The 57,671-nt window shown below is 33.4% G+C and carries 58 protein-coding genes and 2 other annotated features (1 of these 60 running past the window's edge); of the genes, 11 read left to right on the forward strand and 47 right to left on the reverse strand.

Annotated elements, in window-relative coordinates:
* On the reverse strand, positions 1-1,324 hold a 1,324-nt coding region (locus BR43_RS00900), incomplete at its 3' end, for an ABC transporter ATP-binding protein (protein WP_034558461.1).
* A gap of 749 nt (positions 1,325-2,073) precedes the next feature.
* Between BR43_RS00900 and BR43_RS00905 the strand changes: the two genes are divergently transcribed.
* Positions 2,074-2,286 carry a DNA-directed RNA polymerase subunit epsilon gene (locus BR43_RS00905; protein WP_034558463.1) on the forward strand — a complete coding sequence of 71 codons (213 nt, stop codon included), beginning with the start codon at positions 2,074-2,076 and terminating at the stop codon, positions 2,284-2,286.
* Positions 2,287-2,289: 3 nt separating this feature from the next.
* Positions 2,290-3,963, forward strand: a complete 1,674-nt coding sequence (gene rnjA / locus BR43_RS00910) for a ribonuclease J1 (protein ID WP_034558465.1) — start codon at positions 2,290-2,292, stop codon at positions 3,961-3,963.
* Between the two features lie 140 nt (positions 3,964-4,103).
* Here the strand turns inward: rnjA and BR43_RS20280 are convergent, their stop codons facing one another.
* Positions 4,104-5,126 carry a phage tail tip lysozyme gene (locus tag BR43_RS20280; protein WP_211252888.1) on the reverse strand — a complete coding sequence of 341 codons (1,023 nt, stop codon included), beginning with the start codon at positions 5,124-5,126 and terminating at the stop codon, positions 4,104-4,106.
* Positions 5,127-5,429: 303 nt separating this feature from the next.
* Here BR43_RS20280 and BR43_RS00920 point away from each other — a divergent pair, with 303 nt between their 5' ends.
* Both BR43_RS00920 and BR43_RS00925 read left to right on the forward strand, forming a co-directional pair.
* Positions 5,430-6,755, forward strand: a complete 1,326-nt coding sequence (locus BR43_RS00920; RefSeq protein ID WP_051933766.1) for a Y-family DNA polymerase — start codon at positions 5,430-5,432, stop codon at positions 6,753-6,755.
* Complete coding sequence (locus BR43_RS00925; RefSeq protein ID WP_034558467.1) at positions 6,739-7,110, forward strand: hypothetical protein; 372 nt, start codon at positions 6,739-6,741, stop codon at positions 7,108-7,110. Before BR43_RS00920 ends, BR43_RS00925 begins: the two co-directional genes overlap by 17 nt.
* Positions 7,111-7,361: 251 nt before the next feature.
* On the opposite strand, the gene BR43_RS00930 is transcribed toward BR43_RS00925, so the two are convergent.
* The 18 genes from BR43_RS00930 to BR43_RS01010 form a co-directional block, all read right to left on the reverse strand.
* Positions 7,362-7,652 carry a HesB/YadR/YfhF family protein gene (locus BR43_RS00930; protein WP_034558469.1) on the reverse strand — a complete coding sequence of 97 codons (291 nt, stop codon included), beginning with the start codon at positions 7,650-7,652 and terminating at the stop codon, positions 7,362-7,364.
* Positions 7,653-7,767: 115 nt separating this feature from the next.
* Complete coding sequence (locus BR43_RS00935) at positions 7,768-8,427, reverse strand: potassium channel family protein (RefSeq protein WP_034558471.1); 660 nt, start codon at positions 8,425-8,427, stop codon at positions 7,768-7,770.
* 97 nt (positions 8,428-8,524) lie between these two features.
* Positions 8,525-9,157, reverse strand: coding sequence for a response regulator (locus BR43_RS00940; protein ID WP_034558473.1), 633 nt, complete (start codon positions 9,155-9,157; stop codon positions 8,525-8,527).
* On the reverse strand, positions 9,150-10,226 hold the full coding sequence (locus BR43_RS00945) for a sensor histidine kinase (RefSeq protein ID WP_034558475.1): 1,077 nt from the start codon (positions 10,224-10,226) through the stop codon (positions 9,150-9,152). Before BR43_RS00945 ends, BR43_RS00940 begins: the two co-directional genes overlap by 8 nt.
* Positions 10,223-10,966, reverse strand: coding sequence for a cell wall-active antibiotics response protein LiaF (gene liaF, locus BR43_RS00950; RefSeq protein ID WP_034558477.1), 744 nt, complete (start codon positions 10,964-10,966; stop codon positions 10,223-10,225). The genes BR43_RS00945 and liaF overlap by 4 nt, the downstream gene beginning before the upstream one ends.
* Positions 10,967-11,170: 204 nt before the next feature.
* A complete protein-coding gene (greA, locus tag BR43_RS00955) occupies positions 11,171-11,641 on the reverse strand; it encodes a transcription elongation factor GreA (RefSeq protein ID WP_034558486.1) in 471 nt (156 codons plus the stop codon).
* Positions 11,642-11,796: 155 nt separating this feature from the next.
* A complete protein-coding gene (gene udk / locus BR43_RS00960) occupies positions 11,797-12,426 on the reverse strand; it encodes a uridine kinase (protein WP_034558489.1) in 630 nt (209 codons plus the stop codon).
* A 74-nt stretch (positions 12,427-12,500) separates the two neighbouring features.
* Entirely contained in the window at positions 12,501-13,658 is a 1,158-nt protein-coding gene (gene mltG, locus BR43_RS00965) for an endolytic transglycosylase MltG (protein WP_034558491.1), read from the reverse strand.
* Between the two features lie 788 nt (positions 13,659-14,446).
* Positions 14,447-14,758 carry a DUF1292 domain-containing protein gene (locus tag BR43_RS00970; RefSeq protein WP_034558494.1) on the reverse strand — a complete coding sequence of 104 codons (312 nt, stop codon included), beginning with the start codon at positions 14,756-14,758 and terminating at the stop codon, positions 14,447-14,449.
* Between the two features lie 64 nt (positions 14,759-14,822).
* A complete protein-coding gene (ruvX, locus tag BR43_RS00975; RefSeq protein ID WP_034558497.1) occupies positions 14,823-15,245 on the reverse strand; it encodes a Holliday junction resolvase RuvX in 423 nt (140 codons plus the stop codon).
* Complete coding sequence (locus tag BR43_RS00980; protein ID WP_034558500.1) at positions 15,242-15,511, reverse strand: IreB family regulatory phosphoprotein; 270 nt, start codon at positions 15,509-15,511, stop codon at positions 15,242-15,244. Before BR43_RS00980 ends, ruvX begins: the two co-directional genes overlap by 4 nt.
* A gap of 191 nt (positions 15,512-15,702) precedes the next feature.
* Complete coding sequence (locus BR43_RS00985) at positions 15,703-17,172, reverse strand: zinc ribbon domain-containing protein (protein ID WP_034558502.1); 1,470 nt, start codon at positions 17,170-17,172, stop codon at positions 15,703-15,705.
* A gap of 41 nt (positions 17,173-17,213) precedes the next feature.
* A complete protein-coding gene (locus BR43_RS00990; RefSeq protein WP_034558504.1) occupies positions 17,214-18,068 on the reverse strand; it encodes a DUF6574 domain-containing protein in 855 nt (284 codons plus the stop codon).
* A gap of 335 nt (positions 18,069-18,403) precedes the next feature.
* Positions 18,404-18,541 (reverse strand): hypothetical protein, encoded by a 138-nt coding sequence (locus BR43_RS19780; protein ID WP_157463894.1) that lies wholly within the window; start codon positions 18,539-18,541, stop codon positions 18,404-18,406.
* 301 nt (positions 18,542-18,842) lie between these two features.
* The gene (gene alaS, locus BR43_RS00995; RefSeq protein ID WP_034558506.1) at positions 18,843-21,488 is read right to left on the reverse strand and encodes an alanine--tRNA ligase; all 2,646 of its coding nucleotides are present in this window, start codon (positions 21,486-21,488) and stop codon (positions 18,843-18,845) included.
* A 376-nt stretch (positions 21,489-21,864) separates the two neighbouring features.
* Complete coding sequence (locus BR43_RS01000) at positions 21,865-22,713, reverse strand: YitT family protein (protein WP_211252891.1); 849 nt, start codon at positions 22,711-22,713, stop codon at positions 21,865-21,867.
* 314 nt (positions 22,714-23,027) lie between these two features.
* Entirely contained in the window at positions 23,028-24,863 is a 1,836-nt protein-coding gene (locus BR43_RS01005; protein ID WP_034558509.1) for an ABC transporter permease, read from the reverse strand.
* Positions 24,864-24,881: 18 nt separating this feature from the next.
* Positions 24,882-25,640 (reverse strand): ABC transporter ATP-binding protein, encoded by a 759-nt coding sequence (locus tag BR43_RS01010; RefSeq protein ID WP_034558511.1) that lies wholly within the window; start codon positions 25,638-25,640, stop codon positions 24,882-24,884.
* A 269-nt stretch (positions 25,641-25,909) separates the two neighbouring features.
* On the opposite strand from BR43_RS01010, the gene BR43_RS01015 reads away from it, so the two are divergent.
* Complete coding sequence (locus tag BR43_RS01015) at positions 25,910-26,314, forward strand: VOC family protein (protein ID WP_034558513.1); 405 nt, start codon at positions 25,910-25,912, stop codon at positions 26,312-26,314.
* 89 nt (positions 26,315-26,403) lie between these two features.
* Positions 26,404-27,342 carry a diacylglycerol/lipid kinase family protein gene (locus BR43_RS01020; RefSeq protein ID WP_034558515.1) on the forward strand — a complete coding sequence of 313 codons (939 nt, stop codon included), beginning with the start codon at positions 26,404-26,406 and terminating at the stop codon, positions 27,340-27,342.
* Between the two features lie 469 nt (positions 27,343-27,811).
* Here the strand turns inward: BR43_RS01020 and BR43_RS01025 are convergent, their stop codons facing one another.
* From BR43_RS01025 to BR43_RS01040, 4 genes are all read right to left on the reverse strand, one after another.
* On the reverse strand, positions 27,812-28,036 hold the full coding sequence (locus BR43_RS01025; RefSeq protein ID WP_034558518.1) for a hypothetical protein: 225 nt from the start codon (positions 28,034-28,036) through the stop codon (positions 27,812-27,814).
* 76 nt (positions 28,037-28,112) lie between these two features.
* Positions 28,113-30,677, reverse strand: a complete 2,565-nt coding sequence (gene recD2, locus BR43_RS01030; RefSeq protein WP_034558521.1) for an SF1B family DNA helicase RecD2 — start codon at positions 30,675-30,677, stop codon at positions 28,113-28,115.
* A 23-nt stretch (positions 30,678-30,700) separates the two neighbouring features.
* A complete protein-coding gene (locus BR43_RS01035) occupies positions 30,701-31,375 on the reverse strand; it encodes a tetratricopeptide repeat protein (protein ID WP_034558523.1) in 675 nt (224 codons plus the stop codon).
* A gap of 72 nt (positions 31,376-31,447) precedes the next feature.
* Positions 31,448-32,080: a histidine phosphatase family protein gene (locus BR43_RS01040; RefSeq protein WP_034558525.1), complete on the reverse strand. Its 633-nt coding sequence runs from the start codon at positions 32,078-32,080 to the stop codon at positions 31,448-31,450.
* A gap of 183 nt (positions 32,081-32,263) precedes the next feature.
* Between BR43_RS01040 and BR43_RS20095 the strand changes: the two genes are divergently transcribed.
* The gene (locus BR43_RS20095) at positions 32,264-32,542 is read left to right on the forward strand and encodes a hypothetical protein (protein ID WP_169741005.1); all 279 of its coding nucleotides are present in this window, start codon (positions 32,264-32,266) and stop codon (positions 32,540-32,542) included.
* Between the two features lie 325 nt (positions 32,543-32,867).
* On the opposite strand, the gene BR43_RS01050 is transcribed toward BR43_RS20095, so the two are convergent.
* The 9 genes from BR43_RS01050 to BR43_RS01090 all read right to left on the reverse strand — a co-directional run bounded on the left by BR43_RS01050 (position 32,868) and on the right by BR43_RS01090 (position 43,079).
* Positions 32,868-33,851, reverse strand: coding sequence for a hypothetical protein (locus tag BR43_RS01050; RefSeq protein ID WP_034558529.1), 984 nt, complete (start codon positions 33,849-33,851; stop codon positions 32,868-32,870).
* Between the two features lie 207 nt (positions 33,852-34,058).
* Entirely contained in the window at positions 34,059-35,198 is a 1,140-nt protein-coding gene (mnmA, locus tag BR43_RS01055) for a tRNA 2-thiouridine(34) synthase MnmA (RefSeq protein WP_281173936.1), read from the reverse strand.
* Positions 35,199-35,410: 212 nt separating this feature from the next.
* The gene (locus tag BR43_RS01060) at positions 35,411-35,752 is read right to left on the reverse strand and encodes a DUF1831 domain-containing protein (RefSeq protein ID WP_034558531.1); all 342 of its coding nucleotides are present in this window, start codon (positions 35,750-35,752) and stop codon (positions 35,411-35,413) included.
* A gap of 326 nt (positions 35,753-36,078) precedes the next feature.
* Positions 36,079-37,221 (reverse strand): cysteine desulfurase family protein, encoded by a 1,143-nt coding sequence (locus BR43_RS01065; RefSeq protein ID WP_034558538.1) that lies wholly within the window; start codon positions 37,219-37,221, stop codon positions 36,079-36,081.
* Positions 37,222-37,383: 162 nt separating this feature from the next.
* On the reverse strand, positions 37,384-39,669 hold the full coding sequence (gene gshAB, locus BR43_RS01070) for a bifunctional glutamate--cysteine ligase GshA/glutathione synthetase GshB (RefSeq protein ID WP_034558541.1): 2,286 nt from the start codon (positions 39,667-39,669) through the stop codon (positions 37,384-37,386).
* Between the two features lie 2 nt (positions 39,670-39,671).
* Positions 39,672-40,193: a pyrophosphohydrolase domain-containing protein gene (locus BR43_RS01075; protein WP_034558543.1), complete on the reverse strand. Its 522-nt coding sequence runs from the start codon at positions 40,191-40,193 to the stop codon at positions 39,672-39,674.
* Between the two features lie 233 nt (positions 40,194-40,426).
* A complete protein-coding gene (locus BR43_RS01080; protein WP_034558551.1) occupies positions 40,427-41,761 on the reverse strand; it encodes a hypothetical protein in 1,335 nt (444 codons plus the stop codon).
* A gap of 219 nt (positions 41,762-41,980) precedes the next feature.
* Positions 41,981-42,688 (reverse strand): LrgB family protein, encoded by a 708-nt coding sequence (locus BR43_RS01085; RefSeq protein ID WP_034558553.1) that lies wholly within the window; start codon positions 42,686-42,688, stop codon positions 41,981-41,983.
* Positions 42,666-43,079: a CidA/LrgA family protein gene (locus tag BR43_RS01090; protein WP_034558556.1), complete on the reverse strand. Its 414-nt coding sequence runs from the start codon at positions 43,077-43,079 to the stop codon at positions 42,666-42,668. Before BR43_RS01090 ends, BR43_RS01085 begins: the two co-directional genes overlap by 23 nt.
* A gap of 269 nt (positions 43,080-43,348) precedes the next feature.
* Here BR43_RS01090 and BR43_RS01095 point away from each other — a divergent pair, with 269 nt between their 5' ends.
* The 3 genes from BR43_RS01095 to BR43_RS19420 all read left to right on the forward strand — a co-directional run bounded on the left by BR43_RS01095 (position 43,349) and on the right by BR43_RS19420 (position 46,507).
* Positions 43,349-44,629, forward strand: a complete 1,281-nt coding sequence (locus BR43_RS01095; protein ID WP_034558558.1) for a replication-associated recombination protein A — start codon at positions 43,349-43,351, stop codon at positions 44,627-44,629.
* 109 nt (positions 44,630-44,738) lie between these two features.
* A complete protein-coding gene (locus tag BR43_RS01100; protein ID WP_245617788.1) occupies positions 44,739-45,023 on the forward strand; it encodes a hypothetical protein in 285 nt (94 codons plus the stop codon).
* A gap of 78 nt (positions 45,024-45,101) precedes the next feature.
* Positions 45,102-46,507 (forward strand): IS3 family transposase gene (locus BR43_RS19420; protein WP_157463898.1). Its coding sequence is split into 2 segments (ribosomal slippage): positions 45,102-45,648 and positions 45,648-46,507, totalling 1,407 coding nucleotides; the frame shifts between segments, so codons are not numbered across the junction.
* A 74-nt stretch (positions 46,508-46,581) separates the two neighbouring features.
* Here the strand turns inward: BR43_RS19420 and BR43_RS01115 are convergent.
* Positions 46,582-46,836, reverse strand: a complete 255-nt coding sequence (locus tag BR43_RS01115; protein WP_051933767.1) for a hypothetical protein — start codon at positions 46,834-46,836, stop codon at positions 46,582-46,584.
* A gap of 148 nt (positions 46,837-46,984) precedes the next feature.
* On the opposite strand from BR43_RS01115, the gene BR43_RS01120 reads away from it, so the two are divergent.
* Positions 46,985-47,458 carry a universal stress protein gene (locus BR43_RS01120; protein ID WP_034558563.1) on the forward strand — a complete coding sequence of 158 codons (474 nt, stop codon included), beginning with the start codon at positions 46,985-46,987 and terminating at the stop codon, positions 47,456-47,458.
* A 602-nt stretch (positions 47,459-48,060) separates the two neighbouring features.
* On the opposite strand, the gene BR43_RS01125 is transcribed toward BR43_RS01120, so the two are convergent.
* From BR43_RS01125 to mreC, 13 genes are all read right to left on the reverse strand, one after another.
* Entirely contained in the window at positions 48,061-49,251 is a 1,191-nt protein-coding gene (locus BR43_RS01125; protein WP_034558566.1) for an acetate/propionate family kinase, read from the reverse strand.
* 31 nt (positions 49,252-49,282) lie between these two features.
* Complete coding sequence (locus tag BR43_RS01130; RefSeq protein ID WP_034558568.1) at positions 49,283-50,287, reverse strand: class I SAM-dependent methyltransferase; 1,005 nt, start codon at positions 50,285-50,287, stop codon at positions 49,283-49,285.
* A 295-nt stretch (positions 50,288-50,582) separates the two neighbouring features.
* Positions 50,583-50,870: a 50S ribosomal protein L27 gene (gene rpmA, locus BR43_RS01135; protein WP_034558570.1), complete on the reverse strand. Its 288-nt coding sequence runs from the start codon at positions 50,868-50,870 to the stop codon at positions 50,583-50,585.
* Positions 50,871-50,896: 26 nt separating this feature from the next.
* The gene (locus BR43_RS01140; RefSeq protein ID WP_034558573.1) at positions 50,897-51,229 is read right to left on the reverse strand and encodes a ribosomal-processing cysteine protease Prp; all 333 of its coding nucleotides are present in this window, start codon (positions 51,227-51,229) and stop codon (positions 50,897-50,899) included.
* A gap of 17 nt (positions 51,230-51,246) precedes the next feature.
* Entirely contained in the window at positions 51,247-51,555 is a 309-nt protein-coding gene (gene rplU / locus BR43_RS01145) for a 50S ribosomal protein L21 (RefSeq protein WP_034558575.1), read from the reverse strand.
* Positions 51,556-51,570: 15 nt separating this feature from the next.
* Positions 51,571-51,644 (reverse strand) — a sequence feature (ribosomal protein L21 leader region).
* Positions 51,645-51,736: 92 nt separating this feature from the next.
* Positions 51,737-52,411, reverse strand: coding sequence for an amino acid ABC transporter ATP-binding protein (locus BR43_RS01150; protein ID WP_034558577.1), 675 nt, complete (start codon positions 52,409-52,411; stop codon positions 51,737-51,739).
* Between the two features lie 12 nt (positions 52,412-52,423).
* Positions 52,424-53,053: an amino acid ABC transporter permease gene (locus tag BR43_RS01155; protein WP_034558580.1), complete on the reverse strand. Its 630-nt coding sequence runs from the start codon at positions 53,051-53,053 to the stop codon at positions 52,424-52,426.
* Between the two features lie 20 nt (positions 53,054-53,073).
* Positions 53,074-53,853 carry an amino acid ABC transporter substrate-binding protein gene (locus BR43_RS01160; RefSeq protein WP_034558582.1) on the reverse strand — a complete coding sequence of 260 codons (780 nt, stop codon included), beginning with the start codon at positions 53,851-53,853 and terminating at the stop codon, positions 53,074-53,076.
* 27 nt (positions 53,854-53,880) lie between these two features.
* Positions 53,881-54,702, reverse strand: a complete 822-nt coding sequence (locus BR43_RS01165; protein ID WP_034558585.1) for an amino acid ABC transporter substrate-binding protein — start codon at positions 54,700-54,702, stop codon at positions 53,881-53,883.
* A gap of 65 nt (positions 54,703-54,767) precedes the next feature.
* Positions 54,768-55,021, reverse strand: a binding site (T-box leader).
* 37 nt (positions 55,022-55,058) lie between these two features.
* On the reverse strand, positions 55,059-55,847 hold the full coding sequence (minD, locus tag BR43_RS01170) for a septum site-determining protein MinD (protein ID WP_034558587.1): 789 nt from the start codon (positions 55,845-55,847) through the stop codon (positions 55,059-55,061).
* Positions 55,847-56,563: a septum site-determining protein MinC gene (locus BR43_RS01175; protein WP_245617789.1), complete on the reverse strand. Its 717-nt coding sequence runs from the start codon at positions 56,561-56,563 to the stop codon at positions 55,847-55,849. Before BR43_RS01175 ends, minD begins: the two co-directional genes overlap by 1 nt.
* A 32-nt stretch (positions 56,564-56,595) precedes the next feature.
* Complete coding sequence (mreD, locus tag BR43_RS01180) at positions 56,596-57,117, reverse strand: rod shape-determining protein MreD (protein WP_034558596.1); 522 nt, start codon at positions 57,115-57,117, stop codon at positions 56,596-56,598.
* A 5-nt stretch (positions 57,118-57,122) separates the two neighbouring features.
* Positions 57,123-57,671 carry the 3' portion of a rod shape-determining protein MreC gene (gene mreC, locus BR43_RS01185; RefSeq protein WP_034558600.1) on the reverse strand. The gene runs 303 nt beyond the window's last position, so 549 of the gene's 852 nt are visible here — the last part of the coding sequence; the start codon falls outside the window, past its right edge; it ends in the stop codon at positions 57,123-57,125.

The following is a 57,671-nucleotide window of genomic DNA, read 5'->3' on the forward strand; positions in this document are numbered from 1 at the left end:
CTTCTAATTCTTTTGTAGTCGCATTCCATTTTCCATAACGCATATTTTCTGCGATTGTCCCTGTAAATAACAAGGCTTTTTGTGGGATAAATCCAATTTTCTTACGCAAAGCACTTAACTTATAATCCCTAACGTCAACACCATCTAATAAAATACGCCCTTTTGTTACATCATAAAAGCGAGGAATCAGCTGGATTAAAGTGGATTTCCCACTTCCTGTACTTCCAATAAAAGCAATGGTTTCACCTGGTTTAGAGCTAAAGCTAACATCACGAATTACTGGTGTTTCAGTATTTCCTGGATATGCAAAAGTCACATTTTCAAAAGTTAAGTAACCATGTGTTTCTGTTTCTGTAACGCCATTTTCATTTTCAGTAATAACGGCTTCAGTATCTAATACTTCTTGAATCCGATTGGCTGAAACAGCCGCTCTTGGATACATCATAAAAACATTGGCAAATAACATAAACGAGAATAAAGCATGGAAAATATATTCAATAAAAGCAATCAATTGCCCTACTTGTAAATTTTCTAAACTAATTTGCATTGCACCAAACCACATAACACAGGCAAATATCAGGTTGAAAACAACTGAAAACCCTGGTTGAGCAGCTGCCATTAATTTAAACAAGCGTTTTGAAATCGTTGCATAAGCATCATTTACTTTTTCAAAACGTGCTTCTTGAAATTTTTCGTTTACAAAGGCACGAATTACACGTAACCCTGTTAAATTTTCACGTAGATTTAAATTAATTGCATCTAAATTGCCTTGTTGAACTTCTGATAAAGGTTCAGATTTTTTCCCTATAATAACTACTCCGACTAACAAAAAAGGAATAGCAACAAATACAACCCAAGATAACGATGGACTTGTACGAATAATCATGACAAAGCTAGAAATAAACATTAAAGGTGTCATCATTCCCATTCTGAGAATCATTTGCATAAATTGCATAACTTGAAAGGCATCATTCGTTGTTCTGGTAACTAACGATGAAACTCCAAACTGATCGTACTCTCGATGTGAGAATGATTGTGTCTTTTCAAATAAATCGTCCCGAATATCGCGAACAATACTTGTGGTGATTTTACTTCCGCAATAAGCTAATAAAATTAAAGCGACTAATCCAATCAAACAAATCGCTAACATGACCACACCATAGTATTTAACTACTTCAAAATCATTTTGGGAAATCCCCTTATCAATCATCTGAGCCAATATTGTTGGCAATCCCAACTCAATCAAAATAAAACCAAACACACAAAGAAAATTCAAGAAGACAAGCCCCTTATATTTTTTTGTATAATTCCACATTAATTTCAACAAATCATCTCCTTTGACTTACTATTATAATCAGCTTTCTAACATGATTTTGTAAAAAAGCTCAATATATTCACTATACCACAAAGGATAAAAAAAAGTCAGCTGTTTTCCTGAATAGGAGTCATTTTTTAGTGATTTCCCCATAAAAATGACTCCTATTCAACAATTGCTTCTATTCGTTCAAATAAAATAGAATTGATTCCACCTAACAAATCTTCACTATTACCTCCACTCTTTTAACATTTTTTTCATTGTAAGAAAATAAAATAACTTCCATTATTGTTTATTTTTTTCATAAAAACATCCCTCTACGATTTACTTTCTATACTTCATACGTAAATTATGGTAGAATAATCATACAATGTTGTGATTCAAGCACAACCATCGTTCGGAGTATGTTAAAAAGTTAAGTTAATTCTAACTTAATTAAAAAACTTTTTATCTATTGATTTATCCTACATTTACTAATGAAACAAAACTACCTATGGTTTCATTAAGCTCCTAAGTAACCTTAAATGCAGTCTTCTGCCTTATGTTTTCTTAGTCAGCACATATTTTTATTTATGGTGCTAGTCGCCTTTATTTTTTTATGACTAATTTTTACTGGATTTTTCTAGTAAAGTAGGATTTCATAGCTAATTTAATAACATATTTTCAACGTTGTTTGTCAAACAATATCATTGCTATAGATTATTTTTTTATTAAATAAAATCACTGCATATGCAGTACAAAATAAAGGAGAGAAAAATATGATTTTTAAAATCACTTATCAAGAAACAAAAGTTAGAAATCCAAAACGTGAGGATACAAAAGCACTGTATGTCGAAACTGAGGACGCTGTTCAAGCACGTAAACTTGTTGAAGAAAATACCCCTTACAATATTGAATTTGTTCAACCAGTTGACGACAAGCATTTAGCTTATGAACAACAAAGTCCTGACTTTGAAATTACGGAGTTTTAACCCATGAAACCAACTATAAAAAACAATGAAGCTGCAGTCTTTGGCATCGGGGGGCTAGGGGAAATTGGTAAAAATACCTATGGTGTACAATTTCAAGACGAGATTATCATTGTTGATGCGGGTATTAAATTTCCTGAAGATGATTTATTAGGAATCGATTATGTGATTCCGGATTATAGTTACATTGTACAAAATATAAATAAAATCAAAGCTTTAGTTATTACCCATGGGCATGAAGATCATATTGGTGGAATACCCTTCTTGTTAAAGCAAGCGAATATTCCTATTTATGCTGGTCCATTGGCTTTAGCTTTAATTCGTAATAAATTAGATGAACATGGTCTTTTACGTGATGCAGTTTTACATCAAATCGGGGAAGATTCTGTTATTAAGTTCCGTAAAACAAGCGTGACTTTCTTCCGAACAACCCATAGTATTCCAGATGCATTAGGTGTCGTTGTTAAAACACCACCTGGTAATATTGTTTTAACTGGTGACTTTAAATTCGATTTTACCCCAGTTGGAGAACCTGCAAACTTGCATCGTATGGCCAAAATCGGGGACGAAGGTGTTTTAGCCTTATTATCTGATAGTACGAATGCTGAAGTTCCTAACTTTACAAAATCAGAACAAATTGTTGGAGAATCCATTACAAGTATCTTCCAAAAAGTTGAAGGTCGAATTATATTCGCAACTTTCGCTTCAAATATTTCTCGTTTACAACAAGTAGCAAATGCTGCTGTTCGTACTGGACGAAAAATTGCTGTCTTTGGTCGAAGTATGGAAGCAGCCATGATAACAGGTCGTCAACTAGGTTACATCACTGCTCCTGAAGATACTTTTGTTGATGCTCAAGAAATCAATCGTCTTCCTGCTGGAGAAGTTACAATTCTTTGTACAGGATCTCAGGGTGAACCTATGGCTGCTTTAAGCCGAATTGCCAATGGAACTCATCGTCAGATTTCAATTCAACCTGGAGATACTGTTGTTTTCTCAAGTTCACCTATTCCAGGTAATACAACAAGTGTCAACCGTGTCATTAACTTGCTTTCTGAAGCAGGTGCTGAAGTTATTCATGGTAAAGTGAACAATATCCATACTTCTGGACATGGTGGTCAGCAAGAACAAAAATTAATGTTGCGTTTAATGAAACCAAAATTCTTTGTTCCTGTTCACGGAGAATTCCGTATGCAGAAAATCCATACAACTTTAGCGAATCAAGTTGGAATTCCAAAAGAAAATTCTTTCATACTTGCAAATGGAGACGTCTTAGCTTTAACTGCTGAATCAGCACGAATGGCTGGTCACTTTAATGCTGGTGATGTTTATGTAGATGGCAAAGGAATTGGTGATATCGGCAACGTTGTTTTACGTGATCGCCGTATTCTTTCTGAAGAAGGCTTAGTTGTAGTTGTTGTAACGATTAATTATAAAACTAAAGATATTCTAGCTGGGCCTGATCTTTTATCTCGCGGCTTTATCTACATGCGTGAATCTGGCGATTTAATTAATGAAGCTCAACGTGTTATCTTACGTTCATTAAGAGAAACTATTCAATCAGAGGACAAAATTACTGAACAATTGGTTAAAGAAACCATTATAGGTAGTCTACAACCTTTCTTATTTGAAAAAACAGAGCGTCATCCAATGATTTTACCAATCATTATGCCAGTTTAAATCTTATTAAAAAAGAACTTAAAATAACATAAACCACAAGAAATTCAGTTTGAAAATGCTGATTTCTTGTGGTTTATTATTTTTATTTAACTAATTTTAACTTTTTGCCTAATAGTCAATACTATTTAACACTAAATTTTTTAGATTTGCCAGTTCCCTACAATATCTTTTGAAATTTTCGGATAATACTTTCTTTCATTTGCTACATACTCCACTGCTTGCTTTACAGTTAAATTTAAAATAACTGTAAAAAATTTAGTTGGATCTGTTTGAGAGCCATGATAAATTCTTTTACTCAATAAGGCATCAGCCGCAAGCTTTTGTAATGCTGGTACTAAAGCCTGCGCCTCCTTAAGAGTTCTAACATTTTTCGTTACGATAAAGAAAGAACCATCTGATTGAATAACTCCAGCGCAATCTGTCTGATTATAGTTTGGTACAATGCCAGCAACTTGCTTTTGGAATTGTGGCACCAATTGAACTGCTTGCGCATAACTAAATCCTTTTGCAGTAATTGTAAACGTCCCATTTGCTCCTGAACCGCCTTGAACTTGTTCAGCTAAAAAAATACCTGCATAACGCTTACGGAGATCTTTTGCAATGCTTTCAGCTGTTGCTTTTGTTTGATTTAAAATATCAAGTTTCATATATTTACCGCCTTTTATTTGACCAGCAGTATTTAAATTTGGATTAGTTGGATTTGGTATCGTTCCACTACCATTTAAAATACCATACCAACTTTCAGCCCAAACACCACGTTGCGGTTGATTTGGATTTGCTGGACGTTCATAGTTGTTGATAAATACTTTAGCCAAATAAGTTGGACTTTGAGTACTTTGACTAAACTGTCTAAAGTTTAATGGATAGGCACCTGTTGCATAAAATTGTTGACCATTTTCTAATTCCCATTGTATTCGTCGACATTGAGTATCTACTGTTCGATAATTTAAGCCATTACTATTTGCCCAATTAACAAGATTCGATTTCGGTGTCCATTGGACTAATCCATAACCACCGCCACCACCAACTTCATCTCGATCAGCAATAAGTCCTGATTCCCCTTGCATATTTCCTAACATTCCACTAATTGCTTGTGGAGTCCAACCTTTCCCCCTAAAAAACGAATAAACTGCTTTTGCATTTTCTGTTGCATTTTCTGCCATCTCTTTTTCCCCCTTACTATTTTTATTGAATGCTAGCGATCCAACACCCATATAGTATCATTCTAAATACACAAAAAGCTTTTAATTTCTGAACAAATCCACAACAAATAACTGACATAATTAAGAGAGTACATCTGCTTAGCAAATCCACTACTCTTAATTATTCTAATATTCTAAAATATAATTATTTTTATACTAAAATTTTCTTGTTATAAATTAAACTAATGTTCACAAACTGTTCGCTTTACACGAAGAACATTTGTTCGTATAATAGGTTTATTAAATTATTTAGGAGGACTTCTCATGTCAATCAAAATGGACTACTCTGAGGAACTACATGAAGATATTATCTGTGTTGATGTGAAATCCTTTTACGCCTCCGTCGAATGCGCAGAAAGAGGACTTAATCCATTAAAAACAATGTTGGTCGTAATGTCTAATGGAGAGAATGCTGGTGGTTTAGTACTATCTGCCTCTTCTGCTGCAAAAAAAAACTTGGGAATTTCCAACGTATCACGGAAATATGATTTACCTAATCATCCTGATTTACTCATAGTCCCTCCTAGAATGTCTCTTTATCTAGAAAAAAATAAAGAAATTCTTAGCATATTTAGAAAATACGCTACTGAAGAAGATATTCTAATCTATTCTATTGATGAAGCCTTTATTAAAGTCACTAATGTCAAAAAGCTTTTCAAAGCCGATGCCTATCAGATTGCTAGAATGATTCAACAAGATATCTTTCACCATTTAAATCTTTATACCACTGCTGGGATCGGAGACAATATGTTATTGGCTAAACTTGCTTTAGATAATGAGGCTAAATATACAAGCGATATGAAGGCTGAATGGCGCTACAACGATGTACAAAGTAAAATTTGGACCATTCATCCAATCACTAATTTTTGGGGTATCGGGAATCGGACAGCGTTAAGATTACACCGGCTAGGAATTAACACCATCAAAGAATTAGCATTAGCCAATCCAGTTCAGCTCAAAAACCAATTTGGTGTAATCGGAGAACAACTCTATGCCCATAGTTGGGGAATCGACCGAAGCGATATTACTGAAAAACACCTCACTCTTGAAAAATCCTATAGCAACTCTCAAATACTCACCAAAGATTACATTGTCCGTGCTGAAATTGAACTAGTTATCAAAGAGATGGCTGATCAAGTAGCCCGTCGCATTAGACAACACCACTGCCAGACAACTTGTATCCATTTAACTATCGGCTACTCTAGCAATTCAAATGAAGTGGGTTTTAGCAGACAAATGAAAATATCTGCTACAAATTCAACAAAATTACTGGCTCACTATTGTTTATTATTGTTTAACAAGTATTATTCTGGTGCAGCAACTCGACAGATTAGCATTACTTATTCTAAATTTATTTATACTACTGACATTCAACTTGATTTATTTCAAGAACCCGATAGTCAAATCGGACAACTTAATTTAGAGCTTCTTGTGGATCATGTTCGAGATAAATACGGCTTCGCTTCATTGGTTCATGCAAGTTCTTTAACTAATGGAGCTACCGCTATTAAACGCAGCCATTTACTTGGTGGGCATGCAAGTGGACTTATGAATAAAAAAGGAGCGAATTCAAATGATCAATCATTTTAACAAAAACTATCACGATCGCGGCACAATAAAATGGCTGGGAATGTATTTATCTGAACACACTGAATCTATGAATAAAGAAAAAGAACTACGTGGAAAACAAGTGTCCGCTAAAAGAAAAATGAATGAACTAGAAATTGCAACGGTTCTCAACGAAGCTATCCTTCATTCAAAACAAGTTACAATTCAACTAGAATCCATTGACTCAGAGAACCAGCACAGCGAGGATATCTTTGGCATTCTAGAAGGACATGATGAACAAGGTATTTATGTTAATCAGGTGAACATTGGCTACGATGATATTCGACATATTGCGGTTTATCAACCTTTGAAATGGAGCAATTTAGAGCTTAAATGAACATTATCAGAGCTTTCACCTAAAATTCCTTCTGTATATAAGGATTCTTTCAACTTTTCCCGTATTTATGGTATTTCCTAAACAATTAATGAAAGAATGTTGATTTAACAAGCATTCCATGACAAAAGTTAAGATTTCGTTAATTTGACTAAGTACATTTCTATAGGTATAATTAACTTAATATTTTATTTCTAAATGCAAAAAAGTCTCACTTTAGTTTCCCAAAACCTAAAGTGAGACTTTTTTATTTTTTAACTAATATACTCGTAACTTGGCTCATCCAAAGTTTCATCATAATCTACTTTTAAATCATGTCCTCTAAAGTACCATTCATCAGCTTCTTCAACAAAATACGTCACACCATCAACTTCAATACTTCCCAATGGCAATTGCGGCGCTGTCAATTCAATCCCTATAGAAAAGCCAGTTTGAATTGGACTAGATCCACCATATTTACCAAAAAAACGAACAGAATCACCCTTACCAATTCCAACCTCATCCTCAAACCATTTTCTTGCTCTATCGGTAATTTCTATTTTCATCTATTTATTGCACAAAAAGCAATCTCCTGTGCATCCTCCTTTCGCCTAAGCCTTACACTTTCATTTTAGCACAACTAGCTTAAAAACCACACTTTGCTGTTTGGTCTTTTACTCATTAAGGCATTTTAGCTTCAAGGCGTTCTAAATCGTCAACAGCTCCCACAACCATTAGCGTATCGTTATCTTGAATCAACTCCTCAGCAGCTGGAGAAATAATCATTTGTTGCCCACGGCGCATTCCAATTACCGTCAAACCAAATTTTGCTCTAAAGTTTAATTCAGCTAAAGTTTTATTAAAAAACTTAGGATTTGTCACTTTCAATTCGACTAAAGAATATTCTTCAGATAATTCCAAATAATCTACTACATTTTTTGATACTAAATGATGCCCAATCCGAATTCCCATATCACGTTCAGGATGAACAACATGATCTGCACCAATACGTTCTAAAACTTTTCCATGATATTCATTTTGAGCTTTTGCTGTTACAAATGGCACACCCATTTCTTTAATCATTAAGGTTGCTAAGATACTAGCTTGGATATCTTCACCAATTGCCACAATCACATGATCAAAGTTACGAATTCCTAATGAACGTAACACACTTTCATCCTGAGCATTTGCCACTACAGCATGTGTGGCAATATTCATAAATTCATTTACTCGGTCTTCACTAGAATCAATCACTAAAACATCTTGTCCAGCCTCTACTAATGTGCGACAAATGCTCCCACCAAATCGTCCTAAGCCAATAATTGCAAAATTCTTTTTCATTTATTGTTCCTCAACTTTCAACCATAATTTTCTCTACATTCAGTATAGCAAAAAAAAGAACAAAACAAAAATACATCTATTTTTGTTTTGTTCTTTTTCATTCAATTAAATGATGTTTAAAAGCATAAATTGCCGCTTGTGTACGGTCTTCAACATTTAATTTGGCTAAAATATTTGATACGTGGGTTTTTACTGTTTTTAATGTAATAAATAATTGATCTGCAATTTCCTGATTGGAATTTCCTTGGGCAATCAATAATAAAATTTCTTTTTCACGATTTGTTAAATCATCATGTAAAACAGGTTCTTTCTTTTTAGTAAAACGTTCCATCATTTTACCAGTTACTTCCGGTTCTAAAATCGATTCGCCCGCATATGTAGAACGAATTGCGTTTGCGATTTCACCTGCCGTAGAAGTTTTCAGCATATAACTTGAAGCACCTGCTTCTAAAGCTGGATAAACCTTTTCATCGTCAATAAAGCTCGTCACAATAATAATTTTTGCTTCTGGCCAATCGCTTAAGATTGCTTTCGTCGATTCAATGCCATCCATTACATCCATTACTAGATCCATCATAATAACATCTGGACGCAGCTGAAGAGCCTTCTCATAGCCAATTTTACCGTTTTCAGCTTCCCCTATTACTTCAATGTCTTCTTGTATTGATAAATAAGCCGAGACACCTAGACGTACCATTTCATGATCATCAATCAATAGAACTTTAATCATCCAATCCACTCCCTTTTATTATCGGTATTTTAATTTCAATACTTGTGCCTTTTCCAGGAAAACTAATAAATTTGCATGTTCCACCCATTCCAGCCACACGTTCTTTAATATTTTGCAAACCGTAATTGCCAGCTTTTGTTTCATTTGTATCGAATCCAACACCGTCATCAATTACTTTTAATAGAACTAATTGGTCAATCTGCTTCAAATAAACTTCAAGTTCCTTAGCTTTTGAATGACGTAATGTGTTTGATAATAATTCTTGAACAATTCTAAAAAGATGATCTTCCACTCCATTTGGTAAATAAACATCATCTACTTCCCATTTAAGCTGAATTTGCACCTTTGATTTTAACTCAATCAATAATTGTTCAATTCCTTTTCTCAAGGTCTTACCTTCTAAGCTGATTGGACGTAAATGAAGCAATAATGCACGCATTTCAGATTGAGATTCATTGATAATACTTTCGACCATTTTTAACTGTTTTTGGAAAATTTCATTTGAGTTTGCTGCTGCCTGTTCATTTAGTGCAGATAACATCATCATTGCTGCAAATAATTGTTGGCTAACGGAATCATGTAACTCTCTAGCCAAACGATGACGTTCTTGAGTCAGTATTTCTTCTTTCGTTTCACCATCAACTAAAATAGGTTGATTTCCATTAATTTGAACTTCTTTGGATAACTCTACTAATTTATCATGTAAAGACAAGATATGTCGTTCAATATCTTCTTGGTAAACTGAAGACGTTTCTAAATCTAATTTTCTTTGTTCAAAGATTGTGCTTTCATAATTTCCTTCAGCTAAATATTGTAATTCATTCTCAATTTGTAAAAACTCTTTTTGATTCATAAAATAGATAATCGTAGTGACAATTAAACCGATAATTATTGCAAAACCAATTAAATAGACTAAATAAGGAATATATAAAAGTCGAATTGAGATTAAATCCATATACCAAGAATTTTCTGAAATTGCCGAACCATAGGCAATTGAGATCAAAACCATAATGACAAAGGAAAAAAAAGTAATTGAAAGAAAGAGCTTCTGATTTGCAGCTTTTTTCATATTCCAATCACCTCTAAATCCCCAAATAAAATATTAGTAATAATTTTAATTTTTCTTGAACTTTGTTCATAATGTGAGCTGTACAGTTTGACTGACTCATTTTGAAGTCCAAAGCTTTCTCCTTCAAAACTAACTTTCCCACGTAATGTACTATGCTCAATCATAATTCCCACATCAAGCGGCACTAAAATTCGAGTTTTACCAAACCCTTTACGAATGACAACAAAACTTTCATCTTTAGGCAATAACGTATTTCCTAAATCAACAATTGTGTCACCAGCAAAAATACTAAAATTAATATCATCCCATTCAAAAACGGAGTTTCCGATTCGTTCGCTACCAATCCATGAACGTTTCAAACGTTTATTGTTTTTTTCACTTGATGCTTCTGTTTCAATAATCATAATTTCTTTACGTTTCCATGGAGCATTAGAAAAATCGGCGGCGTTCATATTTGAAAACAAAGTGCTTCCGTTTAATACAAAGAAAATAACCGCAATTACAATCATTGCCCAAAATAAATTCGCAGACAATAAACCAAAGATCATTAATAAAGCGCCTAAAACTAACCAGAAGTTATTATTGTGTTTCTTTTGTAATTTTCTTTTTAAATTCCAGATAACTAAAAGTGCTCCAATAAAAAAAGCAACAATCAATTGAGGAGTTTTAAATATTTGATAGAGCAAACCAATAAACAGCAGTCCTTCTAAAAGGATAAATAGTTTCCAACTTTTGTTCATTCTGTCTCCCTCCTCTGCTTTTTATTCTAACCTAAGTATAGCCATTTTTCTACTTATATACAGTGTGCTAAAGCATGATATCTAGCTACGACTTAAGTCTGAATTTGTTCATTGGTACAAAAGGAAAAGCTGCCCCAATGAGCAGCTTAATTTTGTATCCTCAAAAAGAATGAATCTTCTTCATTCCATCACTTAATTTTAAATTTAAGCAATTTTAGTGATCTTAACTTGCATATCTCCACCTGGAGTTGAAATCGTTACTTCTTCATTAATGCTTTTTCCTAGTAAAGCTTTAGCAATTGGTGAATCATTTGAAATTTTACCAGAAAAAGGATCTGCTTCAGCACTTCCAACAATTGTATACTCTTCTTCTTCACCATCTGGTAATTCAATGAAAGTAATTGTATGACCTAAGGATACTTTGTCCTTATCATTATTGTTATCAATGATTTGAGAGAAACGAATCATTGTTTCAATTGTTGTAATGCGCCCTTCAACAAAAGCTTGTTCATCTTTCGCAGATTCATATTCTGAGTTTTCAGAAAGATCTCCAAAACTACGTGCAATTTTAATGCGTTCAACGATTTCTTTTCTTTTTACAGTAATTAATTCTTCAAGTTCATTTTCAAGATTTTTTTTTCCTTCTAATGTCATTGGATATACTTTTTCTACCATTTCCTTAACTCTCCTTCTAAACACTATCTGTATTGACAGATAGTTCAGCGCTATCATGATTTTGAAAGCGTACTAATTTTTATTTTTTAATAGTGCTAAGATACCACGAAGCGAGTGAATTGTAAACAACATTCTGTTTATTTTTTTAATTTATTTTATTTATTTGTTAAGATAGAATGAATTTTCGTCGTCATTAAATCAATCGCCACTTGATTTTGTCCGCCTTCTGGAATAATTATATCGGCATATTTCTTCGTTGGCTCAATAAATTGATGATACATTGGCTTCACAACACTTAAATATTGTCCAATAACAGAATCTAGAGTACGACCACGTTCGTCCATATCTCGCTTAATACGTCGTATAATCCGAATATCATCATCTGTATCCACATAAACTTTAATATCCATTAGATCGCGCAAACGTTCATCTTCTAAAATCAAAATACCTTCAATAATAATGACTTCTTTTGGTTCTTGCACAATAACTTGATCACTTCGAGTATGTGCAGCATAATCATATATAGGTTTTTTAATTGTTTTATAAGTAATTAAATGCAATACATGCTGTATCATCAAATCTGTATCAAAAGCAAACGGATGATCATAATTTGTTTTTAAACGTTCTTCAAAATCCATTTGACTTTGATCTTTATAATAGAAATCTTGCTCTAGTAATAAAATTGAATGTCCTGAAAATTGATTGAAGATTGCTCGACTGACACTTGTTTTCCCACTACCTGATCCACCAGTTACACCAATAACAATTGGCTTGCTTTTTCCCATAACTACAATTACCTCTTTCCTTGTGAAAAGCATTGAGTCAATTGACTCAATGCTTTTTTTGTAACTTTATTCGCTTATTTTTTTACTTTACTATCAATATATTTCTCTTTTAGAACTAAATGTTCTTCATACGTTTCTGCATAATAGACTTTTCCAGTATCTGTATCCGCTAGGAAAAACAGATAATTTGTATCTGCAGGATTTAAAGCAGCTTTGATAGCTTCTAAACTTGGACTATTAAATGGTCCAGGACCAAAACCTTTATTTGCATATAGATTGTATGGAGAATCAACTTCAGTTTCTTTGATTGAGATAAATTCCTTATGTTCACCTAATGCATAAAGCACACTAATATCCGTTTGTAATGCCATGTCCTCTTTAATTCGGTTATAGAACACACTAGCAATTTTTGTACGGTCATCGTAAGTGACACCTTCTTTTTCTAATAAAGAAGCGACTGTTAAGACTTGTTGTACTGTTTTTGCTTGTCCGTTAATGGTTCCATAAAATGGATACAGCACTTCATTTGTTTTACTAATCATTTTTTCAACAATTTCATTTAAGGTCATGTTGGATGAAAAATCATAGACAGCTGGGAATAAATAACCTTCTAATCGATATTTTACATTTTCAGCAGCCATTGCACTATCTAATAATTTAGGATACTTTTTATGCATTTCATTAACAAATTCCTGATCTTGAATCAATTCCATAAAGTCTTTTTCTTTAAATTTCGTTGAATCTGCAATTGCTTTACCAATTTCATCTAAAGTATATCCTTCTTTAATCAAAATTATTTTGGAAGGATCCGTACCTCCACCTTTTTGTAAATCTTTGATAATCGTATCTAATGTCATTGAAGGTGAAAATTCATAGAAACCAGCTAAAAAGTCAGCAGCATTTTGAGTTTTTACGTAGTAATTAAAAACTAATGCACTTTTTATAATCTTTTTATCTTCTAAAATCTTAGCGATTTCTTTTGAAGTTGAACCAATTGGAACTTCAACAGAAAGTTTCTTCTCGCTCTTAGGATCTAAAGGTTTCAAGGAACTTGTTACGTAACTATAGCCAACTAATCCCAATATGACTAATAAAACCACCAATACTGAAATTATACTAAGTACAATTTTTCTCACCATGTTTGACTCTTTTTCTCTCTCTAATGTTCTTGAGTGCGATTCAGCTGTAAGTTTTTCCTTTTTTTCAGACTGATTCTCATTGTTATTTCCCAAGAAAGACCCTCCTAACTACAAATTAAAGAACTCTATTCTTAATCTTCCTTTAATTTCTTAACTAAACTAACTTCAACCATTATACATGATAATTTTATTAATGAGAACTAAAATATAAAGAATTAAGCAGAAATTCTCTTAATCATCTTTTAATTTCCATAAAGTAAACTTTAGCTTGTATTCTCAACTCTACTATTTTATCTTATCTTTTAAAAATATCCTAGTGAAATTTTGTTTTTTATAAAATTATTAACAACTCTTTCCTCTTCAATGTAATATAGTTCCTTTTTAACACTCAACAATATATAAGTACCATTACTACAACTAAGGTGGATTTTAGTGAGTGTTTTGAGAGCTAAATCATGGGAGAACAATGATAAAATTTTTCAATCCGTTACCCAACAAATAGCGGCCTTAAAAAAATATGGCTAATAAATAAAACAAATTTACTGAAAGACTACAATTTAATTTATTTTTATTTAGTCAAAAAAAGTTTTTCACCCTTTCACTGAATTACAGAGGGTCCTAACTATCCTGTCATCCATTTTTCTGATTATCTTGTAACTTCCTACTATAATATACTCCCTCTCATCACAGCATATCTGAGAGCTAGTTAAAGAATGCTCGTATTCTTTAACTAGCTCTTCTAAAAACTATAAAAAAAGAATTTGCTTTTCCCTATCCACTTATTCCAGTTTATAGTTGTAGCTATTTATTGACTATCTATCACACTTTATCTATACAAAAAAAGCTAAGCCCCAATCAGGGACTTAGCTTCAAATTAAGTTCTATTCTTCTTCATCTGCCATGAAAGTATTTAAAACTTCTTCAATCATATCCCATTCTTCATCTGTTTCAATTGGTTTCAAGTCGCCTTGATCGCCATTTTCTTGTTCAACATATGAGAATGCTTGTAATTCTATTTCTTCACCTTCAGGAATTCCTGCTGGGTAAACTAGAACGTATGATTTACCATAATCATCTGAATCAAATGTAAAAAGAATTTCGTATAATTCTTCATTTCCATTTTCATCAATAATTGTGATATGTTCATGATCGTGGTGTTCATCACCATGGTCGTGGTTGTGATCGTGTGACATTCTGCAACACTCCTTTAAAAATATGTGGTCTCAGCTTCATTCTACAGCATATTGATAAAAAAAGCTAGCTCGGATTGCCATCTAGATAGTTTTGCAAAATCATCACTGCTGCTACCTTATCAATGACTTTTTTACGTTTTTCTCGAGAAGTATTCGCCTGTTCGATTAACATTCTTTCAGCCTGAACTGTTGTTAAACGCTCATCTTGAAAAGCAACTGGCAAATCTATCTGCTCTTTCAATAATTCTGCATAACGCATTGAAGCTTCTGCACGAGGTCCAATTGAATTATTCATATTTTTAGGTAAACCGATGACGAATTTAGTAACTTCATATTCTTTGACTAATTCTAGGACACGAGAAATACCAAATTCTTCTTCATCTTCATTAATCCGAATAATTTCAATACCTTGCGCAGTCCATCCAAAAGGATCACTTATGGCAATTCCTACTGTTCTAGAACCTACATCTAATCCCATTGTTCTCATTTATTTGTATGGTCACTCTCTTTCAAGTATGTCTTGACTAGCTCTTCAACAATTTCATCACGTTCATGACGTCTAATTAAATTACGTGCATCTTTATGACGTGGAATATAGGCAGGATCACCTGAAAGTAAATAACCAACTATTTGATTAATCGGATTGTATCCCTTTTCTTCTAACGCGGCATAAACTAATGTCAAGGTTTCTTTAACATTTTTTTCATGGTTTTCGCCAAAATCAAAACGAACTGTTTCATCTATTGAACTCACACTCTACACCCCATTCTTTATTGCCTCTAATCTATATTCTACAAGAAAGTTTAACAAACTACAATGTCTATTCGTATTTCATTTTTTAAGTTTTTCTTTTTTTTCTTACAATTCTTTAGAATAAAACATTTTTTAATAAAAAATTGGAAATTGTAACCGTAAATTCATCCTACTAGTTTTAAATTTTTAGCTTAATTAGTATTATTATCAACAGTCTTCTCTGGTTCACTAGTAAATTTCACTATTTTTAACTTAAGATTTTGATAATCATCTTCGTCTACCTTAACGTCTGCCGTTATTTTGAAGCTTTCCACATTTTTGGGTTTATTTAAACTAAACTTATAACTTGTATTATAGGCTACATCATAAACAATGTTGTATTCTTTTCTCCCAGTTTGAGCAATACTAGCTACTTTAATATCAAAAGAAACACGGTTTATTCCTTCTTCTGCTTGCATTGTTTTAATATACTCAGCAAAGGCCTTGTATTGTTCATTCTCTACACCCTCAGAAAAATAACCAATAAATTGTTTTTCGCTTGTAGCATCTGATTTAGGAATCCTACTACTAATTTCTCTATAAATACTGGATAATTGTTGTTCTGCCTGATCTTCACTCAATTGATTTTCAAAATCTGAATAATAGGTAGAAGAATAAGTCGTAATTTCTTCTTTTTCAGTTTTGATTGTACCCCAATCATATTTCTTTTTTAATTGTAGCTGCATTCCTTTTTCAAAGGCAATAGGTCCAACTTCTGTCTCACCATCTTTTATACTAGCAACCTTTTTATCATTTACAAAGACTTCTGCTCCATCTACATTGCTTTCCACAGTAAATTTGACACTCGTTAATTCTAAATCAACATTGCTAGTTACACTACCCAAAGTATAAGAAATAGTTTCTTTTGATTCATTGTGTAATTTTTCATTCTTAAGTTTTGCTTCTGATTTAAAAATGAAATCCCCAGGTAAATACGGTCCAACTTTTGTTGAATAAGATTTTTTGTCTGATTTTGCTACTTTTTCTTGATTAACATAAATTGTAGCATCTTTCCTATTAGTTGAAAGTTCCACATAGACTGGTTGAATTTTAAAGTTATATTTATCAAAAAATAATAAATGTTTGCCTTTTTTTTCTAAAGCAATATCTGACAGTTGATAATCGAACAATCCATTGCTATTTTTCAGACTTGATTCTAAACTTGCTAGGTAGCCTTTATTTTTACTAATAAATTTAATATAAGAGCCAACATTTTTTTTATCTAATTTTAATTCTCGATCGTCACTTACCAACATTTTAGTTACTTGATTCGTATTTTTTGTTTCAAGGGCTGTGACAAAGCGTTGAACTTGCTTTTCTTTAGTATAATACGTTTTCCCAAATGAAAAAATCCCAACACTGATCAACAGTACAACACCGATTAAAATAAATACCGTCTTTTGCTTCTTTGTTAGTGGTTTTCTAACTTTACTTTCTTTAGTATCTACTATCTTTTCTGTACTTTGATTGAACTCAATTTCAGGTCGATTTCCTGTCATTTCAACATGCAATGCGCTAAATTCATCATTTTGTTCAGTTGAAACAAACGAACTTCCACAATTCTCACAAAACAAGCTTTCTTCTTGGTTTTCTTGATGTCCACAATATAAACAATTTTTCATCTATTTCTCCTTCATACTAGTCTTTTTTGTATCTATTTTTGTTAGAATAAATAACTGAAGATGCTGCTCATGTCTGAAAACATGCTAGTTAGTAAAATTTTGATAATAAGTGTTTGAATAATAAAATTGCCTAACCAACTAATTGTAATAATATAAATTCGATCTAATGAGCTATCATTTTTTGGAATAATTAAAGAAATTGTAAAAGCAATGGCAAAGATCATCAAAGCTACTATTAGTAGGTAAAGAATGGTTGTGATTAATGTCACATTAACAACTAAACTTAACAGTGCGCCAACAGCAATTAAAACTACACCAGGCATCATCATTCCAGAAAGATGTGTCAAGTAACTAGGTAAGTTAGGATTTTGCTTCATAATAAATTTTTGCACTCCATATGGTATTCCCATAAAAACTAATGTAAAAATCAAAACTAAAATAAAGGCTTTAAAAAATGTTCCTACAACAAAACCAAAACTACTTCCGCCACCAAGGGAATACAAAGAACCCACTGTTTTTGCAGTAAAACTAGTTAACATAATTGCTACTAAAATTGAATTTAAACAAATTGTTAAATAACCAAATATTGGATTTTTTTCTTGATAAGAAGACATCGGTTTTTTTATTGTTTTTACTATAAAGCTCCAATAATCCAAAGAAATCTGTTTCATTTTCTCACTATTAAAAGTTGTTGTTTTTTGTGTATCTTTTGGCACGTCTTGCTTTTGATTCATACTTATTTCCTCAACCTCCATTTCTACAGACTCATTTCCAGCCAGTTTTTCTTTAGTAGAGCCTTCTTGAATATTGATTTCCTTTACTTCAGTTCCACAAGTAGGGCATTTCACTTCTTCTGGTAGCAATTCTGCTCCACATTTTTCACATAATTTCTTCATTTTCCAACCTCCATTTTCTAGGTATATAATAAATACCATTTTTAACTATTACATAGTTTATTCTTTTTTTCAATATAATTATACATTTTTTATTAAATAACAATAAAATAAAAAAACTATAAAAAAATTCAATTTCAAAATTAACTGAATTCTCTTATGAGTTTTTTTATTTAAAAATTCTATTTTTCTAAGCTAAATTTTTATCCAAATGGATTAAAATTATTAATAAAGTTGATTAATGTATCTTTTATAATCGTTATAAAATTCACTATTAGGTCTTGCAAAGCTTGTAAGATTTGGTTAATAATATCCATTTATTTTCAGTCCTTTCCCTATTAAAAAAATAATGTAACTGCTGGAATGGCTAAACCAATAAGAATTATTGGCAAACAGCCTGGTAACTTTCTGCGACGACGTGGTTCCTTATTTTTATGATGATCATGATTTTGCTTCTTTTTATTAGAATGTCCCATTGTAATTCCTCCATTCGTATAGTAGTTCATTACTCATCTTTTAAAGTTTAAGCGAAAACAAATGAGTGATCGTTCGTATGTTTTATATACTTATAATAATGCATTTGTACACTCTTGTCAAGAATTTGTAATTTTATTGGCTAAATTTATATTTTTACACTTCAATCCACTTTTCCAACTAGCGACAGTACGGCTAATTATTCTTTTCTTCTATAAATTAATCATAAAAAAACTTCAAAAAGTTAGAATTTTATTCTCTAACTTTTTGAAGCCTAGTTCTTTTATTTCGTTATGATTTTATCTATTTTGCAGCAACCCATTCGGTTACTTTGGAAAGAGCATCTGCTAATCCAGCTGGATTTTTCCCGCCAGCTTGAGCCATATCTGGACGCCCACCACCGCCACCGCCAACAAGTGGAGCAATTTCTTTAATTAAATCACCAGCTTTTAGACCTTTTTTAATAGTTGTTTGATTAACAGCTGTTAATAAGCTAACTTTTCCACCTTGAACAGAGCCTAAAACTAACACATCTGAAACTGCATTTTGTTTCCATTGGTCTGCAAGTTGACGTAACCCATTCATATCTTTCACTTCAACTTGTGCTGTCACAATAGTAATCCCATTAACTGTTTGAACATCTTTAAAGACTTCACCAGCTTGCTCATTCGCTAATTTAGCTTGTAAAGATTCATTTTCTTTTTGAGCTTCTTTTAATTCAGCTTGTAGCTGACTGATTTTATTTGGTACTTCTTTTGTTTGAGGTGCTTTCACTAAAGCTGCTGCTTCATTTAAGCGTTGTTGTTCAGTAAATAGGGCAAGATAAGCTTCTTCACTTGTGACAGCCTCAATACGACGTACACCTGCTCCAATACCTGACTCCGATAAAATCTTGAAGACTCCAATCTCACTCGTATTCGTTACATGAACACCACCACATAACTCAATTGAATAATTATCTACATTAACTACTCGAACATGTTCACCGTATTTTTCACCAAATAGAGCCATTGCACCCATTTTCTTTGCCTCATCAATTGTGGTTTCAATCGTTACAACTGGTAATGAAGCCCAGATTTTTTCATTCACAATTCGTTCCATTTCAACTAATTCTTCTGGCGTAATTTGACCAAAATGTGTAAAGTCGAAACGTAAATAATTTGGTGCGACTAATGAACCAGCTTGATTCGCATGCTCACCTAACGTATCTTTTAATGCACGGTGCAATAAATGAGTTGCAGTATGGTTACGAGTTATTTTACGACGTAATACTGGGTCAACAGCTAGTTCATAATCCGCTCCAACTTGTAGCTCAGTTAACACGTCAACAATGTGTAATGGCTGACCACTTGGTGCCTTCTTCACGTTGACTACTTTTGCGACAGAATTGCCTTTGGAATCTTTAATTAAGCCTTTATCCGCAACTTGTCCACCCATTTCAGCATAAAATGAAGTTTGGTTAAAGATTAGTTGGGCAGTTCCACCAGCTTTTACGCTATCAACTAATGAGTCATCACTAACAATCACTTCTAATTTGCCTGTTGTATCTGTTAAATTGTAGCCAATAAATTCACTATCCGCTTTGATTTCAGCTAACAAAGCACTTTGAACACCCATTGATTGTTCTCCACTACGAGCAGAACGTGCACGTTCACGTTGTTGCTCCATTTCAGTTTCAAAACCTTGATGGTCAACTTTTAAGCCCTCATCCTCAGCGTATTCTTCAGTTAATTCTACAGGGAAACCATAGGTATCATAAAGTTTAAAGATATCCTTCCCGTTAATTGTATCTTTTCCATCTGCTTTCAAGTCTTTCACTAGCTGACTTAAAATTGTTAGACCATCGTTAATCGTTTCATGGAAACGTTCTTCTTCTGTCCGAATCACTTTTTCGATAAATTCTTTTTGGTCTAAAATTTCAGGGTAATAACTATTCATAATTTCCCCGACAACTGGGACTAATTGATACATAAAGGCTTTGTGAATTCCTAATTTTTTTCCATGCATTACTGCACGACGTAATAGACGGCGTAAAACATAACCACGACCCTCATTTGATGGCAACGCACCATCACCAATTGCAAAACTAACTGCACGAACATGATCGGCAATCACTTTAAAGGAAATATCATCCGCTGGGTTCACTGCATATTTTTTATGATCACTCATCGCTTCAACCGCTTGAATAATTGGCATAAATAAATCTGTTTCAAAGTTAGTTGGTGCGTCTTGTAAGATTGAAACAACACGTTCTAAACCCATACCTGTATCAATATTTTTATTTGGAAGTGGCTCGTAAGTGTCATCTGGTTTATGATTAAACTCCGAGAAAACTAAATTCCAAATTTCTAAATAACGTTCATTTTCTCCACCAGGATAATTTTCTGGATCACCTTCAGCCAAATCATTAAAACTTTCACCACGATCATAGAAAATTTCTGAATCTGGACCACTTGGGCCTGCTCCAATATCCCAGAAATTATCTGCTACATCAATAATATGATCATCTGTTAAACCAACTTTTTCTTTCCATAAGCGACGTGCTTCTGTATCTTCTGGATAGACGGTTACATAAAGTTTTTCCGGATCTAACGCTAACCATTTTTCATCTGTCAAGAATTCCCATGCCCAGATAATTGCATCTTCTTTAAAGTAATCACCGATTGAGAAATTGCCTAGCATTTCAAATAATGTGTGGTGACGCGCAGTTTTTCCGACGTTTTCAATATCATTAGTTCTAATACTTTTTTGTGCATTCGTAATTCTTGGATTATCTGGAATAATTGATCCATCAAAATATTTTTTTAATGTTGCTACTCCTGAATTAATCCATAGTAAAGTTGGATCTTCAAAAGGTACCAATGAAGCACTTGGTTCTACTTTATGACCTTTTGATGCAAAGAAATCTAAATACATTTGGCGTATTTCTGAACTTGATAATTTTTTCATTTTAATTCTTCCTTTCAATTTTCATCTCATATTTTAAACATCTTTATTTATTTCCTATCGATCCATAAAACAACAAAAAAACCAGCATACTCACTGCATACAAGGACGATTTTTCGCGGTACCACCTTGTTTGCAATGATCATACTGGATGAATTCATTACCTCTTTAGTCTCGATAACGCGAGAAGCGATAGTATTTCTACTATATTTTATGAAAAGGGAGCATCGAATTTAAGGTTATTGATTTTCTTTCAGCCAAGGAAAATCTTTCTATAAATAACTAAATTAAACTGATATGGCCTTTTACTAATGTCTCAAGTATAGGAGATGCAGAAATATTTGTCAATAAAAAATTAGCATCAACAGCTTTACTCTTTTTATTCTTTCAGTAAGCTGAAGCCACGACCCATTACTTCACTAGCACTCATGACCACTACAAAAGCATGTGAATCAATTTCTAAAACTGTTTCTTTTAGCTGATTAAACTCGCGTTCTGGAATGACGCACATCAACATTTCTTGTTCATTATTGCCATAACCACCGCGAACAGCAATATTCGTCACACCACGATCCAGTTCTGTTAAAATTTGTTTTTTTATTTCTTCAATTGATGTTGAAATAATCATAACGTTTTTAGAACGATTAAAGCCAACTTGAACCAAATCAATGACTCGGCTAATAATAAACAAAGATATTAACGAATACATAACTGTTTCAACATTAAAAACTAAAAGCGCTGATAGAACAATCAACCCATCAATTAATGCCACTGACCCTCCCATTGGTAAGCGTAGATATTTATGAATAATCAAAGCGATAATCCCTGTTCCACCTGTTGAAGCATTGCCTTTAAAAACAATTCCAATTCCCAATCCTGCCAAAATCCCACCAAAAAGTGCTGCTAATAATGGATTATCGGTTATCGGAGACCATTGGCTTGTTAAAGCTACATACACCGGTAAAATCATACTACCTAAAATCGTTTTTAAACCTGCCTGTACACCAAAGCAAACAAAACATAAAATCAACAATGGAACATTTATAGCAAATAAAAGCACAGATGGCTGCCAACCAAATTGATAATTTAAAACAACACTCAGACCACTAACGCCACCTGAAACAATATGATTTGGCAAGAAGAAGCAATTGACTGCTAACGCAATAAAAAAAGCTCCTACTAAAACATAAAGAATATCTATCGCTTTCATAGCACGTTTATTGGCCATTAATTTTTTCTTCACTATTCTCTTTCCCCTTATTCCTTTAATTTAAGTCCTAGACCATTCTATCATTGCCTATCCTAATTGTACAAACCTTTTTAACCAGCTATTCTATAAAAATATGTTTTTTAATTTACCTTTTATTTTTACAAACAATTTACACAAAGATAGACGTTAAATTTATATATGGTTGGTATACTTAATTTATTCCAATAGAAACAATTTTTAACCCCATCCTTTATTAACCATCTGACACGAATCAGGTGGTTTTTTAGTCAAAAAAAATGGTTCATTTATTTAAAATGAACCACTTTTTTTGATTATTTTTTAACCTTTTTCAAGACAATTCCTTTATATAAATACACTGTAATCAAGTAATAAATCGCATAGATTACAACAAAAATTAGGAATGGAATCCATATTCGATAATAAGGTGAAAACAATAAAGTTTTGAACATTTGCATTCCAAATAATACATGAATAACTCCAAGAATTGCTGGAAAAGCAAAGATTGTGAACATCTCTTTATAAATTGAACGAATGAGTAAACTTCTACGAACACCAATTTTACTTAACATTTCATAACGACTAATGTCATTGGCTGCACCTGTTAAGACTTTAAACATTAAGCAGCTAGCCATCATTGCCAAGAAGGCGAATCCTAAGAATAGTCCCATAAAGACTGTCCCACTAGAAAGAGTATTCCAGATATTATAAGCTTCATATTTCGTTGTTAACATATCAACTTTTGGTTCCCGAGCTTTTTCTATACGATCTATTTGCTTCAGTTCTGGTAAAAATTTCATAAAATCAATTGTATCCCCTACAACTAATTTATTTTCTTCACTACTAATTTGAGCAAATTCAGCTTCTGTCACAATTTTAATTGGCAAATCTTTGCCATAATCAATATGGTCATCACGGACTTGTGAAAAAGCATTTACCCAAGGATTTTGATAACTATCCTCCGTTTTTAGTACTGTTCCAGCCTCTAATTTATCTGTTACTGTTGAAAAATTGGGTTTTCCTGCTTCGGGCATACCATCTTTACGTTGCTTCAAAGGTTTTTTTGCTAATTCTTCCTGAATAAAATATTGCATTTGTCCGTCAATTTTATAACGATATACTTGTTTAGAATTAAATTTAATTTTGGCAATTTCAGTTTCTTGCTCTTTTGTTGGATTACGAACTGTTAAATCGAATGGTGCACTGGATTTCATCATAATTCCAATATTATTTTTAAAGCCGATTCCAACAGAAATTGAACCTACTGCTAAGGCAATAAGCATCGTCACTACTGCCAAAATTTTAGTTAGATCATTCACTCTAAAACTCAATTGTGATAATGTAAAAATGGTGATTTTTTTCTCACTAATTCGACGGTTTTCTTTTAATTTGTGAATGAGATATGGTAAAAATGTTTTAAAAAATAAGAATGTACCTCCAGTAATAGTAACCAGAGCTACACCAATACCCAACAATTGAAACTTGATGATATTAATCATAGCAAGATAACCAATCGTTAATAAGATAAAGGAAATAAAAGATTGAAGGATCATTCTATTTTTATTGATGACAATGTGATTTGCTTGTTTTTCGCCATGAATCAAATCTAAAACTGATAGTCTAGCTAATTTAATTACATTAATAAAGGCGGCTAAAACAAACAAAACTAAAAAGAAAATAATTGTTGTTAGAATAGCAGGTAGATAGATTGGACTGAATTCAGGTGAACTAAAATCCAATTGTTGCATAAGTAGACTTGCTACTAACTGTGCTAAAAAAATGCCAACAACGATTCCAATTACCAATGAAGTAACTCCAACAATCATCGTTTCAATAAACATCATTTTACTAATTTTCTTTTTCTTTGCCCCTAAGGTCATATACATTCCGTACTCTTTTTGACGCAAAGACAATAAGAAAGAATTTGCATATAAAATATAGACAACAGTAATAATACCCAGTAAAATCGATCCTGCTAGGAAAACAAAACTTAACATACGAATCATTGAATTTTTTTCTAAAAAGGTTTGATTCATTGCTAATGTTTGAAACATATAAAAAATCGAGCTAGACATCACAAGCCCAATCAAAAGGACAATATAATCTTTTAATTTACTTTTAATTCCTGATAATGATAGTTTTAATAACACAATTCTTCCACTCCAATCCTATTCATCTGTACCGAAATCAGCTAAGACATCTAAAATTTCATGATAAAAGTCTTCTCTTGTAGTTGTACGGTGAATTTCTTTATAAATAACTCCATCTTGAATAAATAAAATTCGTTTACAATAACTTGCACTATAGGCATCATGAGTTACAAGTAGAATGGAAACATCTTGATTTTCGTTTAAACTTTTCATTGATTCCAATAAACTTTTTGCATTTTTCGTGTCTAACGCTCCAGTTGGTTCATCCCCTAATAAAATAGCCGGTTCATGAACTAATGCACGCGCTGCTGCAACGCGCTGTTTTTGTCCGCCAGAAACTTCTGCTGGGTAGCTACCTAAAATTCTAGTGATATCCAATGTTTCAGCAATTTTTTCTACTTTAGGCTTAATCTTTGGTGATGGGACATCTTGTAGCGATAATGGCAATGCAATGTTCTCATACATTGTTAAATTTTCCAATAAATTAAAATCTTGGAAAATAAATCCTAATTCTTTAGAACGAAAATCAGATAATTGATCTGAATTTAAATGGGTAATGTCTTTTCCAGCAATTTTAATTGAACCAGAAGTTGGTTTATCTAAAGTTGATAATACATTCAGTAAAGTTGTTTTCCCAGATCCCGATGGACCCATTATTCCAACAAACTCACCTTTTTCAACTTCAAAAGATAACTCTTTTAGTGCTTTAAATTGATTTTCATTTTTCTTACCATAAACTTTGCTAATTTTTTTTACACTTACAACCGATTGGCCCATTGTATTTCCTCCTAAATTTCAATTGAATTTCTCTTAACTAACAAGATCAAAAGATCCCTCACAAATCCTTTGTTCTCATTTATCTTAACATAGCCTTTTTTGCATTTCCTTCGCTTCGGCTTACATAAAGTACAACGTAGCTTACAGTTTTGTCATTCGCTTGAATGTTTTTTATGACACTTGTGCTCTATTTTCTAAGCCTAACGTTTGTGCTTTAGTTTAAGATATTTTATACTAAATAAAACTAATTACTAAAGGAGTTCAAAATTATGAAGCAACCTATTTATCCTTATTTAGCTTTTGAAGATCAAGCCGATGCTGCACAACATTTTTATCAACGTATTTTTGGTGGTGATTTAGAAATTTTACGGATGGGTGACACGGACCCTACGTTAGCTGATCCCTATAAACAGCGTGTGATGCACAGTGTTTTAAATAGTGGTCCCTTAAAAATCTATGCTTCTGATACCTTTCCAAATTCTACTACACTTGTAGGATCAAACGTTGGATTAACCTTAACTTTTGATGATTTAGCTGAAATGGAAACCATCTACGGGAAGCTTTCTGAAAATGGGTTAATCAAAGTTCCTTTAGAGAAACAATTCTGGGGAGCTTATTATGGAAAACTCGTTGATCAATACCAAGTCACTTGGAATTTAGATTTCCAAGTCTGATTTGGAAGGGGTTCCTTAAAAATATTTTTACTTCGTGAATAATATTGGTTATAATATGAGTACTACGTTAAAAGATAAGGAACCTTACTGTGAAAAAAACAAATTATTATTTTATCATTAATGAGTATTCTGGCAGTGGAAATGGGAAAAAAGTCTGGCAATTACTGGAGAATTATTTACAATCCACCACTCTTTCATACTTTTCCAGCAAAAGTACTTATGCTGGCGAGACAATCAAACTGGTCCATCAACTAGCTAGTAAAATAAATGCAGAAACTGATTTAATCGTTGTTGTTGGTGGTGATGGAACATTACATGAAGCAATTCAAGGATTAGCTGAAGAATTTGCAACATTGCCTTTAGGTTATATTCCTGCTGGATCTGGAAATGATTTTGCTCGAGGTGTTGGTATCTCAAAAAAACCTTTAGAGGCCTTAAAACAAATTTTAAATACAACTCATTCTAAAAAGTTAGATGTACTTTTTCATCAAGAAAAAAAACAAGGAACTTTAGGATATGCTGTTAACAATGTTGGAATTGGTTTTGATGCATTGATTGTAAAGTTAACAAATAATTCTTCCTCTAAAGTTATTTTAAACAAGTATAACTTAGGGTCGTTAGCCTATCTTGCTTCTTTAATTCGCGCCTATTTTACTCAGCCTGCTTTTCCAATATTCATTGAGGTTGATGGAAAAAAACAACGAATTAACCAAGCATTCCTAGTCACAACGACAAACCATGCTTATTTTGGTGGTGGGGTTAAAATTGCTCCTATGGCCAAACCAGATGACGGAATTATTGATGTGATTATTCTTTCTAAATTACCAATTTTGAAAATCGCTTTTTTATTTTTATGTATGATGCTTGGTGGCCTGCATACTCATTTTAAATCTGTAAAACATTTTAGTGGTCGGTCCATTCATATCCAAACTCTTAATGCTGAAGATGGTCAGGCAGATGGGGAAGAGCTTGGTCGACAAGTATATGACAGTCATTTTTCCACTGTCTCACGTAACTTTTGGTTTTAACCATAAAACTAAAAGGATCTGACAATTTTTTTGTCAGATCCTTTTTATCTTGTCCCACTTCTATTCAAGACTTAAATTAAGTTTGTTTTAGACACTTTTTTATTTACTTGAGCCTATTTCATTAATTCTGCCACTTGTTGATTGATTAGGTGCAATTCCTCTTTGGTTAGTGAAGTAAATCCCAAATAAGTAAGTTTTTTTGAATAGCTATAGGAAAAGTTTCATCAAAATTCTTCTCCTGATAACGTGCAAAAAATAATACCAAAAGAAGTTCTCCATAAGTTTGCTAGATGAATTCTTGTTGCGCCTTATTTATAGATAGGCGCTGTATCTTTCTTAACTAAATTTGATTTTGAAACTCACATGCATGAATGTTCATATATTTTCTACATTCAGCAGTAAAGGAACTATCTTGCTCTTGATTTTCTAATTTATCAAAACCAATACATTACCAGAATTCCGACCAGCCTTATGAATTCTTTCTTGCTAATGGCAAAAGTTGATTATTTGCTACAGATTGATTCGTCAAAAAAAGAAAAAGATAAACTACTTTACTCCAAACACTAATCACTATTCTTTTGGCACTACACTTATTTCCAAGCAACATCGCTTCTCCACCTGCTACAGAACCCATTATTCCTAAATAGTCCGTTTTTATAGATACTATAGTTAATATGCATTCACTATTCAGCATACTATGTATCCCTTTTCATTTCGTTATTAAAAAAAATCAAAGAATAACTTCAAACTATATTCTTTGATTTTTTTAGCTAATTTAAGTTATATGGATTTATTTGATTCATACCAATCATCGGATCTACCTGATTCGTTTGAACCATTTTCATCGTTAAAATATAACTAATCGGTTCATTATTTTCTGCTTCCACTTGATACTCTTCTGCTTCCTCTTCAAGCTCAAATAAATTCATTTCTTGAACTGCTTTTTCTGTATCTACAGATTTTATTGGTTGAATTTCTTTTACTGGAACTGTGTTTTCTTCTTCACGTTGTACTTTAGGAGTAGTTGGTTGAAAAATAACATCTTCATCAAAGACAATTTGATCTTCAGAGTCTAATAGACGTTCTTTTAAAGTTGTTAACCGATTATCAGAAGAACGTTCTACACATGTCCAAAAAGCTTGTGGTTCTCCGCATAAAATCAACAAATCACGACTGCGAGTAATAGCAGTATATAATAAATCTCTCCGTAACATGCGATTATAATTTCGGACCATTGGTAAAATAACCATGCGAAATTCGCTACCTTGAGATTTATGAATTGAACAGCAGTAGGCTAACGTTATTTTATTCCATTCATTCCGTTTATAGGTCACTTCATTACTATCAAATTGAATCGTCATTTCATCTACTTTATCGTCCGTCTCTTTTGCATAACTAATTCCAACAATTTCACCCATATCCCCATTAAAAACATTTGATTCGGGACTATTAACCAGTTGCAAGACTTTATCGCCAATTCGATAAACTTTATCGTTAAACTTTAATTCTTTGCGTTTTCCTGTATCATTTGGATTAAAAATCTCTTGCATCATCTTATTCAGGGCATCAATTCCTGCAGGACCTCGATACATTGGTGCCAACACTTGAATATCTTGTGAAGAAAACCCTTTAGACTTGGCTCGTTCAACAACTTGGCGAATCACATTTTCAATCTGCATAGTATCACATTCAAAAAATGAACGGTCTTTTTTATTTTTAGTAAAATCTTCTGGTAACTTGCCATCTTTAATCTCATGGGCCAATGGAATAATTGAAGAACCATCTCCTTGACGATAGATTTCATTCAATTCCATACTAGGAATCAATTTTGAGCCAATTAAATCATGTAATACTTGACCAGGACCAACAGATGGCAGTTGATCTTTATCTCCCACTAGAATAACTTGCATATTCGTAGGTACAGCCTTCAATAAGCTATTGGCTAACCAGATATCAACCATCGACATTTCATCAACAATCAATAAACCTCCTTCTAGCTCTCGCTCTGAAATCGGATCTGTATTCTTTTCACGTCCATTTAATCCTAATAAACGATGAATTGTACTACTTGGCAAACCTGTTGATTCATTCATCCGCTTCGCTGCTCGACCAGTTGGAGCCGCTAATAAAATTGGAAAAATAGCATTATGATAATCATTAATATCTAAAGATAGTCCATTTAATTCAGCAAATAAGGCAACAATCCCATTTAAAACTGTTGTTTTCCCTGTTCCTGGACCACCAGTCAGAATAAATAATGGCGAAACAACAGCCTCTTCAATTGCTTGAATCTGAGAAGCCCCATAGGAAATACCCAAACGTTTTTCTAAGCGCCTTATCTCTTTAGGGATGTCATGACCCTCATAACTAATTTTCTTTTTACGTTCCAAAAGGCGCTTAACTGATGTTGAAACGCCCCACTCTGCTGCATATAATGTATTAATATAGAGCTTTTCTTGATCTTCAATTAAACGACGTTCTTCTAGCAAGCCAATCAATTCATTCGCGACAAAATCTGGATCAATTACGTAAGCACGGCTTTCTTCTAAAACACGTAAAGTTTCTTCTAAAAGTGGCTCCGCTAAAGCATAAGTATCTCCACGACCAAGACACAATTCATTTAATGAATATAAAATAGCTGCTTTCAAACGGGCTGGTGAATCTGCAGCAAAACCTAGTTGTTCTGCAATTGCATCGGCTTTCTTAAAACCAATATTTTCTACATCGTCAATTAATTGATACGGGTTTTCTTGAATAATTTCGAGAGTTTCTTCTTGATAGGTTTGATAAATTGTAAAAGCTAATTGATTTCCAAAGCCAAAACCATTTAATCCAATAATAATTTTTTCCATCCCATCACCCGCTTGAAGCGTTTCAGCAATCAAATCAATCTTTTTCTGATTCAATCCATTCACCATTTTTAAAACAGCTGGATTTGCTAAAATTTCATCAATCGCATGTTCACCTAAGGCCTCTACGATATTTTCAGCTGTTTTTTTCCCAATACCTGGAAATTTTTCACTAGACAGATATGCAACTATTCCTGCTTCTGAAGTTGGTCGCTCTGGATTATACCTGGTTGCCACAAATTGAACGCCAAATTTAGGATGATCAACTAAGCTACCATGAAAACGATAAACTTCTTCCTCTTGAATTTGACCAAAGCTGCCTGTTACAACGATTTCTTTTTCGGAAAAATTACTATCTGTTTCAATAACACGAACTAAAATAACTTTATAAAAATTCGTGGGATTTTGATAGAAAATCGCCATCACTTGACCAACTAAAAAGGGTTCATTAGTCGTAAATAAATCTAAATTTTCTTGCATGGTCATTTTCTATCAGCATCCTCTCTACTTTATTTGTTTTTTTGAATAAATGTTTGAATTTCATCTAATCGTTTCATTTGCACTTGATAGTAAGACTCATCTAGCATACGCGCCTGATCAAAATAAAGCTCAAACGATGCGGGTTCTTCTGCTAATATCATACCAATTAGTCCTCTTTTCAACCACGCTTCTGGCTGCTTTGGAGCTAGTACCATCACCTTTTCAAAATAAATTTTAGCTTCTGAAAAAGCTTCAATTTGCATAAATGTATTCCCAATTAAAAGCAACAACTCAGAGTCATTGATATTTTCTGTTTCTGCAGTCAATAAAAAAGCTAATGCCTTTTTAGGATTTTCTAAAGCTAAATAGGATTGTGCCAACATAATAAGGCTATCTTTTTTTAAATAGTTATCTTTAACAGAAACCTTTAAAAAAGCATGAATCGCTTGCGGATAATCTTGTATTTGATAATAATAGGTACCAAATGCATAGAGTATTTCTGGATGATTAGGATTCTTTTCATTTGCTAACTCAAGGACGGCTTTTGCATCAGCTTCTTTTTTCGCAATGAATAACATATTGGCTAAATTATAATATCCAGCAACTGAATCTGGCTGTTGTTCGATTTCTTCAAATAAAATTTTAATGGCTTGTGTGTGTTTTCCTGCTTCCCAATACTCAAATGCTTTTTGATTACGATCCATTTCGACTACCTCACATTCTTTCTCAACCTTTTTATTTTACACTATTAAACTTAAGGAAACTAGTCTTTTTCCTTATTTAAAAGAGTCTAAGTGTGCGGTGTCATTCCATAAAATAAGTTCATACCCTGCATCACTGACTTCAATAATACTTAAACTACTATTATCAATTCCACCCGCTTTACGAATTTGCTCTAGTGGCTTACCTGATAAGGTTTGAATTAAAGTGACTAAGGTCATTCCATGAGCAACAAATAATAAATCTTGATTCGGATGTTGAGCGACAGCTTCGTTAACTACTTGACTGCTACGTTTAATTAATTCTGGATAAGTTTCACCTTGAAACTCCTCTGGATCATATTCATGAGGATTATTGCGTAAATGATGCATTTGCTCTGGATAGCGTTCAATAGCAGATTCAATTAAAACGCCCTCTAACTCACCTAAGCCAAACTCCTTTAAACCTGCATCGTAAGAAATTGGTGGAACTTCATTAAACTCTTCGATTAATGTTTGAGCAGTTAATACTGCGCGCTTTTGTGGGCTAACGATTATTTTGGCAAAAGATATGTCTTTTAGACGCTCGCCTAGAAGCGCTGTTTCTAAATAACTTTCTTCCAATAAAGGTGAGTCTCCATTTTTCCCTTGCAGTTTACGTGCAAGATTCCATTCTGTTTTTCCATGTCGTACAAAATATAATTTTGCCATCGTCTCACACTCTTTTCTCTACTAGCTTTTAATCTATTATCCTTGAATTCACTATTAAATTCAAGGATTGGGCTAATTTTTAATTATTTACTTAGGGACAACCATTGATTTAGATATCCCCCCTTCTTCATTTCTAGTATTCAGTTTTTCATCTTCACTTTCTAGTTCATTCCAAACTATAATTTGGTAAAAAATACGATTAAAAAAATGAGAATAGCTGCATACTATCTAAAAATAGATTGTCAAACAATTGATGACTTCAAAAATAACAATGAAACTAGGCTAATTACAGAGACTACTTATTTAAAAAAAATTCTCTCTGATCATTATAATGAACTATTTTCATTTTCTATCAACAGGTGCATCTGTGTAAATACGCCAATAGAAAATCAGTTATTAAATGAAGCCCTTGTTGGTGTAGAAATATTTAGCAAAAATAATGATGCGAATTTTATTGCATAGATTTATCTAGAATATCTACAATAAGTTCTCAACAAACTCACTAATTTAGATGAAAAGTACTTAGCAACTCAGTTCTGCCTAAAGGTTTTAGAAAAAACTATTTAGATAGGGATAGACAGTCTTGAATATGAGCTATTAAACCAGTTTATAAGAATTAATAAATTATCGTAGCTCATCATACTAGCCGTTTCAGTAGATAAAAAAGACAAAATCCCCTTATAAATAAAAGAAATTCGTCTTTTTTATTTCCAAATTCTGATTTTGATAGCCTTAACTTTCAGACTGGCTACTTCATAAAAACTTGGTATCTAAACCAATAGTACATTTAATCAGCTACTAAATTTTCTTCATCTATTTGGGAATTCTTATTATTTTCTTCATCTGAACGATCTGGTTTTAACTCACTTTCCCCTTCAATTCCAGATGTCTGTTCTTTCTGGGGATTTTCAATATCTTGGCTTGTTTCACCTATATTTCCTACTTCATTGTCAGAATCAGATGCTGCAGTTGGATTTGTTGTATTATTTGTATTTAATAACTGATTATTTATTGTTTCAATAGCTTCAGCTTGACGTTGACGTTCTAACTCTTCTGCTGCTAATCTAGCTGTTTCAGCCTGTTGTTCTGCCACCTTTTGTTCTTGAAGTGTTTTAAATTCTTCAGCCTTAGTTACAAATTCCATTAAGTCGATTTTAGCTCTTTGATTTTTGATAGCTACTATTCGCATTTTCACTTCTTCAATTTGAGCCCTTGTAAGCTCTATTTTAAATGTTTCAGTAGCTTGGTTGCTATAAAAATCCGTTATTCCTACTTGAGCCAAGTCAATGTCATTAAATTGTTTTTGAGCTTCATCATAAGCTGGTTTTAACTTTTGATATAGTGGGATAGAAATTAATTGAATGGCTTCTAATTTTTTAGCAGTTGTTGCGAGCAATTCAGTAGAAATTTCATCAATCACACTCCCTTTTTTCATTAAGTGAGTCACTGCTTGTTGTCCATCAAACATCGTTTTTACTTTTCCAAGCTCATTCAGTCCTTGTTTTTTTTCTGCGTCATTCGCCATTTTTGAAAGATAACGATCTACGTCTTCTATCTGTTTAAGAGTAAGGTTATTCGCTAGCGCTGTTTTCTCTGAATTGCTGTACAACGCTGATAATAGTTCTGCTAACTGAGTTTGATTATTTGCATAACGTAACTTTCTTTGTGTTATTTGATTCTCGTATCTCTTCTTACTATAGGCTGTCCCACTAACAACAATTCCTATTGTTAAAATAACCATCAAACTAAGAATTAATCCTGATTTTTTCACTATTCTTGGCCTCTACCTTCTATATATAAACAATCTTATTTATTTTTTCATTATATTTCTCTAGGTATTTAACCACATTCGATACAAAAAACTATACAAATAAAAATATTATTAAACAATCGTATATGTAAGTATAACATAAATTTTATTCTTAAAGGACAAAAAAAACGAACAATCATTTTTGATTGTTCGTTTTTAATTTTGTTATTAAACATATTGTAATATTTTGGCTTCGTTATAAGCGACATCAATCGTTCCGCCACCTAAACATTCCATACCATCATAAAACACAACTGCTTGTCCTGGCGTAATTGCTCGAACAGGTTCGTCGAATTCTACAGTCCCAGTCGTACCATCATCATTTAAATGAACCGTAACGCCTGTATCTGTTTGACGATAACGGAATTTCGCCGTACATTTGAATGTTTTTGGCATTTCTTTATGAGTGGTAAAGTGAATATCTGTTGCTGCTAAGTGCGTCGCATACAACCATTCATGATGGAAACCTTGTCCAACATATAATGTATTTGTTGCTAAATCTTTGCCAATTACAAACCAAGGTTCGCTAGATGCACCACCGCCACCAATGCCTAAGCCTTGACGTTGACCAATTGTATAATACATTAATCCATCATGTTCACCTTTCACTTCTCCCTCAGGTGTAACCATCTTCCCTTTTTGAGCTGGTAAATAGGTCATTAAGAATTTTTTGAAATCTCGTTCTCCAATAAAACAAACACCTGTTGAATCTTTTTTCTTAGCAGTTGCTAAGCCCGCTTCTTCCGCAATACGACGAACTTCTGGTTTTTCCATCCCGCCTAAAGGGAACATTGTTTTTGCTAATTGTTCTTGAGATAATTGATTTAAAAAGTAGGTTTGATCTTTATTTGTATCCACACCACGTAACATATGCGTTACACCAGCTTCATCCCGTTCAACTTGAGCATAATGCCCCGTTGCAACATAGTCAGCTCCTAAGCTCGTTGCATAATCAAGAAATGCTTTAAACTTAATTTCTTTATTACACATGACGTCTGGATTTGGTGTGCGTCCTAACTTGTATTCATCTAAAAAGTATTGGAAAACATTATCCCAATATTGTTTTTCAAAGTTTACCGAATAATACGGAATACCAATTTGATTCGCTACTTGGATTACATCATTATAATCCTCAGTTGCCGTACAAATACCAGCTTCATTTGTATCATCCCAGTTCTTCATAAAAATCCCCACCACATCATAACCTTGCTCCTTTAAGAGTAAAGCTGTAACAGATGAGTCAACGCCACCACTCATGCCAACGACGACACGTGTTTTGCTGTTGTCTGTCATTTCTTTCACCATCATTTCAAATAGATTCTGAAAATCTTTACGATTTGAAGGTCGTATTTTTCCAGTCTATATTATTATAACGGCTTTACCAGAGAAATCAAGGGTTATGCAAATCAAATGAGGAAATCACTTACTTTTCGTATAGATAAATTCTAATTTTCTTCACATTTAGTGAAAATGAAGCAAAAAAAGCCAAACTCAATGAGTTCAGCCCTCTCTGCCTTATATTAAACTTTTTCCATCACACCACGTTCAATAAACCCTTGCATAATGAAGTTAAATTTATCAACAACTAGTTTAAAGTTTTCATTTTTATAAATATCAACCGCACGTAAACCATTGCTAGTCGTTGTTGATAGTTTAAATGATTGTAAATCTTTGTTCACTACGATTTTTAATTTAATCCCTTGCTTATTCTCTGGTGAAGCATCCAATGGACGAATATACTGATAATTACCTGAACTAGTTTCTTCAAAACCATTATCTCGTAATGTATATTTTTTCACTCCTGGAGCTAAACGATACTTTTCTGTTGAACCTACTAAACTTGTTTCTGTTTCAAATGCCATCCCAAGTCACCTCTTCAGTGTATTTTTCATTCAATATAAAATCTATTATATCATATCAACCGCTACTTCTTCCATTGATTTTTAGTTGAACATGCCACTGTCTTGCATTTTTGTTCGTTGAATGACAGTTATGTTCCTACTAATTCAGCTTGAGACCTTATACACTAAAGCTAGAAAAGAAAGGTAGGTGGCAACAATGAACTGGAATTATATCTCTAAATATCAAGGCATACTTGGTTTTTTATTCTTTATCGGTATGATTATTATCGCTATTTTATCCACTATATAATAAAAACTAGATACCACATTTTGATACCTAGCTTTATTTATTTTTTTAATCGATTGACAACAATAACTAACTTTTCAACCAATTCATGAATCATCTGAGGCTCCGTTCCCAGACCAAAGCTAACCCGTACAGATTGAGAAACTCGTGGATTATTTTCTCCATACATCGCTGTTAGTACATGACTGGGTTCAATATTTCCAGCTGTACAAGCGGATCCAGCAGAAATTGCAATCCCCATCAAATCAAGATTCATTAACAATTGATCAGAAGGAATTTCTTTAATCCACAGACTTAGAACATGCGCTAAGCCATTTTCAGAAGCTCCATTTACTTCAAAATCAATTCCTGCTTCAGTCAATTCTGATACAACTTGTTGTTTTAACGTATTGTATGCCTCTTTTCGTTGAACCTTTTCAGCTTGCATAATTTCAACAGCTTTTTTAAACCCAGCAATCGCAGGAATATTCTCAGTTCCAGCACGACGTTTTGTTTCCTGCTCCCCACCACGCATAAAACTTGGCAAGTGAATTGCTTCGCTTACATACAAAAAGCCAACACCTTTTGGACCATTTATTTTGTGAGCTGAAACCGAAAGCAAATCAATCTGGCTTCTTTTGACATCAATCTCTTCTAAGCCATAAGCTTGGACAGCATCCGTATGAAAATAACTTTCTGTTTCAGCAACAATTGCGCCAATTTCAGCAATATTCATCAATGTCCCCACTTCATTATTGCCATACATAATGGATACTAGCGTTGTGTCTGGTCGAATGGCAGACTGTACCAATTCCGGATCAACTTGACCAAATTCATCTACAGGTAAATAAGTCACTTCAAAACCTAATGATTCCAAATATTCCATTGGTTCCAAAATGGCATGATGTTCAACTTTTGATGTAATTAAATGTTTCCCCATACTCTCTCTTGATAAAGCTGTCTCAATAACAGCGGTATTATCACTTTCTGTACCACCACTTGTAATCACGATTTCACTTTGTTTTGCACCAATACTTTTGGCAAATACACTTCGAGCATCATCTAATAAATGACGCGCTTCTCGACCGAAACCATGAATACTTGAAGCATTTCCATAGAAGTTTTTCATCGTTTCATACGTAGTCTCTAAAACTTCTGGATGCACCGGACTAGTAGCAGCATGATCTAAATATATCTTTTCCATAATTAGCTCCTATCTATAACCTTCTACTCAATATATGCTTCAAATTTTAACATGAAATTACCATTTCACCAAATACTTCTACTCTATTTTTTTAATCTCAACTAATTCAATCATTGAACTAGCAAAAAAACATCAGTCATAAACCAATGTTTTTGCTTAGCTTTATTTTTTAGAAATGATCTTTAATTCAGGAAATAACAGATCTAATACCGCCATCGTTAAACGACGACCTTTGCCTTTATAAGGGAAGGTATGCATATGCATCGCTGGATTAAAGTTAGCTTCAATCACTGCATAACCAGGTTGTTCCTTCGTACTTGGTTGCGTATAATCAGGGATAATTAAATCTACTCCACAAACAACGGCGCCCACGGCTTTTGTCATCTCAATTGCAGCTTTTTTATAGCTATCATCAATGGTATCAGTGTAGTCAAATGAATCTCCGCCTGTACTAATATTAGAGTTCTCTCGCAAATACACTGTTACTTCTGTAGCCGGAATATCATCGATTTTATATCCTTGCTCTTTTAACATTAATTGTTCAATCTCACCTAATTGGATAATTTCAAGTGGTGCTAAATGATCTGTTCCACGTAAAGGATCTTGATTCTTTGTAGCAACTAATTCTTTAATTGTATGAATCCCATCCCCAACAACATTAGCTGGCATTCGTAGCATAATCGCTTTAACAGAGTCTCCTAAAACAAAGAAACGATACTCGGTTCCCGTAATAAATTCCTCAACTAGAATCGCTTTATCTTCTTTAAAAGCAAAATCAACCGCCAAATCATAGTCTTCTTTTGAGGGACCATCTTTAAAAATAGAAATACCCACGCCAAAATTGGTTGATTTAGGTTTAATTACAATTCCTTTGCCACTATAATTCCAATAAGCAGCTTTAGCTTCATTGGCCTGCTGATATTCCTCACCAGCTGGCACTTTAAACCCAGCTCCTGCTAAAACTTTTTTAGTTACTGTTTTATTTTCCATAATTAAAGGAGCAATATATTGATCTTTAGAGGTCATATTTGCATTTTTTACATATTCAATATGTGCCTCATGTGTTAGTTTTAAAAATTGTTCACTGGCATCTAAAATATCAACTTCAACGCCTTTTTGAATCGCATCAAACATTAATAGTTGTGTTGATAATTCCATTTCCGTAAATCCTCTTAAACTATAAGGTTTTGCCAAAGCTTCCTCTTTAAACTGCTTGCCTAATTGCAAACCAAATTCTGTATAAGAACCCACTTTAGCAATATCTTCAATCATTTTACCTGCAAGAGTTTTTTGAGGATTAAGAATTTGAGCTTTTGCTGCTAATATCAATTCTTTATTTTCTTTCATTAAATCAGTTTCTTGAATCATTTCTAACATATTATCAATTAAGCCCAACGCTTCTTTTTGATAATTTGAACTAGCGTGTGGATGTTCCAAAGCAGTTTTTTCATTCATGATATTACCAGCTTCAATTTCCTCAACAGTAGCTGTTTTATCTAACCAAACTAATGATAGTAAGAACAAATGAATTAATTTCATATCCGTTTTCTGCATTCCAAAGGCTGCATATGGATTTAAATCAAACATTCTAAATTCTAAGTAATGAATGCCCTCGGTTAATAAATCTCGAACCTTTTTCCCACCACGAAGACGAACAGGTGAATAAAATTCCTTCTCTTCACTTAAAGCTCCTTCTTGAACAAGAGCTTCAATATCTTCCACATAACTTTCCAGAGAAGCAAACGAAACCCGCACATCCTCAGTATTTACATAACCATAATGACTGCTACGAACACTACGAACATAGTCTTTTAATGGTTCTTGATTTTCTTGATAAAAATTGTCTGCTACAATTGGTGACGCGCCAAATAAATACGTCAATAACCAACGATAACGCAAAAAGTTTTTGGCTAATTTCATATAGATTTCAGATTGAAATGTTGAATACTCTTTTATTTCAGTCTGATTTTGAAATAAAGCTTGTAAGAAATGGGAATCCAATTCAAAATTATAATGAATTCCACAGACCATCTGCTTCTTTTTCCCATATTTTTCAGCCAAATGAAGCCGATAATTAACATCTGCTTGATTATCCAATTGTGCAACCGAGATTTGTTTTTCTTCTGGTAATTCAACTGGCATGCTCATTGGCCAAATTAATTCTGATTCAGGCAAAGAGCGCTGAGCCACATCATGAAGAGCCATTAACCAATTGTACATTTCATCAATTGTACGGACAGGTGGGGTCACCAATTCTAATTGAGATTCACTAAAGTCTGTTTGAATATATGGATGATAGCTACGATTTCCTAATAAATTAGGATGTCCAGTTAATGCTAATTTACCAGTCTCGGTTACCCGAAGTCCTTCTTTTTCAATTCCAAATGTTCCTTTAAAAAAAGCTGGTGCTAAATGTTGTTCTCTAATTCTGTTTTTAAGTCGATTCATGATTAAGTACCTCTTCTATTCGTGTTTTGTCGTTCTATTTCCATTTTTATTTTTCTTTCCGGAGCAAAATCAGCTTCCCAATTTATTGGCTTTAAAACCTTCCCATCAGTTTCTCGGTAATGTGGTTTGCCATCTGGAAATAATTTTCCCATATTGGCTTGATGAACAAAATGAAAAATTGGTCTAGGATCGACTCCCATTAAAACAAATGAGCCATAATTAAAATAGTTGGCGTCTGTTAAAGCATCAATCTGACCTATCAAGATATCCTCAACTGGCTTTGCTTCTTCCTTGATTTTTGTGACAGTTTGCAGAATGGATTCTTGCCACTTTGCGATAAGTTGATCAAACTCATCTTCATTCCCACCAACACTTGCATATAAAAATTCAATCATTTCTTCTGTTGTAAAACTGGCTCTCTGTAGAGCTTCTATTGGACTAAAAGCTGTGGGAACTAAGTTTTCTGCTGGATGAAATGTATCATGAAATTCTTTCACTTGCTCATATTCAGATAAGTGACTCATATATCATACACTCCTTTAAACTAATACTTTGCCCTTCATTATAACTTACTGCTTTTGTAAAGGAAAAAAATTTGTCTTATCATAGAAAGAAAAACAGCTAATCTTCATTCTAAATTGTTGGATTTCCGCCATATTTATTACTAGTCCCTCTTTAAAAAGTAGTCTCTAACAATTACATAGTTTATCTTATACAAAAAAATAGTCATGGAACCTTCATTCCCATGACTAACTTCTTACTCATTTTTGGCTTTCATTTGATCCATCAAACGTTTGCGCAACACAATATTTTCTGATTCAACTAAGCGTCGCTCAGTTACCTGTTTACGAATAGTTTCTTGTAGTCTTTCAATATTCTCGACTCGAATCTCTTCTTTGTTTCTAGCTTCTGCCAATTGATTTCGTTCCACCGTTGTTTCATTTAATTGTTGAACAAGCTCTTCCATTTGTTTTTTTAATTGTTCATTTTTTTCAATCAACCACTCATTTTTCTTAGTTAATTTTTTTGTGTGACGTTCAAATCGTCCATCCGTCAATGTTGTATAAATCAAGTAGGCTCCTAAAAAAGCTGAAAAAATCGGAAAAATAACTGAACTTTGTTTCAATAAAGAAATAACAACAACACTAGCTCCCGAAAGAATACAGATATATAGACCTATTGAGAAGGATTTATCTTTTCGCTCTTCATCCATGTCATGATAAAAATCTGTTTGATTTTGCAATTCTTGGACTTTTAACTGTAGCTCATCTAGTTCTGCTTGAGTTCTTTGGTACAGCTCTTGTTCTTTTTCAGCATAACGTTGTTCTACCTGTTCTTGATACAATAAGAACCATTCCTTTTCCCGGTTAAGACGTAAAAAATCAGCTGATAATTTCGCTTGATGCTCCGCTTTTTCTGAAAGCAATTCATGGGCCGTCCCTGTTTTTAAATCATTTAATTCAAGTTGAGTTTCAACTAAAAGTTGAGTGGATTCAGCCTTTGCTTGACTACGAGTTCGGTCTGCTTCAAGTCGCGCTTCATATAGTAGAGCTTGCTCTTTCTCACTTAAACTTGCCTCTAGTTCACTTTGTTTTTCTTGATAAAGTTGATTAAGGTCATCTAAACGTTTTGATAATTCATTATCTTGACGTTGTTTTTCATGTTCAACTTCTTTTTGATAACGAACTAGTTGTTCTTTCAATTCCGTAATTTCATTCTGAACTGCATCGTACATCTCATTTGATTCACTAAAAGCATTTTGCAAAATCAGCTCGGCTTGCATCTTAGCATTTTCTAAAATTGCTTCTTCTTTAGCTGCAATTTTCCGATTCAATTCATTCTTCTTTTCGTCATATTCGCTAATCAGCTCACTAATCTTTGTCTGATATTCTAACTCAAGTTCTGCTTGTTTTTCTTCAAACCGCTGAATATTCAATTCGTTCACCTTAGAAACTGAATCCGTAATCAAATCATTTAATGTAACTTTAACTGTATCAACCATCTGACTCGTAATATTTTTAGTATCTTCAATAATTTGTGGTTTAAATGTAATTTTTATTTTTTCATCTTTTTCTTTTGAAGATTCAGACATATAAGAACTCCTTTCCCCTTAGCTTGACTTGCTATAGCTAGTGGATCAATTAAATTAATTAAGACTGTATCACTGTTTTTTCATAAAAAAACAGATTCTCTACCATTATCTCAAAAAAAAACAAAAAATGCACCTAATTTTCATTAAAATTTAATTTGTAAAAAAAACATCTCTTTAAAGAAAGTAACTGTCCTTTCTTTAGAGAAATGTTTTAGTCATTTAAAAAAATAATACAACAATTAACTTCATCATTAACGGAGCAACAAAAACGGTCACTACTCCCGTTACACCAATGGCTAAACCTGACATTGCTCCTTCTACATGACCTAACTCTAATGCTTTTGAGGTTCCAATTGCATGAGCCGAACTACCTAAAGCCACACCTTTAGCCACTGGGTCTTCAACTTTTAGAAAAGTTAAAATAGGCGGACCAATAATTGAACCGATTATTCCTGTGACAATAACAATAACCAAAGTCACTGTCGCAATCCCATTCATTTTTTCAGAAATACCCAATGCAATCGCAGTTGTAACTGATTTTGGCATAATTGATACAATTAAATCTTCCTTTAATTGCAACATAACGGCTAAACACCCCGTCATAAAAGTTCCAAAAATCGTTCCTAATAAAATTCCTGTAACGATCGATCGAACGTGTTTTTTTAGTAAATGAAACGTATTATATAATGGAATTCCTAAAGCTACTGTAGCTGGTGTAATTAAAATATTTAAAATACTACCACCTTTAAAATAATTTTCATAAGAAATATGTCCAATTTTTAAAAATAAAATGACAAAAACAGTTGAAACTACCAATGGATTAAATAACGGAAAAGGGAATTTCTTAAATAACCCTAAAGCTAATAAATACATTCCAATTGATAAAATCAACCCAAACATAGGGTTACTTGTGAGCTCTTGATACATTTTTCACATCGTCCTTTCCAATTTCCTCTTCCTCAGCAGGTTCATCTTCAAAACGACGCTTCACAGCCTGAACAACGACTCCAACAAAAGCAACGGTCAAAGCTGTAGTAACAAATGAAACAATTAACAATAACCACCAAGTGTCTTTAATAACTGGAAAATAAACCATGATTCCTACTCCAGCAGGTAGAAATAAAATACTTAAATTACCTAGTAAGAATCCACCAACTGTTTCAACATCCTTGACTTTTAGCACTTTAAATTGCAAAGCTAAAAATAAAAGCAACATGCCGATTACACTTCCAGGGACTGGCAAAGCCAGTACTTTTGACAACACTTCTCCTAAAAACGAAAAGCTTAAAATATACAGTAACTGTTTATAAATAGTCATAATTTCCCTCCATACATCTAATACTATACCATAATGTTCTTGAAAATAAAGGAGATTTCCAAATCTATCCTTTTATAATAAGGCTTTCATAACTATTTTTCATGGTTTTTAATAAAAGTATTCTTTTTTATTTAGAATTAAATTTAATTCTACTGAACAGAACATTCGTTCTAAACTGTAGTTAGTTCAGCTAAAAAGTGGTATAATTAATCTAGTGATAAATTGAAGAAATCAAGAAAATAAACCTTTTTACCGCTAAGGAGGACACTATGAATCAACCATTAGCTTTTCGGATGCGTCCGACAAATATCGATCAAATCGTTGGTCAAACCCATCTTGTTGGCGAAGGTAAGATTATTCGTCGTATGGTGGAGTCAAAAATGCTTTCCTCTATGATCCTTTATGGACCACCTGGAATTGGAAAAACGAGTATTGCCAGTGCTATTGCCGGCTCAACAAAATACGCCTTTAGAACCTTGAATGCCGCTACTGATACCAAGAAAGATTTACAGATTGTTGTTGAAGAAGCTCGAATGAGTGGAACAGTCATTCTCTTATTGGATGAAGTCCATCGTTTAGATAAACCAAAACAAGATTTTTTATTGCCTCATTTAGAAAATGGTCGTGTTGTCATGATTGGGGCAACAACAGAGAATCCTTATATTACAATCAATCCTGCGATTCGTAGTCGAACACAGATTTTTGAACTAAAACCTTTATCTATTGAAGATATCGAAAAGGCGATTGAATCAGCTCTAAATGATCCGGTACACGGATTAGGTACGCAATCAATCGAATTAACTAAAGAAGCCCTACTCCACTTTGCTAGAGCAACTAATGGTGACCTACGTAGTTCATTAAACGGACTCGAATTAGCCGCAAAATCAACCCATCCTGCTGTTGATGGTATCATTAGAATTGATTTAGAAGTGGCAGAAGAATGTGTTCAACGAAAAGCTCTCACTCACGATAAAGATGGGGATGCCCACTACGATGTTATTTCTGCATTGCAAAAATCTGTTCGTGGTAGCGATGTGAATGCTGCATTGCATTATATGGCTCGTTTAGTCGAAGCAGGTGATTTACCCATTATTGCCCGACGTTTAATGGTCATTGCCTATGAAGATATTGGATTAGCGAATCCCGCCGCTGCCGCACGAACTGTAACTGCTGTACAAGCAGCAGAAAAACTGGGCTTTCCGGAAGCTCGAATTCCGTTAGCAACTGCTATAGTTGATCTCTGCCTTTCACCAAAATCTAATTCGACTTACGTAGCGATAGATGCCGCCCTTAGTGATATTCGGGCTGGAAAAAGTGGAGATGTACCCGATCACCTTCGCGACTCTCATTACAAAGGGGCTAAGGATTTAGGTCGTGGCATTGACTATAAATATCCCCATGCCTATCCTGACGCTTGGGTCAATCAGCAATATCTCCCTGATAAACTAAAAAATGCAATTTACTATGAACCAAATTTTACAGGAAAATACGAAGCTAGCTTGGCAAATCAGTACGATAAAATCAATCAAAAGAAAAAAACGAGAGAGTAGTTTTCTCGTTTTTTTCTTGCTACATATCCCTTCAAATTTCATTATTTTTATGCTATGCTTACCTTTGAATTTGGAAAATCATTTTCTGATGAATGAAGGGAGTTTTTTTATGATTATTACTATTTTGATGTTGATCTTTGCGATTCTTCTATTTTCAGCTGCTGGATTTTTATTAAGTAGCAAATCTAGTCTATTGATTATTAAGGAAGTTCCTAATGAACATGTAGCAAATTTAAATTTTTTTAGATTCTATGGATTTGCCTTACTGTTATGCGGACTATTTAATTTAGTTTTATTATTTTTTCAACCAGCATGGTTATTGCTCACTTTTTTAATAATCACCTGCTTCTTGATTTTATTTTTTATTTTAGGCTTAAATAAACGCATTCATTAAAAAAATCAGCCCACTATATTAGTGTACCGCCCCCCAAAAGTTAGACCTAAAAAATCTAACTTTTGGGGGTCTTTTTGTATGGCAAAATATAGCACAGAATTTAAGATGAACGTTGTACAAAACTATTTAAATGGAGAAGGTGGAATGAAGTATTTAGCTAAAAAATATGGCATTAAAGGAATCTCTCAAGTACAAATTTGGATAAATACGTACAAAGAATTTGGTGAGGAAGGTCTACTTCGTAGTCGCCAAAATAAAACTTATTCTGTTCAATTCAAGTTAGATGCGATAGAGTTATATCTAACAACAGAGATGTCCTATCGAGAAGTTGCCAATCAGTTTGGAATGACCAATTTTTCTATGATTGCCAATTGGCGTAAAGCTTACCAAGAAAATGGAGTAGATGGGCTCTCACAACCGAAAGGACGTCCATCTAAAATGCCTAAAAAAAAGAATAAATTACCAGCTATTGATTCTTCAAAAAAAGAGTTAACCTATTTAGAAGCGCTAGAGAAAGAAAATCTACAGTTAAAAATTGAACTTGCCTATTTAAAAGAATTAAGGAGGTTGCGTTTGATGGAACAGCAACAGAAAAACAAGCACGAATCATTCATAGCCTCCGAGGGAAATTCAGATTAATCGACATTCTTGAAACCCTAGGGTTTCCTAGGTCAACCTATATGTATTGGCAAAAACGCTTTAACCGTGAAAATCCAGATAAACCAATTGAACAAGAAATGGAAAAAATTCATCACGAACATAAGGATTATGGCTATCGTCGGATGAATCAAGAACTTAGAAACCGTGGTATCCTTGTGAATAAAAAGAAAGTGCAACGTTTAATGAAAAAATTAGGAATCTTGGTACGCTCATTCACACGGAAATCACGGAAATACAATTCCTATAAAGGAACTGTTGGGAGAGTGGCAAAAAATCGGATTCATCGTCATTTTTATACAAGTATTGTTCATCAAAAAATGACAACAGATACAACAGAATTTAAGTATTATGAAAAAGATCACTCGGGTAGTTTGCGTATTAAGAAACTCTATCTAAACCCGTTCATGGATATGTATAATAGCGAGATTGTCTCTTACTCAATTTCAGAGAAACCTACAGCAAAAGCGATTATGGATGCATTAAATGGAGCTATTGTGAAAACGAATGATTGCCTCTATCGCCGAACGTTCCATTCCGACCAAGGATGGGGATACCAAATGAAAGCCTATAGCCATGAATTAAAAAAGCATCATATTTTTCAAAGTATGTCTCGTAAGGGAAACTGCTTAGATAATTCTCCTATGGAGAATTTCTTTAGTATTCTCAAACAAGAACTTTACCATGGCGTTATCTACAAAAGCTACCAAGAATTAAAACAAGCGATTGAACACTATATAGAGTACTATAATCATTCTCGAATAAAAGAAAAATTAGACTGGCTAAGCCCAGTTCAATTTAGAAAGAAAATGAGTTTAACTGCGTAAAAAAACAGAGTAGAAAATCTACTCTGTAAAAAAGTCTAACTTTTGGGGGTCACTACATAGTAGTTGGCTGATTTTTAAATCTCTTCTTTTTTGAACAACTCTTCCGGCAAGAAAATTCCTAACTGTAATAAAGCTACAGGTCCTGCTAAACGTTCCACTAAAGCAGCCATTTTAACAGCACCAACTCCTGCTATTTTAGCAAAATCTTCTAATACTTCCGGACTGATATCTTGTAAGTAAATTAAGTTATGCTCTAATGAATATTTTTTAAATAAATAAAATTTCGAGTCTGCAAAAACATCTTGAATTAAGTAGTGTTCTTTTTTCAACTTTACAAACTCCTTTAAAATTATTTTTAGTAAACAGAAGGATCTTAGTTCTATTTTATTCCTATTTGGTGTAAACTGTAGATGTAGTAGAAATAGAGGAACTTACTCTATCATATCATAAATATTAAATGAATTGGAGTGATGAACAATGTTACAACAATACAAAAGAATTTTAGTAGCTGTTGATGGATCAGAAGAAGCAGAATTAGCCTTTAAAAAGGCTGTTTATGTAGCGAATCGGAATGAAGCCGCTTTAGTTCTAACTCACGTTATTGACACTCGCGCTTTCCAAAGCGTCTCTAGCTTTGATGGAACAATGGCTGAACAAGCTACGGAGCAAGCAAAGAACACAATGGAAGAATACTTGCGCTATGCTAAAAATCACAATGTTGAAGAAGTTAGTTATACGATCGAATACGGATCACCTAAAGCGCTTATTGCAAAACAAATTCCAGAAGATCAAAATATCGACTTAATCATGGTTGGAGCAACTGGTTTAAATGCCGTTGAACGAATCTTTATTGGTTCAGTTTCAGAATATGTTATTCGTCACGCAACTTGTGATGTCTTAGTTGTTCGTACCGATTTAGAAAATAAATTGCCACCAAAAAAAATCAAATAAATTCTGACTAAAAATGGAACTGAAACAAAACTACTATTTTGGATAAAAATCAGTTAAATAAAAACTAAAAACTGTAAGAAATCAGCATTTGTAAAAATGGATTTCTTGCAGTTTTTTCAATTTTAAAATCTTCTAACTATTGATAAACACGAAAGAAAGAATTCTATGGCGGAACCCCGTCACCAGATGTTCCCACTAATCGTTTAACTAGCACTATTTCAAAAACATTATTGACCGATTCCCTTTATTTTCTATAAGATAAAGCAGTTTTTTATTTTACCTCATGTAGATAGTCAATCCTCAGTAATCACTATTCTGACTACCTTAATCATTCTTATCCTAAGTTATTTAGTTAATTATTTACTATTGCTAATTATCAGAAAAATCCGCAATCATTAATTAGGTAAGGACTACTCCGTACCTTTCTTATAAAAAAAGGTTCTATAATATATCGTATTTATTGGTGAGTGAAACACTCGCCAGCACTTCTTTGCATTTCACTACAAAAAAGTAGGAGAGGAATTATAAATTCCTCTCCTACCCCATGATTTTATTCAATTGATTCTTCACCAATACAATTTGACAAAGAGCCGTTTTTATAATTATTTGCCTAAACGTTCAACGTCACGAGCAATCATAACTTCTTCATCTGTCGGAATTAATAATACTTTTACTTTTGATTCCGGAGTTGAAATAACACGTTCTTTCCCACGAACTTTATTCGCTTCTGCATCCATTTCTGTTCCTAAGAAAGTCACACCATTGATGATTTCTTCACGGATTTCTGGACCATTTTCACCAATACCAGCTGTAAAGATGATTGCATCTACACCATTCATTGTCGCAGCATATGAACCGATATATTTTTTAACACGGTCAGCGAAAATTCTAAGTGCGATAAACGCATTTTCGTTTGTGTGTTCAGCTGCTTCGATTTCACGCATATCACTTGAAATACCTGAAAGTCCTAAAAGACCTGATTTTTTATTTAAAATATCAATGAATTCATTAATATCTGTAATGTTTAATTTACCCATTAAATAAGCAATCAATGAAGGATCGATATCGCCTGAACGAGTTCCCATTGTCACACCTGCAAGCGGAGTGAAGCCCATTGAAGTATCAACAGATTTTCCACCATCGATAGCAGTGATTGAAGCACCGTTACCTAAATGACAAGAAATTAATTTTAATTCTTCAATTGGTTTACCTAACATTTCAGCTGCACGTTCTGAAACATATTTATGAGAAGTTCCGTGAGCACCATATTTACGTGCTGCAAAATCTTCATAATAAGACATTGGAATGCTGTACAAGTAGCTTACTTTAGGCATTGTTGTGTGGAAAGATGTATCAAATACAGCCACACTTGTAATATTTGGTAACATTTTTTTGAATGCTTTAATTCCAGTAGCATTAGCTGGATTGTGTAAGGGTGCTAATTCAGATAATTCTTCGATTTGTGATAAAACTTTATCATCAATGACAGCAGAATCTTTAAAAATTTCGCCACCAGCAACAACACGATGACCAACACCAGTAATTTCGTCGAAGTTCGCAATAATATTTAACTCAACTAATTTTTTAAGCAACAATTCAATTGCTACTTCATGATTTTCCATGTCTTCAATCACTTCAAATTTTTGACCTTCGCCATATTTGATTGTAAAGATTGATTCTGGTAAACCAATTCTTTCTACGATTCCTTTAGCGATAACTGTTTCTGAAGGCATTTCGAATAATTGCCATTTTAAACTAGAACTTCCGGCATTGATTGCAATTGTTTTTGACATGTTTATAAGTCCCCTTTTTAAGTTTTATTTATTAAATATTCTCTTTTTTCCAAGTATCGACTTCATTCATAAAATGGAGCATCGCTTGTTGATTTTTAAAGTCTGGAATTTCTGCAAGTAAAACTTGTTTCGCTTGTTTGGCAGTAGCACCTTTCTTTTGAATCAAGAGAATTGATTTACGTGAATGCTCAGTCTTGAATAATTCTTTTGGCAAATGAAGCATACCTTGCAAATAACTAGACTCTTGAATGAATTTAGTTAAAGCTGACGCTTCTTCCGTTTCAAAAAGCTGTGATGGAACAAGGAATACACCTAGTCCGCCTTCCTTTAAATAACCGATACTTTGTTCAATCATTAAATGATGCGCGTAAGAATGTCCTTCCTTAGCAGCTGTTTTGAATCGTTTAGCACGATCATCAACTGGATAATAACCAACTGGCAAATCACCCATGACAACATCTACAGGGTCAATCAAAAGGTCCTGCAATACGTCTTGATGTGTCAAGCGAACTGTTTGACGTTGCAAAGCTGTTCCCACTGCGGCTAACGATAAAAGCAAGTCATCAATATCCACTCCTTCAGCATCTACCTTAATCTTCTTCAACATTAAACTGTTGTAAATAGTTGAAAGTAAATTAGCAGTACCGACAGCAACATCTAAAACTCTAAGTTCAGTTGTTTCTTCTGGAATGATTTTTTCAAGCAAATAGCTCATAATGAATCCAATAGCATCTGGCGTCATTTGGTGGTTTGCTTGTAATTGATCAGCCTTAGCTCCTTTTAACAACGCCAATTGAAATGCTTTCCGAATTTCTTCTGGTTCCATATCTTGCAAGGAAACATCTTGATAGAGAAAATTCAAGCGATTAACCGTTTCGATAGCTAACGTTTCTTCACTATTATCAGTTTTTCCCTCTAATAAATTTTCTCCTGTTTCTAAAAGAGCTTCTAAATACGAAACATCAATTTCTTGCTGTAACAATTGAACCGAGGTATTTAGCTTAGTATACAAACTTTCAATCTCTTTTTGCGACAATGCTCTAGCCTCATTTCCTTACTTTATCGCTATTCTACAAAACATTTAGCATTTTTTACTGCTAGCATAACTGTTTTGTGAAATTGCATTACCTGTACTATTTTAACCAATAAACTGTTAGGTTTCAAGCGTCAATTTGAAAAGATTTAGAATTTTTTTAATTTCTCATTTTTTGCTTTCTATAACTGTCTATTAAAAGTCATATATACCTTGATTCCCGAGAAAAGATAACGCTTTCTTTTTTTATTTTAAAAAAAAGCTCTTCTATCGAAATAGAAGAAACTTTTTGTTTTAATTATTGAGCAACTGCAGGGTATACAGATACTTGTTTTTTGTCGCGACCTTTACGTTCGAAGCGAACTACACCATCTACTTTAGCAAAAAGCGTATCGTCTCCACCGATTCCAACGTTTACACCTGGATAAATTCTAGTACCGCGTTGACGGTATAAAATCGAACCACCTGTAACTGTTTGACCGTCAGCTCTTTTAGCGCCTAAGCGTTTAGAGTTAGAGTCACGTCCGTTAGTTGTAGATCCGCCCCCTTTTTTGTGAGCGAAGAATTGTAAATTCATTTTCAACATATGAGTTGCACCTCCTGATGTTTAATTTATTTAAGCATTTCGACATACTCAGGATATTCTTCTACGATTGATTCTACGGATAGTAGTAAACTTTCTAAAAGAATCTGAGCAATGTGTAATTGTTCACGGTTAATCTCTTGAATAAGTTCAACATAAAGCTCTCCACCATTCTCTTCATCCATCTCTACAAGAGGTTGGAATCCAGCTAAGGCTTCAATACTATTTGTTGCTCCAAAAGATAAAGCTGAAACGGCTGCACAAACGATGTCGTTACCGTCGGGTCCTGACTCTGCATGTCCAGTAATTTCAAAAGAAACTAAATTCCCTTCGTCGTTACGTTTGAATGATGCTTGAATCATATTGAACACCACTTTTCTTAAGCGTTAATTGCGTTAATAACAACTTTTGTATAAGGTTGACGATGACCTTGTTTACGGTGAGTATGTTTTTTAGGTTTGTATTTATACGTAGTAACTTTCTTTTGTTTACCATGTTTTTCTACAGTACCTTCAACAGTAGCTCCTGCGATTGTTGGTGCTCCAACTTTTGTTTCTTCGCCACCTACTAAGATTACTTCATCAAAGCTTACAGTTTCGCCAGCTTCAACGTTTAATTTTTCAACGTAAATTGCTTGACCTACCTCAACTTTAACTTGTTTTCCACCAGTTTTGATAATTGCGTACATTTATTCGCACCTCCTTATTAGACTTAGACTCGCCGTTGTGAGCGTCATTGCTGAACTTAAAACTCATTCCCGCGCGGTTGTAGTTGTGGTGCTACACATTTACAACATTAATATCATATCAAATATAGTCTGATTCGTCAATCTATTTATCAAAATAACATCATATAAAAATAACTAGGCTCTATTTAATAAATCCTTCTGAACGAACAACTCTTGTTCCAACATCTTCTGCAAACTCTAAATCATGGGTTACAATTAAAATCCCTGTACCCTCTGCTGCAATTTGTTGAATCATTTTGCCAATTCCAATTGTTGATTCTCGATCTAAAGCAGATGTTGGCTCGTCAAAGCAAAGAATCTTAGGATTTAGCATCATCGCTCTAGCAATCGCTACACGCTGTTTTTGACCACCTGATAACGTACTTGGCATTACCGCAATTTTATCTGATAAACCAACTTGATCTAAAATAGTCATAGCCTTATTTGTTAACTCTTCCTTAGAAGCCAGTTTTTGCGCTAAAGGAGCTTCTAAACAGTTATCTAATACAGTTAAGTTAGGAAACAACTGATAGTCTTGAAAAACCATTCCAATTCCATTATGATAAGCGCGAATATTTATTTTAGGGACATACACACTTCTGCCATTTTTTTCTGTACATAAATACGTATCATCAATCCGTATACTACCTTGATCTGCTTTTTCTAAATGATTAATTAATCGCATTAACGTTGTTTTTCCAGTTCCTGACTTTCCAACTAACGTAACGATTTCACCAGATTCTATTTTAAAATCATAGTTTTGCAAAACCGGAATACCATTAAATTTTTTTGTGATATTTTTTACTTCTAAAATCATCTGTTTCCCTCCTTAAAAATCAATTCTCTTTTCAAATACATTCAGGCCAACCGTAACAATTCCCGTAATAGCTAAATAAATTATTCCCACCGCAACAAAAGGGGTTAAAGAAGCGTAAGTATTCGCTGCAATTTGTCCAGCTCTTAATAACTCACCTAAACCAATCACATAAATTAATGACGTATCTTTCACTAAAGAAATAATTTCATTTCCAACAGAAGGTAAGACTACACGAAAAACTTGCGGAATAATAATTCGTTGAAAACCACGAATTCTACCAATGCCTAGTACTTGAATAGCTTCAAATTGTCCAACCGGAACAGATAATATTCCACCACGAAAAATTTCTGCATAATAGGCAGTATAATTTAAACCAAAAGCAATAATCGCTGCTGTGAAGCGATCTAAACTAATACCAACCATCGGCAATCCAAAGAAAACAATCATTAATTGTAGTAACAATGGCGATCCACGCATAATATAGATATATAGTTGAATTAGAATAGAAATTGGCTTAGGGGCATAGACCCGAATAACCGCCACTAAGAAACCTAGTGGGATACTAATAATTAAGATAACAAAAAATAGCAATAACGTTGTTTTCAGACCTTCTAATAACGATGGAAGTAGTTCTATAATCATCTTGTTTCACCTCATAATTTTTATTCGCTAAACCATTTAGCTTTAATTTTTTCTTGTGTACCGTCCTCTTTCATTTCCGTTAAAGCTTGGTTCACTTTTTTTAACAACGCTGTATCTTTTTTGCGAACACCAACAGCAACTTCTTCTACGCCAAAATCATCTTTTAAAATTCGATACTTTTCAGCACCTTTTTGTTTAATTGTGTAGCGTCCATATGTTCCACCTACAATAATCGCTTCACTTCGACCACTATCTAAATCGTTAAAAACATCATTATTAGAAGCATAGGTGATCATCTCACCGCCCTTAAAAGATTTCAACAAATCAGGTGCATCTTTGGCTAAAATCGAAACTGCACTGGAAGATTGTTGAGCAGCAACTGTTTTTCCTTTTAAATCAGCTTTTGTTTGAATCGGACTATCCTTTAAGACAATAATCACTTGCCCAACCTCAAGATAGGTTTGGCTAAAGTTAACCTTTTCTTCACGTTCTGCATTTTTTGCATATCCATTCCAGATTAAGTCTATATTGCCAGAGTTCAACTCTGTTTCTTTCATTGACCAATCAATTGGTTGAAATTCAATTTCCATATTCATACGTTTGCCAAACTCATTCGCTAAATCAACATCAAATCCAACAATTTTTCCATTTGAATCCCGATACCCCATCGGAACAAACGTATCATCTAACCCAATAATTACCTTTTCCTTGCCTTTTTCTTTTGCAACTGGCTGGCTGCTACATCCCCCAATGATAACAGCCAGTAAAAGCAAACTAATCCAAATTAATTTCTTTTTCATTATAAATCCCCCTATTCTAAAAATAAATTATTGCTTTTCACCAAACCATTTTTGATAAGCTTTATCATAGGTTCCATCAGCTCTCAGTTCTGCCAACGCGGTATCAACCTTTTCCTTTAATTGTTTATCCGCTTTTCTCATACCCACACCATATTCTTCTGTACCGTAATTATCTGTCAGAATCCGATATTTTTCTGATCCTTTTAACCCTATATAATAACGAGCCAAAACTTCATCTGCAACAGCTGCATCACTACGTTTTGATTCTAAATCATTAAATACATCATTATTTGATGGATATTGAATAATTTCGCTTCCTTTAAAATCTGCTACCGTAACTTCTTTATCAGCTTCAATGGCAGACACGGCACTTGAAGATTCTTGAGCAGTCACAACCTTACCTTTTAAGTCAGCTTTTGTTTGAATTGGACTATCTTTTAAAACAATGATAGCTTGGCTATTATCTAAATAAGGAGTTGAAAAATTAACTTTCTCCTGACGTTCTTTTGTAATCGTATAACCATTCCAAATCAAATCAATATTTCCTGCATTTAATTCAGTTTCCTTCATTGCCCAATCAATTGCTTGAAATTCAATTTTTAAGTTTAATTTCTTACCAACGGCATTCGCCAAATCAACATCAAACCCAACAATTTTTCCATTACTATCTCGATAACTCATCGGTGCAAATGTATCATCTAATCCAACAACTAATTTACCTGACTTTTCGATCTGACTATATGAATCTTTCCCATTTGTTTCATTTTTAGCTGTTGTATCTTTATTACCACAAGCTGCTGTTACTAAAAGAATTCCTACTGTTGCTAAACCAATCATGATTTTTTTCATCTTAAATCTCTCCCTTTTTTCAGTTTTTCAAAACAAAAAAGCCCCTTGATTTTCATAATTGAAAATCAAAGGACGATAAGTTAAGTATCGTGGTCCCACCTTTTTTTATAGCTTCTTCACAAAAGCTACCTCTTCACGTTCAAAACTGCTAAACGCTAGTACTATAACGGGTACACCCGGGATAATCTACTATTCCATATAGGGAAGTTCAATCGCCAGCTCAGAGATGTGTGTTCAGAATTAGTTCCTTGATTGCTCTCACCATAGACAATCTCTCTTTGAATTCACTAATCTTACTTTTTCTCTTCAACGCTTCAAATTTCTAATCATTTTTTAATAGTATAGCACATTCTTTTTTATTTGCCAAATAGTTTTTGAAAAAAACTTTTTTTCTCTTTTTTTAGTGACATCAACGGTACTGTTTCACCTAATATGCGACGAGCAATATTACGATAACCTAATGAAGCTGGATTTTTAGGGTCTAATACAATTGGATCTCCCTTATTAGAAGAACGAATCACACTATCATCATCAAAAACAATTCCTAACAAATCAATTGAAAGATGTTTCGTAATTTCATCAATATCTAAAACTTCACCGTCTTGCATCATACGCTTACGAATACGATTAATAATTAGACGTGGTGGTGTCATTTCAGTTTGCTCTAACAGCCCAATAATTCGATCAGCATCACGAACAGCTGAAATCTCAGGGGTCGTTACTACAATCGCACTATCTGCAGCTGCAATTGAATTTTTAAAGCCTTGTTCAATACCAGCCGGACAATCAATCAATATATAATCATAATCTGGACGCAAAATAGCAATGATATCTTGCATTTGCTCTGCATTAACTGAACTTTTATCTGCATTTTGAGCCGCAGGTAATAGATAAAGATTATCATTAAAGCGTTTATCTTTTATAATTGCTTGATGTAATTTAGCACGTTCTTCAACAACATCAACAATATCATAAATAATACGATTTTCTAATCCCAGGATAACATCCAAGTTACGAAGTCCAATATCCATATCGATTAAACAAACTTTCTTCCCTTGTAAAGCCAAAGCTGTTCCAATATTAGCAGTTGATGTTGTTTTCCCTACTCCACCTTTACCAGATGTAATGACAATTACTGTCCCCATTAAATTAATCCTCCAGTCATTTTGCCTAGTTTAGGCCGCATCGTTCTTAATTTTTCTAGTTTTTCAAAGTCTAATATATGCAAATCATTAATATATGCATACTGCTTTTCAATAGTTTTTTCAGAATCTATCACTTTTTTTTCAATAATCTGAACACTTTCAGCAATTCTAATTTGAGCATCTGTTTGAAAATCAGCAACTACAACTGCTTCAACATCACCAGAAAAACCTGCATGAGCCACACCTAAAAGTTCACCTAAAATAAAAATACTTCCATTTGCTCGAACCGTTCCGCCAGGATGTACTTTTCCTATTAACAGCAAATCACCTTGTGCTTCCAAGACTTGACCACTACGAATGGTTTGCATTTCCATTTGTAAATTATTAGCTTCATGCCAAGCTACTGCTTGTTCATAGGTAACAACATTTGCACTAATTTTTTTTAATTGAAATTGACTATTGCTAACAATTTTTTCAGTAATTTGCTCCTGCTCTTCGCCTGTTAAAAGACGATTACCCGTTTTCACTTCTAAACTAATTGCTTTTTGAACTTCTTTTTGCTCTTTATTTTCGGAATGTAGTTTCTTTAATAATCCATCTACTTCTTCTAGTATTGTTACAAAAGCAGCACTTTCAGCCAACGTTAAAATAAAGCCTTCTTTTGTTCCTTTTAAGGTGACACTTTGCTTCATATTCACAACTCCTATACTCTCCATCAAGGAATACCCTTCAAGTAAATGCTTTTTAATTAAGTTTCATCAAGTTTTGAAATCAGTTTTTTTAGTGGATAGTATAAAAAAATAAAAATAACACTATTCAACAATAATGTTGGTCCCATCCGCTCAGCTAAAAAGGCATTAAAATCCATAGTATTTACGCCTAAAACCTGATAGAAAAAGTACAGAACCGTTTCAATAATACTAACATTAATAATCAACATCATTCCTACAACTAAAGGATTTGGATTTAACACTTTTTTTAATTTTTCAGTGATATAGACAATGATTGGAAACAACGCCACATACACACCTAAAATTCCACTGTAATAACTATCATACAATAGTCCAAAAACAATTGCATAAACTAATACCTTGTTTCTTGGTAAATAAAAGGACATCAATACAAAAATTATGACGATTAAACGTGGAACTAAAATATAATTTCCATCATAAAAAGTTTTTGAAAACAAAGCAGCCAAAACACCATCAATTAAGAAAAAGACAAGTAACAAAATAGGTGGTAAAAAACTTTTTTTAAAATTGATTATCATCTTTTTTACTCACCACTTTCAGAAATCCGTTGAATGATCGTTACATAACGAATATCATTAGTATCTGCATACGGTGTAACATAAACTTCTTTGGATAATCCAAATGAGTCTAATTTAACTTCATCTACAGTTCCAATTGGCAATAGTTTTGGTGTTTTCCCACCTAATCCAGAGGTCACAACATCTGCTCCTTTTACAGGAACTGCGTCCGCCGTAATCTGTTTCATAATTAAACGTTTTGTTTCTTTATCGTAACCATTAATGATTCCAAAAACAGCTGTTTCACCATTTTGTACCTCAGCGGCTACTCGATTATTTTTAGTGTCCATAGTAGTAATTAACTGGATTTTTGAACTTGTTGGACTTACTTCTACAACACGACCAACTAAGCCTTTCCCTGACATCACTGCCATTCCTTGTTCTACACCATTTTTGCTACCACGATCCACAATAATTTGATCTACCCAAGTATCAGGATTTCTTCCAATTACCGTTCCATTGATTTTGTTATACGCAGATAGATTGCTTTGTAAATCAAGCTGTTCTTGTTTCTT

It is taken from the genome of Carnobacterium gallinarum DSM 4847 (assembly GCF_000744375.1).
GTDB lineage: Bacteria > Bacillota > Bacilli > Lactobacillales > Carnobacteriaceae > Carnobacterium > Carnobacterium gallinarum.

Coding starts and splice junctions, on each gene's coding strand:
- BR43_RS01100 (WP_245617788.1), top strand. CDS start 44,739: ATGATTATTACTATTTTGATGTTGATCTTTGCGATTCTTCTATTTTCA.
- mnmA (WP_281173936.1), bottom strand. CDS start 35,198: ATGATGGTGAAAGAAATGACAGACAACAGCAAAACACGTGTCGTCGTT.
- BR43_RS01040 (WP_034558525.1), bottom strand. CDS start 32,080: ATGGCAAAATTATATTTTGTACGACATGGAAAAACAGAATGGAATCTT.
- BR43_RS01120 (WP_034558563.1), top strand. CDS start 46,985: ATGTTACAACAATACAAAAGAATTTTAGTAGCTGTTGATGGATCAGAA.
- mreD (WP_034558596.1), bottom strand. CDS start 57,117: ATGATAATCAATTTTAAAAAAAGTTTTTTACCACCTATTTTGTTACTT.
- udk (WP_034558489.1), bottom strand. CDS start 12,426: ATGGGAAAAAGCAAGCCAATTGTTATTGGTGTAACTGGTGGATCAGGT.
- BR43_RS01095 (WP_034558558.1), top strand. CDS start 43,349: ATGAATCAACCATTAGCTTTTCGGATGCGTCCGACAAATATCGATCAA.
- BR43_RS00920 (WP_051933766.1), top strand. CDS start 5,430: ATGTCAATCAAAATGGACTACTCTGAGGAACTACATGAAGATATTATC.
- BR43_RS01165 (WP_034558585.1), bottom strand. CDS start 54,702: ATGAAAAAAATCATGATTGGTTTAGCAACAGTAGGAATTCTTTTAGTA.
- BR43_RS01035 (WP_034558523.1), bottom strand. CDS start 31,375: ATGGATCGTAATCAAAAAGCATTTGAGTATTGGGAAGCAGGAAAACAC.
- BR43_RS01085 (WP_034558553.1), bottom strand. CDS start 42,688: ATGTATCAAGAGCTCACAAGTAACCCTATGTTTGGGTTGATTTTATCA.
- BR43_RS01075 (WP_034558543.1), bottom strand. CDS start 40,193: ATGAGTCACTTATCTGAATATGAGCAAGTGAAAGAATTTCATGATACA.
- BR43_RS01060 (WP_034558531.1), bottom strand. CDS start 35,752: ATGGCATTTGAAACAGAAACAAGTTTAGTAGGTTCAACAGAAAAGTAT.
- BR43_RS01160 (WP_034558582.1), bottom strand. CDS start 53,853: ATGAAAAAGAAATTAATTTGGATTAGTTTGCTTTTACTGGCTGTTATC.
- BR43_RS01090 (WP_034558556.1), bottom strand. CDS start 43,079: ATGACTATTTATAAACAGTTACTGTATATTTTAAGCTTTTCGTTTTTA.
- BR43_RS01150 (WP_034558577.1), bottom strand. CDS start 52,411: ATGATTTTAGAAGTAAAAAATATCACAAAAAAATTTAATGGTATTCCG.
- BR43_RS00945 (WP_034558475.1), bottom strand. CDS start 10,226: ATGAAAAAAGCTGCAAATCAGAAGCTCTTTCTTTCAATTACTTTTTTT.
- rnjA (WP_034558465.1), top strand. CDS start 2,290: ATGAAACCAACTATAAAAAACAATGAAGCTGCAGTCTTTGGCATCGGG.
- BR43_RS01015 (WP_034558513.1), top strand. CDS start 25,910: ATGAAGCAACCTATTTATCCTTATTTAGCTTTTGAAGATCAAGCCGAT.
- recD2 (WP_034558521.1), bottom strand. CDS start 30,677: ATGACCATGCAAGAAAATTTAGATTTATTTACGACTAATGAACCCTTT.
- BR43_RS00970 (WP_034558494.1), bottom strand. CDS start 14,758: ATGTCACACGATCACAACCACGACCATGGTGATGAACACCACGATCAT.
- ruvX (WP_034558497.1), bottom strand. CDS start 15,245: ATGAGAACAATGGGATTAGATGTAGGTTCTAGAACAGTAGGAATTGCC.
- BR43_RS01125 (WP_034558566.1), bottom strand. CDS start 49,251: ATGTCAAAAACAATTGCAATCAATGCCGGAAGTTCTAGTTTAAAATGG.
- BR43_RS01010 (WP_034558511.1), bottom strand. CDS start 25,640: ATGGGCCAATCGGTTGTAAGTGTAAAAAAAATTAGCAAAGTTTATGGT.
- BR43_RS00985 (WP_034558502.1), bottom strand. CDS start 17,172: ATGAAAAATTGTTTATATTGTGGACATCAAGAAAACCAAGAAGAAAGC.
- BR43_RS00930 (WP_034558469.1), bottom strand. CDS start 7,652: ATGAAAATAGAAATTACCGATAGAGCAAGAAAATGGTTTGAGGATGAG.
- rplU (WP_034558575.1), bottom strand. CDS start 51,555: ATGTACGCAATTATCAAAACTGGTGGAAAACAAGTTAAAGTTGAGGTA.
- greA (WP_034558486.1), bottom strand. CDS start 11,641: ATGGTAGAAAAAGTATATCCAATGACATTAGAAGGAAAAAAAAATCTT.
- BR43_RS01155 (WP_034558580.1), bottom strand. CDS start 53,053: ATGATTATAGAACTACTTCCATCGTTATTAGAAGGTCTGAAAACAACG.
- minD (WP_034558587.1), bottom strand. CDS start 55,847: ATGGGGACAGTAATTGTCATTACATCTGGTAAAGGTGGAGTAGGGAAA.
- BR43_RS00990 (WP_034558504.1), bottom strand. CDS start 18,068: ATGAAGAAATTATGTGAAAAATGTGGAGCAGAATTGCTACCAGAAGAA.
- BR43_RS01000 (WP_211252891.1), bottom strand. CDS start 22,713: ATGGCCAATAAACGTGCTATGAAAGCGATAGATATTCTTTATGTTTTA.
- BR43_RS01140 (WP_034558573.1), bottom strand. CDS start 51,229: ATGATTCAAGCATCATTCAAACGTAACGACGAAGGGAATTTAGTTTCT.
- liaF (WP_034558477.1), bottom strand. CDS start 10,966: ATGAACAAAAGTTGGAAACTATTTATCCTTTTAGAAGGACTGCTGTTT.
- BR43_RS01065 (WP_034558538.1), bottom strand. CDS start 37,221: ATGGAAAAGATATATTTAGATCATGCTGCTACTAGTCCGGTGCATCCA.
- BR43_RS00905 (WP_034558463.1), top strand. CDS start 2,074: ATGATTTTTAAAATCACTTATCAAGAAACAAAAGTTAGAAATCCAAAA.
- BR43_RS19780 (WP_157463894.1), bottom strand. CDS start 18,541: ATGGGACATTCTAATAAAAAGAAGCAAAATCATGATCATCATAAAAAT.
- BR43_RS01025 (WP_034558518.1), bottom strand. CDS start 28,036: ATGCTGAATAGTGAATGCATATTAACTATAGTATCTATAAAAACGGAC.
- gshAB (WP_034558541.1), bottom strand. CDS start 39,669: ATGAATCGACTTAAAAACAGAATTAGAGAACAACATTTAGCACCAGCT.
- BR43_RS00940 (WP_034558473.1), bottom strand. CDS start 9,157: ATGATTAAAGTTCTATTGATTGATGATCATGAAATGGTACGTCTAGGT.
- BR43_RS20280 (WP_211252888.1), bottom strand. CDS start 5,126: ATGGCAGAAAATGCAACAGAAAATGCAAAAGCAGTTTATTCGTTTTTT.
- BR43_RS00935 (WP_034558471.1), bottom strand. CDS start 8,427: ATGAAAAAGAATTTTGCAATTATTGGCTTAGGACGATTTGGTGGGAGC.
- BR43_RS00925 (WP_034558467.1), top strand. CDS start 6,739: ATGATCAATCATTTTAACAAAAACTATCACGATCGCGGCACAATAAAA.
- alaS (WP_034558506.1), bottom strand. CDS start 21,488: ATGAAAAAATTATCAAGTTCAGAAATACGCCAAATGTATTTAGATTTC.
- BR43_RS01175 (WP_245617789.1), bottom strand. CDS start 56,563: ATGGAGAGTATAGGAGTTGTGAATATGAAGCAAAGTGTCACCTTAAAA.
- BR43_RS01080 (WP_034558551.1), bottom strand. CDS start 41,761: ATGTCTGAATCTTCAAAAGAAAAAGATGAAAAAATAAAAATTACATTT.
- rpmA (WP_034558570.1), bottom strand. CDS start 50,870: ATGTTGAAAATGAATTTACAATTCTTCGCTCACAAAAAAGGGGGCGGA.